At 54.3% G+C, this 47,983-nt stretch carries 45 protein-coding genes; 29 read left to right on the top strand and 16 right to left on the bottom strand.

Features of this window, described 5'->3' with window-relative positions; all coding sequences use genetic code 11:
• Window positions 1–111: 111 nt before the first annotated feature.
• Window positions 112–1,392, bottom strand: a complete 1,281-nt coding sequence (gene hemL / locus ACOT1A_RS22415) for a glutamate-1-semialdehyde 2,1-aminomutase (RefSeq protein ID WP_048965719.1) — start codon at window positions 1,390–1,392, stop codon at window positions 112–114.
• 177 nt (window positions 1,393–1,569) lie between these two features.
• On the opposite strand from hemL, the gene clcA reads away from it, so the two are divergent.
• Together clcA and erpA are read left to right on the top strand one after the other, a co-directional pair.
• A complete protein-coding gene (gene clcA, locus ACOT1A_RS22410; RefSeq protein WP_022647097.1) occupies window positions 1,570–2,970 on the top strand; it encodes a H(+)/Cl(-) exchange transporter ClcA in 1,401 nt (466 codons plus the stop codon).
• An 85-nt stretch (window positions 2,971–3,055) separates the two neighbouring features.
• Window positions 3,056–3,400, top strand: coding sequence for an iron-sulfur cluster insertion protein ErpA (gene erpA / locus ACOT1A_RS22405; protein WP_003856230.1), 345 nt, complete (start codon window positions 3,056–3,058; stop codon window positions 3,398–3,400).
• 57 nt (window positions 3,401–3,457) lie between these two features.
• Here the strand turns inward: erpA and ACOT1A_RS22400 are convergent, their stop codons facing one another.
• From ACOT1A_RS22400 to mtnN, 3 genes are read right to left on the bottom strand one after another with little or no spacing between them, the layout of a single operon-like run.
• The gene (locus ACOT1A_RS22400) at window positions 3,458–4,081 is read right to left on the bottom strand and encodes a TRIC cation channel family protein (RefSeq protein ID WP_003856227.1); all 624 of its coding nucleotides are present in this window, start codon (window positions 4,079–4,081) and stop codon (window positions 3,458–3,460) included.
• Window positions 4,082–4,104: 23 nt separating this feature from the next.
• The gene (gene btuF / locus ACOT1A_RS22395) at window positions 4,105–4,914 is read right to left on the bottom strand and encodes a vitamin B12 ABC transporter substrate-binding protein BtuF (RefSeq protein ID WP_023305464.1); all 810 of its coding nucleotides are present in this window, start codon (window positions 4,912–4,914) and stop codon (window positions 4,105–4,107) included.
• Window positions 4,907–5,605, bottom strand: a complete 699-nt coding sequence (gene mtnN, locus ACOT1A_RS22390; RefSeq protein ID WP_003856223.1) for a 5'-methylthioadenosine/S-adenosylhomocysteine nucleosidase — start codon at window positions 5,603–5,605, stop codon at window positions 4,907–4,909. The genes btuF and mtnN overlap by 8 nt, the downstream gene beginning before the upstream one ends.
• An 82-nt stretch (window positions 5,606–5,687) precedes the next feature.
• Here mtnN and dgt point away from each other — a divergent pair, with 82 nt between their 5' ends.
• The 3 genes from dgt (at window position 5,688) to ACOT1A_RS22375 (ending at window position 10,072) form a co-directional block, all read left to right on the top strand.
• Entirely contained in the window at window positions 5,688–7,202 is a 1,515-nt protein-coding gene (gene dgt, locus ACOT1A_RS22385; protein ID WP_023299363.1) for a dGTPase, read from the top strand.
• Between the two features lie 132 nt (window positions 7,203–7,334).
• The gene (gene degP, locus ACOT1A_RS22380; protein WP_022647101.1) at window positions 7,335–8,768 is read left to right on the top strand and encodes a serine endoprotease DegP; all 1,434 of its coding nucleotides are present in this window, start codon (window positions 7,335–7,337) and stop codon (window positions 8,766–8,768) included.
• Window positions 8,769–8,914: 146 nt separating this feature from the next.
• A complete protein-coding gene (locus ACOT1A_RS22375; RefSeq protein WP_003856217.1) occupies window positions 8,915–10,072 on the top strand; it encodes a CdaR family transcriptional regulator in 1,158 nt (385 codons plus the stop codon).
• Window positions 10,073–10,161: 89 nt separating this feature from the next.
• On the opposite strand, the gene ACOT1A_RS22370 is transcribed toward ACOT1A_RS22375, so the two are convergent.
• The 4 genes from ACOT1A_RS22370 to map form a co-directional block, all read right to left on the bottom strand.
• On the bottom strand, window positions 10,162–10,551 hold the full coding sequence (locus ACOT1A_RS22370) for a DUF3461 family protein (protein ID WP_022647102.1): 390 nt from the start codon (window positions 10,549–10,551) through the stop codon (window positions 10,162–10,164).
• 111 nt (window positions 10,552–10,662) lie between these two features.
• A complete protein-coding gene (gene dapD / locus ACOT1A_RS22365; protein WP_003856214.1) occupies window positions 10,663–11,487 on the bottom strand; it encodes a 2,3,4,5-tetrahydropyridine-2,6-dicarboxylate N-succinyltransferase in 825 nt (274 codons plus the stop codon).
• A gap of 32 nt (window positions 11,488–11,519) precedes the next feature.
• On the bottom strand, window positions 11,520–14,195 hold the full coding sequence (gene glnD, locus ACOT1A_RS22360; protein ID WP_032676702.1) for a bifunctional uridylyltransferase/uridylyl-removing protein GlnD: 2,676 nt from the start codon (window positions 14,193–14,195) through the stop codon (window positions 11,520–11,522).
• Between the two features lie 62 nt (window positions 14,196–14,257).
• Window positions 14,258–15,052: a type I methionyl aminopeptidase gene (gene map, locus ACOT1A_RS22355; protein WP_022647104.1), complete on the bottom strand. Its 795-nt coding sequence runs from the start codon at window positions 15,050–15,052 to the stop codon at window positions 14,258–14,260.
• A 321-nt stretch (window positions 15,053–15,373) separates the two neighbouring features.
• Here map and rpsB point away from each other — a divergent pair, with 321 nt between their 5' ends.
• From rpsB to tilS, 20 genes are all read left to right on the top strand, one after another.
• Window positions 15,374–16,099 carry a 30S ribosomal protein S2 gene (gene rpsB, locus ACOT1A_RS22350; RefSeq protein WP_022647105.1) on the top strand — a complete coding sequence of 242 codons (726 nt, stop codon included), beginning with the start codon at window positions 15,374–15,376 and terminating at the stop codon, window positions 16,097–16,099.
• A 117-nt stretch (window positions 16,100–16,216) separates the two neighbouring features.
• Window positions 16,217–17,068, top strand: coding sequence for a translation elongation factor Ts (gene tsf, locus ACOT1A_RS22345; RefSeq protein WP_015572722.1), 852 nt, complete (start codon window positions 16,217–16,219; stop codon window positions 17,066–17,068).
• A 149-nt stretch (window positions 17,069–17,217) separates the two neighbouring features.
• On the top strand, window positions 17,218–17,943 hold the full coding sequence (pyrH, locus tag ACOT1A_RS22340) for a UMP kinase (RefSeq protein ID WP_008501910.1): 726 nt from the start codon (window positions 17,218–17,220) through the stop codon (window positions 17,941–17,943).
• Between the two features lie 167 nt (window positions 17,944–18,110).
• Window positions 18,111–18,668 (top strand): ribosome recycling factor, encoded by a 558-nt coding sequence (frr, locus tag ACOT1A_RS22335; RefSeq protein ID WP_003856180.1) that lies wholly within the window; start codon window positions 18,111–18,113, stop codon window positions 18,666–18,668.
• A 92-nt stretch (window positions 18,669–18,760) separates the two neighbouring features.
• A complete protein-coding gene (gene ispC, locus ACOT1A_RS22330) occupies window positions 18,761–19,960 on the top strand; it encodes a 1-deoxy-D-xylulose-5-phosphate reductoisomerase (RefSeq protein WP_276170386.1) in 1,200 nt (399 codons plus the stop codon).
• A gap of 185 nt (window positions 19,961–20,145) precedes the next feature.
• A complete protein-coding gene (ispU, locus tag ACOT1A_RS22325) occupies window positions 20,146–20,904 on the top strand; it encodes a (2E,6E)-farnesyl-diphosphate-specific ditrans,polycis-undecaprenyl-diphosphate synthase (protein WP_003856176.1) in 759 nt (252 codons plus the stop codon).
• 12 nt (window positions 20,905–20,916) lie between these two features.
• Complete coding sequence (cdsA, locus tag ACOT1A_RS22320; protein WP_105323025.1) at window positions 20,917–21,774, top strand: phosphatidate cytidylyltransferase; 858 nt, start codon at window positions 20,917–20,919, stop codon at window positions 21,772–21,774.
• 11 nt (window positions 21,775–21,785) lie between these two features.
• Window positions 21,786–23,138, top strand: a complete 1,353-nt coding sequence (rseP, locus tag ACOT1A_RS22315) for a sigma E protease regulator RseP (RefSeq protein ID WP_022647108.1) — start codon at window positions 21,786–21,788, stop codon at window positions 23,136–23,138.
• A gap of 31 nt (window positions 23,139–23,169) precedes the next feature.
• A complete protein-coding gene (gene bamA, locus ACOT1A_RS22310) occupies window positions 23,170–25,587 on the top strand; it encodes an outer membrane protein assembly factor BamA (protein WP_022647109.1) in 2,418 nt (805 codons plus the stop codon).
• Between the two features lie 123 nt (window positions 25,588–25,710).
• Window positions 25,711–26,205 carry a molecular chaperone Skp gene (skp, locus tag ACOT1A_RS22305; RefSeq protein WP_006810039.1) on the top strand — a complete coding sequence of 165 codons (495 nt, stop codon included), beginning with the start codon at window positions 25,711–25,713 and terminating at the stop codon, window positions 26,203–26,205.
• A 3-nt stretch (window positions 26,206–26,208) separates the two neighbouring features.
• Window positions 26,209–27,234 (top strand): UDP-3-O-(3-hydroxymyristoyl)glucosamine N-acyltransferase, encoded by a 1,026-nt coding sequence (gene lpxD, locus ACOT1A_RS22300; RefSeq protein WP_022647110.1) that lies wholly within the window; start codon window positions 26,209–26,211, stop codon window positions 27,232–27,234.
• Window positions 27,235–27,338: 104 nt separating this feature from the next.
• Window positions 27,339–27,794 carry a 3-hydroxyacyl-ACP dehydratase FabZ gene (fabZ, locus tag ACOT1A_RS22295; protein WP_003856165.1) on the top strand — a complete coding sequence of 152 codons (456 nt, stop codon included), beginning with the start codon at window positions 27,339–27,341 and terminating at the stop codon, window positions 27,792–27,794.
• 3 nt (window positions 27,795–27,797) lie between these two features.
• A complete protein-coding gene (lpxA, locus tag ACOT1A_RS22290) occupies window positions 27,798–28,586 on the top strand; it encodes an acyl-ACP--UDP-N-acetylglucosamine O-acyltransferase (RefSeq protein ID WP_003856164.1) in 789 nt (262 codons plus the stop codon).
• Complete coding sequence (lpxB, locus tag ACOT1A_RS22285) at window positions 28,586–29,734, top strand: lipid-A-disaccharide synthase (RefSeq protein WP_023305467.1); 1,149 nt, start codon at window positions 28,586–28,588, stop codon at window positions 29,732–29,734. The genes lpxA and lpxB overlap by 1 nt, the downstream gene beginning before the upstream one ends.
• Complete coding sequence (rnhB, locus tag ACOT1A_RS22280) at window positions 29,731–30,327, top strand: ribonuclease HII (RefSeq protein WP_023305468.1); 597 nt, start codon at window positions 29,731–29,733, stop codon at window positions 30,325–30,327. The genes lpxB and rnhB overlap by 4 nt, the downstream gene beginning before the upstream one ends.
• Window positions 30,328–30,365: 38 nt before the next feature.
• Complete coding sequence (gene dnaE, locus ACOT1A_RS22275) at window positions 30,366–33,848, top strand: DNA polymerase III subunit alpha (protein ID WP_017694479.1); 3,483 nt, start codon at window positions 30,366–30,368, stop codon at window positions 33,846–33,848.
• A 12-nt stretch (window positions 33,849–33,860) separates the two neighbouring features.
• Window positions 33,861–34,820: an acetyl-CoA carboxylase carboxyl transferase subunit alpha gene (gene accA, locus ACOT1A_RS22270; protein WP_003856154.1), complete on the top strand. Its 960-nt coding sequence runs from the start codon at window positions 33,861–33,863 to the stop codon at window positions 34,818–34,820.
• Between the two features lie 100 nt (window positions 34,821–34,920).
• Window positions 34,921–37,053, top strand: a complete 2,133-nt coding sequence (locus tag ACOT1A_RS22265) for a lysine decarboxylase LdcC (protein WP_276170385.1) — start codon at window positions 34,921–34,923, stop codon at window positions 37,051–37,053.
• 66 nt (window positions 37,054–37,119) lie between these two features.
• A complete protein-coding gene (locus ACOT1A_RS22260) occupies window positions 37,120–37,509 on the top strand; it encodes a VOC family protein (RefSeq protein WP_045308085.1) in 390 nt (129 codons plus the stop codon).
• A 58-nt stretch (window positions 37,510–37,567) separates the two neighbouring features.
• Complete coding sequence (tilS, locus tag ACOT1A_RS22255; protein WP_105323027.1) at window positions 37,568–38,854, top strand: tRNA lysidine(34) synthetase TilS; 1,287 nt, start codon at window positions 37,568–37,570, stop codon at window positions 38,852–38,854.
• Between the two features lie 26 nt (window positions 38,855–38,880).
• On the opposite strand, the gene rof is transcribed toward tilS, so the two are convergent.
• Together rof and ACOT1A_RS22245 are read right to left on the bottom strand one after the other, a co-directional pair.
• Window positions 38,881–39,141, bottom strand: coding sequence for a Rho-binding antiterminator (gene rof / locus ACOT1A_RS22250; RefSeq protein ID WP_003856148.1), 261 nt, complete (start codon window positions 39,139–39,141; stop codon window positions 38,881–38,883).
• Window positions 39,128–39,328, bottom strand: a complete 201-nt coding sequence (locus ACOT1A_RS22245) for a YaeP family protein (RefSeq protein ID WP_003856146.1) — start codon at window positions 39,326–39,328, stop codon at window positions 39,128–39,130. The genes rof and ACOT1A_RS22245 overlap by 14 nt, the downstream gene beginning before the upstream one ends.
• Window positions 39,329–39,523: 195 nt before the next feature.
• Here ACOT1A_RS22245 and ACOT1A_RS22240 point away from each other — a divergent pair, with 195 nt between their 5' ends.
• From ACOT1A_RS22240 to nlpE, 3 genes are read left to right on the top strand one after another with little or no spacing between them, the layout of a single operon-like run.
• A complete protein-coding gene (locus ACOT1A_RS22240) occupies window positions 39,524–40,069 on the top strand; it encodes a YaeQ family protein (protein ID WP_022647118.1) in 546 nt (181 codons plus the stop codon).
• Complete coding sequence (gene arfB, locus ACOT1A_RS22235) at window positions 40,066–40,482, top strand: alternative ribosome rescue aminoacyl-tRNA hydrolase ArfB (RefSeq protein ID WP_022647119.1); 417 nt, start codon at window positions 40,066–40,068, stop codon at window positions 40,480–40,482. The genes ACOT1A_RS22240 and arfB overlap by 4 nt, the downstream gene beginning before the upstream one ends.
• A 39-nt stretch (window positions 40,483–40,521) precedes the next feature.
• Window positions 40,522–41,220 (top strand): envelope stress response activation lipoprotein NlpE, encoded by a 699-nt coding sequence (gene nlpE, locus ACOT1A_RS22230; protein ID WP_006810026.1) that lies wholly within the window; start codon window positions 40,522–40,524, stop codon window positions 41,218–41,220.
• A 46-nt stretch (window positions 41,221–41,266) separates the two neighbouring features.
• On the opposite strand, the gene proS is transcribed toward nlpE, so the two are convergent.
• The 6 genes from proS to metN form a co-directional block, all read right to left on the bottom strand.
• Window positions 41,267–42,985 carry a proline--tRNA ligase gene (proS, locus tag ACOT1A_RS22225; protein ID WP_063926286.1) on the bottom strand — a complete coding sequence of 573 codons (1,719 nt, stop codon included), beginning with the start codon at window positions 42,983–42,985 and terminating at the stop codon, window positions 41,267–41,269.
• Between the two features lie 113 nt (window positions 42,986–43,098).
• Entirely contained in the window at window positions 43,099–43,806 is a 708-nt protein-coding gene (gene tsaA, locus ACOT1A_RS22220; RefSeq protein WP_023299375.1) for a tRNA (N6-threonylcarbamoyladenosine(37)-N6)-methyltransferase TrmO, read from the bottom strand.
• A complete protein-coding gene (rcsF, locus tag ACOT1A_RS22215; RefSeq protein ID WP_003856133.1) occupies window positions 43,803–44,207 on the bottom strand; it encodes an Rcs stress response system protein RcsF in 405 nt (134 codons plus the stop codon). The genes tsaA and rcsF overlap by 4 nt, the downstream gene beginning before the upstream one ends.
• Before the next feature lie 106 nt (window positions 44,208–44,313).
• Window positions 44,314–45,129: a methionine ABC transporter substrate-binding lipoprotein MetQ gene (gene metQ / locus ACOT1A_RS22210; RefSeq protein ID WP_006810023.1), complete on the bottom strand. Its 816-nt coding sequence runs from the start codon at window positions 45,127–45,129 to the stop codon at window positions 44,314–44,316.
• 40 nt (window positions 45,130–45,169) lie between these two features.
• Entirely contained in the window at window positions 45,170–45,823 is a 654-nt protein-coding gene (locus ACOT1A_RS22205; RefSeq protein ID WP_003856130.1) for a methionine ABC transporter permease MetI, read from the bottom strand.
• Window positions 45,816–46,847: a methionine ABC transporter ATP-binding protein MetN gene (gene metN, locus ACOT1A_RS22200; RefSeq protein ID WP_023299376.1), complete on the bottom strand. Its 1,032-nt coding sequence runs from the start codon at window positions 46,845–46,847 to the stop codon at window positions 45,816–45,818. The genes ACOT1A_RS22205 and metN overlap by 8 nt, the downstream gene beginning before the upstream one ends.
• Before the next feature lie 188 nt (window positions 46,848–47,035).
• On the opposite strand from metN, the gene gmhB reads away from it, so the two are divergent.
• The gene (gene gmhB, locus ACOT1A_RS22195) at window positions 47,036–47,602 is read left to right on the top strand and encodes a D-glycero-beta-D-manno-heptose 1,7-bisphosphate 7-phosphatase (RefSeq protein ID WP_022647122.1); all 567 of its coding nucleotides are present in this window, start codon (window positions 47,036–47,038) and stop codon (window positions 47,600–47,602) included.
• Window positions 47,603–47,983: the final 381 nt, after the last annotated feature.

The following is a 47,983-nucleotide window of genomic DNA, read 5'->3' as shown; positions in this document are numbered from 1 at the left end:
CCTAACCCTCTCCCCGGAGGGGCGAGGGGATTGCTCAGTGCTCGCATTAATTTGTGGGGAACCCTCAGCCCTGTGGGAGAGGGTTGGGGTGAGGGCATCAAGCCGCACATTTTACAGCTTCGCAAATACCTTACGCGCTGCGTCGATGGTGTTATTGATATCTTCTTCGCTGTGCGCCACGGACATAAAGCCCGCTTCAAACGCTGACGGGGCAAGATACACGCCTTCTTCCAGCATCAGGTGGAAGAAGCGTTTGAAGCGTTCCACGTCGCATTTCACCACGTCCTGATAGCAGGTCACGGTTTTCGCATCGGTGAAGAAAATCCCGAACATCCCGCCCACGTGGTTCACCACCAGTGGAATACCCGCATCTTCTGCGGCTTCCAGCAAACCGTTTGCCAGTTGCGTCGTCCGGTCCGTCAAGGTTTCGTGGATACCCGGCTGCGCCACTTCGGTCAGACAGGCAAAGCCCGCCGCCATCGCAATCGGGTTACCGGAGAGCGTACCCGCCTGGTAAACCGGACCGGTTGGCGCCAGCACGTCCATGACGTCCTTACGTCCACCGAACGCGCCGACAGGCATGCCGCCGCCAATGATTTTGCCGAGGCAGGTCAGATCCGGCTCCACGCCATAATAAGACTGGGCACCCGCCAGCGCCACGCGGAAGCCGGTCATCACTTCGTCGATGATCAGCAGCGCGCCGAACTCATCGCACAGGGCGCGCAGGCCCGGCAGGAAGTCAGGCTGCGGTGGGATACAGTTCATGTTGCCCGCAACTGGCTCAACGATGATGCAGGCGATCTCCTGCGGATACTGCTCGAACGCGGCGCGAACGGTGTTCAGATCGTTATAGGTGCAGGTCAACGTGTGTTTCGCGAAATCAGCCGGCACCCCCGGGGAGTTCGGCTGGCCGAGGGTCAGCGCGCCGGAACCGGCTTTCACCAGCAGACAGTCGGCATGGCCGTGATAACAACCTTCGAACTTGATGATCTTGTCACGGCCGGTAAAACCGCGCGCCAGACGGATAGCGCTCATGGTCGCTTCGGTACCGGAGTTCACCATACGCACCATGTCCATCGTTGGCACCAGTTCGGTGACCAGCTCCGCCATTTTGACTTCCATCTCGGTTGGCGCGCCGAAGCTCAGGCCGCGCTGAGCGGCTTCAATCACCGCATTGCGGATCGCCGGGTGGTTGTGGCCCAGTACCATCGGGCCCCAGGAGCCGACGTAATCGACATAGGCTTTACCATCCACATCATACAGATATGCGCCATCCGCACGTTCGATAAACAGCGGGGTGCCACCCACGCCGGTAAAGGCGCGCACGGGTGAGTTCACGCCGCCTGGGATTAGCTCGCGGGCTGCGCTGTAGAGGTTTTCAGACTTGCTCATGGCGTCGTTCCTGGTTCGTAGAAATGAGTTAAGGCAACTATTCTAAGTGATTCGGAAGAGGTTATAAAATTTTTGCCCCATAGAAGGCTTAACAATTGTTAAGTATTTTTCAGGGGACGAGGGGATTGTCTCTGGTAGAATCCCTGCGGCCTTTTGTATGACGAAACAGAACAGGTAATGAACGAGAACACGCCTTCTTTTGAACAACAACAGTTTACGCGCGCGAAGCACCGGGTCAGTATCCGGCGGCTGCTCAACCGTGACAAAACCCCGTTAGCCATTCTGGTGGCAGCCGCCGTTGTGGGCACGCTGGCCGGGCTGGTAGGCGTCGCGTTTGAGAAAGCCGTCAATGCGGTGCTCAACTGGCGCATAGGCACCGTCGCCAGCTTCGCGGATCGTGAATGGCTGGTCTGGGTGTGGGCCTTTGGCCTTTCGGCCCTGTTTGCCATGGTGGGCTATTTTCTGGTGCGTAAATTCGCACCTGAAGCAGGTGGCTCGGGGATCCCTGAAATTGAGGGGGCGCTGGAAGAGCTACGCCCGGTTCGCTGGTGGCGCGTGCTTCCTGTGAAATTTATCGGCGGGATGGGAACGCTCGGAGCGGGCATGGTGCTCGGTCGGGAAGGACCAACGGTACAGCTGGGCGGTAACGTCGGGCGCATGGTCGGCGATCTGTTCCGTATGCGCAGCGCCGAAGCGCGCCATACGCTGCTGGCAACGGGGGCGGCGGCCGGGCTGTCTGCCGCGTTTAACGCGCCGCTGGCGGGTATCCTGTTTATCATTGAAGAGATGCGCGCCCAGTTCCGCTACAACCTGATCTCCATTAAAGCGGTGTTTACCGGCGTGATTATGTCGAGCATTGTCTTTCGCGTCTTTAACGGCGAAGGGGCGGTGATTGAAGTTGGCAAGCTAACCAATGCGCCGGTCAATACTTTGTGGCTGTATCTGATTCTTGGGATGATTTTTGGCGTCGTTGGCCCGCTTTTTAACACCCTGATTTTACGGGCGCAGGATATGTTTCAGCGCATCCATGGCGGAAATACCACGAAATGGGTGCTGGTGGGGGGCCTGCTTGGTGGCGTGTGCGGGATCCTCGGTTTTATCGAACCGAATGCGGCGGGCGGCGGTTTCGGTCTGATTCCCATTGCCGCGGCGGGGAATTTCAGCGTAGGCCTGCTGCTGTTTATGTTTATTTCACGCGTCATCACCACGGTATTGTGCTTCTCCTCTGGTGCCCCGGGCGGCATTTTCGCCCCGATGCTGGCGCTGGGGACGCTGCTGGGTACGGCGTTCGGGATGGCGGCGGCGGCAGGCTTCCCGGCCTACCATCTGGATGCGGGAACGTTTGCGGTTGCGGGAATGGGGGCGCTGCTGGCGGCCTCCCTGCGTGCGCCGCTGACCGGGATCGTGCTGGTGCTGGAAATGACCGACAATTACCAGCTCATTTTGCCAATGATCATTACCTGCCTCGGCGCGACACTATTAGCCCAATTCCTGGGTGGAAAACCGCTATACTCCACCATTCTTGCCCGTACCCTGGCGAAACAGGAAGCTGAACAGGCCCTGAAGCAGAATACTTGAATGAATTACCAGGGTATTAGATAATGACAAAAAGAATTGGGTGATTTTTACCCAATAGCAGTCGCAGTATTCATGGGAGCATAAGATGAGTGATGACGTAGCGTTGCCGCTGGAATTTACCGAAGCAGCAGCGAAAAAAGTGAAAACCCTGATTGCCGACGAGGACAATCCGGATCTGAAACTGCGTGTTTATATTACCGGCGGCGGCTGTAGTGGCTTCCAGTATGGTTTTACCTTTGACGACCAGGTTAACGATGGTGATATGACTATCGAGAAACAGGGCGTCGCGCTGGTGGTTGATCCGATGAGCCTGCAATATCTGGTGGGCGGTTCAGTGGACTACACTGAAGGTCTGGAAGGTTCGCGCTTTGTGGTGACTAACCCGAATGCGACCAGCACCTGCGGGTGTGGTTCTTCATTCAGTATTTAACCTGAATGCAAATTGTAGGCCCGGTAAGCGAAGCGCCACCGGGCTTATAAACGACACCTATCTTGAATTTTCATCCAGTGCAAACGTCGGCAGCTTCAGGTGCCAGCGTATCGCCGCTAAACGGATCACCAGCGTTACCACCATCCCCAGCATCGCCGCGTTTTCCAGCGGGACAGCAAAGGTGTAATACGCCGTGGCGTGAACAATCCCCCCGATGATACAGGCCGTCGCGTAGATTTCCGTTCGCAGGATCATCGGGACTTCTCGCGCCAGAATGTCGCGAATAATCCCTCCGCCCACGCCGGTCAACACGCCCATACAGATCGCCACCAGCGGGCCAGTCCCGGCAATAAAGGCTTTATTCACGCCTATTCCCACAAAGACCGCCAGACCGACGGCATCCAGCACCGGCAATATCCATTTTGGTAGTCTGCGAGGCTGACGAACCAGCACGATGGTTAACAGGCAGGTGACCATCGCCACCACCAGATCCGTTGGATCTTTTACCCAGAATACCGGGCCGTTTGCCAGCGCCATATCGCGAATCGTTCCGCCGCCTACCGCCGTAACGACGCCGAGCACCAGTACGCCAAAAGGATCCATGCGTAGTTTTCCGGCAAGCAAAACGCCGGAGATAGCAAAAACGGCTGTGCCAAGAATATCCAGCCAATACACGAGCATCGTTAAATCCTCGAATAGGGTATTTATCTGTTTGAGTGACTCTCTGCCAGTTCGGCGCAGAGTTGTTTTGCGGCGAGGATAATACGCGGGCTGGCGCGTTCAAACCAGTCGCTGTTGAGTGCGATGACCGGAATTTTAAGCTGCCGATGCCAGAATTGTTCTATTTTAGGAATCTCGCTCGCATTTCCGACCACCACAATGGCCTGCGGTTGTCGCGCCAGAACCTGCTCACGACTGACCTGCGGCCAGGGGACCCGGCTTTCAGCAAAGATATTTTCACCTCCACAGATCTCAAGCACCTGGTTCTGGATCGAGCCTTTCCCGGTAGTGAACAGCGGCTGGCTGCCAAATTGCAGAAAAACGCGTTGTTTCGGTTGCGTGCCGTATCGGGTTTTTAGCGCAGCATAGTCGTTGAGCATCTGCTGTGCAGCGTGCTCGGCGCGTTGGGGGGTAGGGCTGAAGGGCGCGAGGTCACGGAGGGTTTGCGCCACCTGTTCGATGCTCACCGCATCTACCCATTTTACCGTTATTCCCAGCGAAGAGAGCTGGTCCACCTGTCGTTCGGCATTACCGCCGCGCCAGGCAAGAACCAGATCGGGCTTCAGCGCCACGATGCGTTCCAGGTTCATTCCCTGCCAGGTGGCAACCTGTTCGAGATGGGCGGCCTGCGGTGGATAATCGGAAAAGCTGCTCACCGCAACGGGCGTAATCCCGGCGGCAAACGCCAGTTCCGTATTGGCAGGGGAGAGTGTGATCACCCGCGGCGCGGCGATGAGCCAGGCCGGGGCGAGCAGAAGCAGGGCGACCAGCGCCCTGAATGACACCTTACCCACGCGCCAGTTTCTGCACCAGGGTTTCCACCATCACGGTGGACTGTTTGGCCGCAACGGCCAGGAACTCGTCGAAGCTGATGTGGGACTGCTGGTCCGCCACGTCAGAGATCGCGCGAACGACCACGAACGGCACGCTGAAGTTATGGCACACGTGCGCAATGGCCGTGGCTTCCATCTCAACGGCCACAGCCTGCGGGAAGTTATGACGGATTTTCGCCAGACCAACAGAGCCGTTGATAAAGGCATCGCCGCTGACGATCAGGCCACGCACCGCATTGAGATTCAGCTCGTTAATGCAGCTTTCAGCGGCGGCAATCAGCTTATCATCCGCTTTAAACCCGGCCGGGCAGCCCGGAAGCTGACCATATTCGTAGCCGAATGCGGTGACATCTGCATCGTGGTAACGCGCTTCGTCGGAAACCACGATATCGCCCACTTTCAGCGTCGGCGCCAGACCGCCCGCCGAACCTGTATTAATGATAACGTCAGGCTTGCAGCGCTCAAGCAGCAGGGTCGCGCCCAGTGCCGCTGCAACTTTACCGATGCCTGATTTCAGCAGAGCCACGTCAACGCCGTTCAGCTGGCCGGTGTAGATCTCACAGCCACCAAGGGAGAGGGTCTGACGGTTCTCAATTTTGTCACGCAGCAGCGTAACTTCTTCTTCCATTGCACCAATAATGCCGATTTTCATAGATTTACTCGCGATGTGCCTTGTTAAGATGCATAGTCTATCATGCGGTTAAGGGGAAACGCATTCTCACGCGGGGGAGCACATGGCACCAATCGATTTTCGCACCAAAATTAACTGGCACCGACGTTTCCGTTCGCCACAGGGCGATAAGAGCGAACATGAGATCCTGCGCATTTTTGAAAGCGATCGCGGACGCATCATCAATTCGCCCGCCATCCGCCGGTTACAGCAAAAAACCCAGGTGTTCCCGCTGGAGCGTAACGCCGCGGTGCGTACGCGGTTAACGCACTCCATGGAAGTGCAGCAGGTGGGGCGCTACATTGCAAAAGAGATCCTCAGCCGTCTTAAAGAGCAACGTCTGCTGGAAACCTACGGGCTGGATGAACTGACCGGGCCGTTCGAAAGCATCGTTGAGATGGCCTGCCTGATGCACGATATCGGCAATCCTCCCTTTGGTCATTTCGGCGAGGCCGCCATCAATGACTGGTTTAAACAGCGGCTTTTTCCCTCTGACGCCATAAGCCAGCCGCTCAGCGATGACCGCTGTGTGGTACGCGATTTACGCCTGCGTGAGGGCGAAGATAGCCTGAACGATCTGCGCCGCAAGGTGCGTCAGGATCTGTGTCATTTCGAAGGTAACGCGCAGGGGATCCGTCTGGTGCACTCCCTGATGCGCATGAATCTGACCTGGGCGCAGGTGGGCTGTATTCTTAAATACACGCGTCCCGCGTGGTGGATGGGGGAAACGCCTGCCACCCATAGCTACCTGATGAAAAAACCGGGCTATTACCTGTCGGAAGAAGCGTACATTGAACGGTTGCGTAAAGAACTTTCGCTAACGCCGAATGGCCGTTTTCCATTGACGTGGATTATGGAAGCGGCTGATGACATTTCTTATTGCGTGGCCGATCTGGAAGACGCAGTGGAAAAAAGAATATTCAGCGTCGAGGAGCTGTATCAGCATCTTCACGATGCCTGGGGAGAGCATGAAAAAGGTTCCCTGTTTGCACAGGTCGTCGAGAATGCCTGGGATAAATCGCGTTCAAATTCGCTGAGCCGCAGTACCGAAGATCAGTTCTTTATGTATTTGCGGGTCAATACGCTGAATAAACTGGTGCCGTATGCGGCCGCCCGTTTCATTGATAATTTGCCGATGATATTTAGCGGGGAATTTAATCACGCCCTGCTGGAAGATGAGAGCAGTTTTAGTCAGCTGCTTGAATTATATAAAAACGTGGCTGTTCGCCATGTTTTCAGCCACCCGGATGTCGAACAGCTGGAGCTGCAAGGATACCGGGTTATCAGCGGGTTGCTGGAAATTTATGGCCCGCTGCTCCAGCTGACGGTCGATGAGTTTTGCGAGCTGGTCGAAAATGAACGTGTTCGCCGCCTGCCGATTGAATCTCGTCTCTATCAGAAGCTTTCAACCCGTCACCGGCTGGCATACATTGAGGCCGTCAGTAAAATAGATCGTCATTCTTCCCAATGGCCAGTCATGGAATATTATTATCGCTGTCGTCTTATCCAGGACTATATCAGCGGGATGACAGATTTGTATGCCTGGGATGAATACCGCAAGCTTATGGCCGTTGAATAAGCCATGAGTTTTGTAAAGACGACCAATAAATTTTTACTTTTTCCATAAACTTAATCCCGGAACTAAGCGGTATAAAACGAATCTGAGTTACACAGCAATTTTGCGTTATCTGGTAAATCGAGATTGAGAAACATGAAAAAAACCACATTAGCAATGAGTGCACTGGCTCTGAGTTTAGGTTTAGCGTTGTCCCCTCTGGCGACGGCGGCCGAGACAGCTTCCTCGGCAGCGACTGCACAGCAGATGCCAAGCCTGGCCCCGATGCTCGAAAAAGTGATGCCATCGGTGGTGAGTATTAACGTTGAGGGCAGCACAACCGTCAATACGCCGCGTATGCCGCGTAATTTCCAGCAGTTCTTCGGCGACAATTCGCCATTCTGCCAGGACGGTTCGCCATTCCAGAGCTCCCCGTTCTGTCAGGGCGGCGGCGCAGGGGATGACGGTCAGGGCGGCGGCCAGCAGCAGAAATTCATGGCACTCGGCTCGGGCGTTATTATTGATGCAGCGAAAGGCTACGTGGTGACCAATAACCACGTGGTAGATAATGCTAACACCATTAAGGTTCAGATGAGCGATGGCCGTAAATTCGATGCCAAAGTGGTCGGTAAAGACCCGCGCTCCGATATCGCACTGATTCAAATTCAGGATCCGAAGAACCTGACGGCGATTAAGCTTGCCGACTCTGACGCGCTGCGCGTGGGTGACTACACTGTCGCCATCGGTAACCCGTTTGGTCTGGGCGAAACCGTGACCTCGGGTATCGTCTCCGCGCTGGGACGTAGCGGCCTGAATGCGGAAAACTATGAAAACTTCATCCAGACGGATGCGGCCATTAACCGCGGTAACTCCGGCGGTGCGCTGGTTAACCTGAACGGTGAACTGATCGGTATCAACACCGCTATCCTGGCACCGGACGGTGGCAACATCGGTATCGGCTTTGCTATCCCGAGCAACATGGTGAAAAACCTGACTGCGCAGATGGTGCAATATGGACAGGTGAAACGCGGTGAGCTGGGTATCATGGGGACCGAGCTGAACTCCGAGCTGGCGAAAGCGATGAAAGTGGACGCTCAGCGCGGCGCATTCGTGAGCCAGGTCATGCCGAACTCTTCAGCGGCGAAAGCCGGCATTAAAGCGGGTGACGTGATCACCTCTCTGAACGGTAAACCGATCAGCAGCTTTGCCGCCCTGCGTGCGGAAGTGGGTTCTATGCCAATCGGCAGTAAAGTGACCCTCGGCCTGCTGCGTGAAGGTAAGCCAGTTAACGTGAGCCTGGAACTGCAACAGAGCAGTCAGAATCAGGTGGATTCCAGCACCATCTTCAGCGGTATTGAAGGTGCTGAGATGAGCAACAAAGGGGCAGATAAAGGCGTGGTGGTGAACAACGTGAAAGCGAACTCACCTGCTGCCCGTATCGGCCTGAAAAAAGGTGATGTGATCATGGGCGCTAACCAGCAGCCGGTGAAAAACATCGCTGAACTGCGCAAAATTCTCGACAGCAAGCCGTCCGTGCTGGCACTGAATATTCAGCGTGGTGATACCTCTATTTATCTCCTGATGCAGTAATCTTCTTAAGCCCCTGTTCGCAGGGGCTTTCTCTTTTCTGTGACCTTTCCCACAACTCCATACATCTCTCTCTGCCTTTGGGCATCTGCACAATGCAGCCTTAGCTGAACTTCCCTATGCTTGAGCTCTGCTCACGGGAGGGTTATATGGCTGGCTGGCATCTTGATACCAAAATGGCGCAGGATATCGTGGCGCGCACCATGCGAATCATCGATACCAATATCAACGTAATGGACGCCCGAGGGCGCATTATCGGCAGCGGCGATCGTGAGCGTATTGGTGAATTGCACGAAGGGGCGTTGCTGGTGCTCTCTCAGGGGCGCGTGGTCGACATTGATGACGCCGTGGCGAAACATCTGCACGGGGTCCGTCAGGGGATCAACCTGCCGCTGCGTCTGGAAGGAGAGATTGTTGGCGTTATCGGTCTGACCGGCGATCCTGAATCGCTGCGTAAATACGGCGAGCTGGTCTGTATGACGGCGGAGATGATGCTGGAGCAGTCGCGTCTGATGCACCTGCTCGCCCAGGACAGCCGCCTGCGTGAAGAGCTGGTGATGAATTTGATCCAGGCGGAGGAGCACACGCCTGCCCTGAGCGAGTGGGCGCAGCGTCTGGGTATCGACCTGAATCAGCCGCGCGTGGTCGCCGTTATTGAGGTGGATAGCGGCCAGCTTGGCGTGGACAGCGCCATGGTGGAGCTACAGCAGCTGCAAAATATGCTGGCGACGCCGGAGCGTAACAACCTGGTGGCAATCGTCTCTTTGACGGAAATGGTGGTGCTCAAGCCTGCGCTTAATCAGTTTGGCCGCTGGGACGCGGAAGATCATCGTCGCCGCGTTGAGCTGCTCATCGAGCGCATGAAGGAGAACGGACAGCTCCGTTTTCGCGTCGCGCTGGGAAATTACTTTACCGGGCCGGGAAGTATCGCCCGTTCATGGCGAACGGCGCGCACCACCATGATGGTGGGTAAACAGCGCATGCCGGAGAGCCGCAGTTATTTCTATCAGGATCTGATGCTGCCGGTCCTGCTCGACAGTTTGCGCGGTGGCTGGCAGGCCAACGAGCTGGCGCGCCCGCTTGTGCGTCTGAAAGCGATGGACAACAACGGGCTGCTGCGCCGCACGTTGCAGGCGTGGTTCCGGCATAACGTGCAGCCGCTGGCAACGTCAAAAGCGCTGTTTATTCACCGTAATACGCTGGAGTATAGGTTAAACCGGATCTCGGAACTGACGGGGCTGGATTTAGGGAATTTTGACGACCGGCTACTGCTGTATGTGGCGTTGCAGCTGGATGAACAAAGATGATGCTGTTTGCCGGGTGGCGGCTTCGCCTTACCCGGCCTACATGCGTTCGTAGGCCCGGTAAGCGAAGCGCCACCGGGCAATAAAACGGCTCATTTGTTACGCGTCAATTTCTCAAGATCAGCTTCAATTTCGCTGATCTTATGGGTAACAACACTTTCCAGGTGACGCAGGTCGTCAAGGATCTTACGTTTCAGATCGACTTCGCTGCGATCGCGCTGGCAGATTTGATCGAGTTCGTCGATAACGTAGCGCAGGTTAGGGCTGATTTCCTGTACTTCTTTATATCCCTGACCGATACCGTCAGCGACAACGGTCTTACGCTGGCGTGGGTATTTAAATTTCACGCTTTTGGCGAAGAACTCTCCTTTGTCCTTGTGAAAATAGATTTTCAAAATATCGTTATTGGCTTCCTGGCGGAGACTATAACGATCAATTTCATCAGGATTGGTAATGCCCAGACTTTTCAGATTATCGTACATAGCGGTACCCTTGATCTCAACATAACCTATGAATAATTAACGAAAAAATCTATTTTCGCCACCTTCGGATATAAAAAAAGCGGGGTTGCCCCCGCTTTTTGTTATACCCGATTAATCGATGGTGCGCAGCAGTTCATTGATGCCCACTTTACCGCGCGTTTTCGCATCCACTTTTTTCACGATGACCGCGCAGTACAGGCTGTATTTGCCATCTTTAGACGGCAGGTTGCCGGAAACCACAACGGAACCGGCTGGAACGCGGCCGTAGTGAATTTCACCGGTTTCGCGATCGTAAATACGGGTGCTCTGGCCAATGTACACGCCCATGGAGATCACAGAACCTTCTTCGACGATCACGCCTTCAACCACTTCGGAACGTGCGCCGATGAAGCAGTTGTCTTCGATGATGGTTGGGTTAGCCTGAAGTGGCTCCAGAACGCCACCAATGCCGACGCCGCCGGACAGGTGAACATTTTTACCGATCTGCGCGCAGGAGCCGACGGTAGCCCAGGTGTCCACCATGGTGCCTTCGTCAACGTAGGCGCCGATGTTCACGTAGGATGGCATCAGCACGGTGTTGCGTGCGATGAATGCCCCCTGACGAACGGCTGCCGGTGGTACTACGCGGAAGCCCTCTTTCTGGAAGCGCGCTTCGTCGTAATCCGCAAATTTCATTGGCACTTTATCGAAGTAGCGGCTTTCTGCTCCGTCGATAACCTGGTTATCGTTGATACGGAAAGAGAGCAGCACAGCTTTCTTCAGCCATTGATGAGTAACCCACTGACCGTCGATTTTTTCTGCCACGCGCAGCGCGCCGGAATCCAGCAGGGAAATAACCTGGTTTACCGCTTCACGGGTCACGGTATCCACATTTGCCGGAGTGATGTCGGCGCGACGCTCAAAAGCGGACTCAATAACGTTCTGTAACTGCTGCATTGTTTACTCTTTCCATTTCACTAAAAAACACGTCACCCTTTATCGTTTGGATTGAGGGCTGCTGTCAACCGTTGTTGCACTTCAAGTTGCAGGTCATTATTAAGGGCACGCCGGTCGGCCGTCGCGATTATAAATAAATCTTCTACTCGTTCGCCAATGGTTGTAATTCGGGCGCCGTGAAGCGAAATTCCCAGATCGGCAAAAACCTGGCCGACGCGGGCGAGCAGCCCTGGCTGGTCGAGCGCAATCAGCTCAAGGAACGATTTACGGTCGGTATGGGTCGGCAGGAAATTGACCTCGGTATCGACGGTAAAGTGGCGCAGTTTTGCTGGCTGACGTCGCGGCTGCGGAGGTTGCCAGCTGCGCTGCGTAATCGCCTGCTCGAGGCCAAAGCGTATCCCCTCATGCCTGTCCGACGACAGCGGGCTGCCATCCGGCTCCAGTACAATAAAGGTGTCCATCGCCATGCCGTCGCGGGTGGTAAAAATCTGCGCGTCGTGAACGCTCAGGTTACGCCTGTCCAGTTCGGCGCAGACCGCCGCAAACAAATAAGGCCGGTCCGGGCTCCAGATAAAGATCTCCGTTCCGCCACGCGTGGCCTGCGGGCTGAGCAGAATCATTGGTTTCGTCAGGTCGTGCTTCAGCAGATGCCGGGCGTGCCAGGCAAGCTGGTTTGGGCTGTGGCGCACAAAGTAGTTGGCGCGACAGCGCGCCCAAATCTGATGTAGTGCCTCTTCGTTAATGTTATCCATGCGCAACAGGGCAAGCGCCTGCAACTGGTGGTGGCGCACGCGCTCGCGCATATCCGGGGTGTTCTGCATCCCGCGACGCAGCTGTTTTTCGGTGGCGAAGTACAGTTCGCGCAGCAGGCTCTGCTTCCAGCTGTTCCACAGGGTTTCGTTGGTAGCGCAGATATCGGCTACCGTCAGGCAGACCAGGTAGCGCAGGCGGTTCTCCGTTTGCACTTCCTCGGCGAACTGCTTGATCACTTCCGGATCCTGAATATCACGACGCTGAGCGGTAACCGACATCAGCAGATGATGGCGAACCAGCCAGGCAATAAGCTGCGTCTCACGTGAGTTCAGGCCGTGCAGCTCGGCAAATTTCAGCACGTCCTGGGCACCGAGTACGGAGTGGTCGCCGCCGCGACCTTTGGCGATATCATGGAACAGGGCGGCGATCAGGATCAGTTCGGGGTGAGAGAGGCGCGGCCACAAATCAACGCACAGCGGATGGCGGGATCGCGTCTCTTCTCTGGCAAAACTTTCCAGCTTCAGCATGACGCGGATCGTGTGCTCATCCACCGTATAGGCGTGAAACAGGTCGAACTGCATCTGCCCGACAATATGCGACCACTGTGGCATATAGGCCCACAATACACTGTGTCGGTGCATCGGCAGCAGACCGCGGCTGACGGCGCCCGGATGACGAAGCATGCTCAGGAATAGCGAGCGCGCCTCCGGGATGTAACACAGCGGCTGCTTCAGATGACGCCGCGCGTGGCGTAAATGGCGAAGGGTGGTGGAGTAGATCCCGGTGATCGTGCTGTTGCGCACCATGGTATAGAACATTCGCAGGATCGCTTCCGGTTCGCGGATGAACAGCGTTTCGTCGCGAAGATCGATCAGCGTGCCGCGCAGCTGAAATTCGTCATCAATCGGACGCGGTTTTTCGTCTGCCGTCAGCGCGAGGATCGCCTCATCGAACAGCTGTAAAAGCATCTGGTTCAGCTCAGAGACGCGGCGAGTGACGCGGAAGAAATCCTTCATCATTTGCTCGACCGGCTCGTTGCCCTCGCCCTGGTAATTCAGGCGCTGCGCCACGCTAAGCTGCCGGTCAAACAGCAGGCGGTTATCGTAGCGGGTGACCTCCAGGTGCAGCGCAAAACGGATGCGCCAGAGCAGATGCAGGCACTCGTTGAGTTCGTTACGTTCGGCTTCGGTCAGAAAACCAAAACCGACCATTTCGTCCAGCGAGGTGGCCCCAAAATGGCGACGGGCGACCCATTGCAGCGTGTGGATATCGCGCAGGCCACCGGGGCTGCTTTTAATATCCGGTTCGAGATTATAGCTGGTGCCGTGATAGCGCTGGTGGCGCTGGTTTTGTTCTTCGACTTTCGCGGCGAAGAATTTTTCTGAAGGCCAGAAGCCGTCGCTAAAGATGTGCTTTTGCAGTTCGAGGAACAGCGCCACGTCGCCAATCAGCAGGCGGGTTTCAATTAAATTGGTGGCGACGGTCAGGTCAGATAACCCTTCCAGCAGACACTCTTCCAGCGTGCGCACGCTGTGACCCACTTCCAGCTTCACGTCCCAGAGCAGGGTCAACAGCTCACCGATTTTCTGCGCCCGATCGTCCGGCAGTTTTTTACGGCTTAAGATTAGCAGGTCGATATCAGAGAGCGGATGCAGTTCACCCCGGCCATATCCGCCGACAGCAACCAGCGCGACGTCGCTCACCTGCCCGAAACCGTAGTCGATCCACAGACGTTGCAGGAGTTGGTCGATAAATTCGGTGCGCGCTTCAATGAGCTGTTCGGCTGAGACGCCTGCATCAAATGCGCTACCCAGCCAGCGATGGAAAACCGCCATATGGGATTTGATATGTGCGCAGGTCAGCTCATGCGGTGGCCAGACGCCCGGGTTATCAGGCTGGTCGGGGAGGGTGGGAAGTGCTGTGTTAGCATACTGTTCGGGTAAGAGATTACTCATCGTGCGCCACCCATAAGAAAAAGCTATCGCCATTAAAAAAGCCGGCATTCGCCGGCTTCTTATCACTCAATGTTCGTCAGTATCGCCGGGATGGTGTCATCCTTGCGCAACGTCATAATTTCGCAGCCGTTGTCTGTAACCACAATAGTATGCTCGTACTGGGCAGACAAGCTTCTGTCTTTGGTTTTTACCGTCCAGCCATCTTTCATGGTACGGATGCGGTAATCGCCCGCGTTGACCATTGGCTCAATAGTGAAGGTCATGCCCTTTTGCAGCACTACGCCACCGTCGTCTGCATCATAGTGCAGAACTTGCGGTTCTTCATGGAACACACGACCAATACCGTGACCGCAATATTCACGCACCACGGAGAAACCTTCCGCTTCCACAAACTTCTGGATTGCGGCGCCGATGGTGCGCAGGCGGATGCCTGGCTTCACCATTTTCAGCGCCAGGTAGAGGCTGTCCTGGGTGACTTTACACAGGCGCTCGCCCAGAATCGTTGGCTTGCCAACGATGAACATCTTAGAGGTGTCACCGTGGTAGTCATCTTTAATGACGGTCACGTCGATGTTGACGATATCGCCATCTTTCAGCAGCTTCTCGTCATCCGGAATGCCGTGGCAAACCACTTCATTAATAGAGATGCAGACGGATTTTGGAAAACCGTGATAGCCAAGGCAGGCGGAGACCGCGTGCTGCTCGTTGACGATATAGTCGTTACAGATGCGATCCAGTTCGCCGGTGCTGACGCCCGGTTTCACAAACGGTTCGATCATTTCCAGCACGTCAGCGGCCAGACGACCGGCGACGCGCATCTTTTCAATTTCTTCAGGTGTCTTAATAGAGATAGCCATGTAATCTGTCCATCGGTGTCGATTTTTTCGACAATACTAGTGTAAGTGTTGTCAATGGTATCAGTCAGGCGCACCCCGTGCCAAATTGAGAATCATTAACAGCACACTCCGCCAACAATTATTGGTTTCTGGCCGTGTTTTGTGATATAAAGCGCGCCGGACTTCCGATCCATCTCAGATACACAGGCTGGACGGGAGCGACAAATCTCACTTTGTGTAACAACACACACGTATCGGCACATATTCCGGGGTGCCCTTCGGGGTCGGTAATATGGGATACGTGGAGGCATAACCCCAACTTTCAATATAGAGGTTTTAAACATGGCAACTGTTTCCATGCGCGACATGCTCAAGGCTGGTGTTCACTTCGGTCACCAGACCCGTTACTGGAACCCGAAAATGAAGCCTTTCATCTTCGGCGCACGTAACAAAGTTCACATCATCAACCTTGAGAAGACTGTACCAATGTTCAACGAAGCCCTGGCTGAGCTGAGCAAGATCTCTTCCCGTAAAGGTAAGATTCTGTTCGTTGGTACTAAGCGCGCTGCAAGCGAAGCTGTGAAAGATGCTGCTAACAGCTGCGACCAGTTCTTCGTGAACCATCGCTGGTTGGGCGGCATGCTGACCAACTGGAAAACTGTTCGTCAGTCCATCAAGCGCCTGAAAGATCTGGAAACCCAGTCTCAGGACGGTACTTTCGATAAGCTGACTAAGAAAGAAGCGCTGATGCGCACTCGTGAACTGGACAAGCTGGAAAACAGCCTGGGCGGTATCAAAGATATGGGCGGCCTGCCAGACGCGCTGTTCGTAATCGATGCAGACCACGAGCACATCGCAATCAAAGAAGCTAACAACCTGGGTATCCCGGTATTCGCTATCGTTGATACCAACTCCGATCCGGACGGTGTTGACTTCGTTATCCCGGGTAACGACGACGCAATCCGTGCTGTTAGCCTGTACCTGAGCGCTGTAGCTGCTACCGTTCGTGAAGGCCGTTCCCAGGATCTGGCTTCTCAGGCGGAAGAAAGCTTCGTAGAAGCTGAATAATAAGGTTTTACCCCTTATTAGTACCGTGTATGAATAGGGGCCCATTATCGGCCCCTTTTTTCAATTTATACTGTTTGGCTCCCGGCCGGGCAGTTCACATCTCCCGAGGATTTAAGAATGGCTGAAATTACCGCATCCCTGGTAAAAGAGCTGCGTGAGCGTACTGGCGCAGGCATGATGGATTGCAAGAAAGCGCTGACCGAAGCGAACGGCGACATCGAGCTGGCAATCGAAAACATGCGTAAATCCGGTGCGATCAAAGCAGCTAAGAAAGCAGGCAACGTTGCTGCTGACGGCGTGATCATCACCAAAATCGACGGCAACTACGGCATCATTCTGGAAGTTAACTGCCAGACTGACTTCGTTGCTAAAGATGCTGGTTTCCAGGCATTTGCTAACAAAGTTCTGGACGCAGCGGTTGCAGGCAAAATCACTGACGTTGAAGTGCTGAAAGCACAGTTCGAAGAAGAGCGTGTTGCGCTGGTTGCTAAAATCGGTGAGAACATCAACATCCGTCGCGTTTCTTCCCTGGAAGGCGATGTTCTGGGCTCTTACCAGCACGGCGCGCGTATCGGTGTTCTGGTTGCGGCTAAAGGCGCTGACGAAGAGCTGGTTAAACAGCTGGCAATGCACATCGCTGCAAGCAAACCAGAATTCGTTAAGCCAGAAGACGTGTCTGCTGAAGTGGTAGAGAAAGAGTACCAGGTTCAGCTGGACATCGCGATGCAGTCTGGTAAGCCAAAAGAAATCGCAGAGAAAATGGTTGAAGGCCGCATGAAGAAATTCACCGGCGAAGTTTCTCTGACTGGCCAGCCTTTCGTAATGGATCCAAGCAAGTCTGTTGCTCAGCTGCTGAAAGAGCACAACGCTGACGTGACTGGCTTCATCCGCTTCGAAGTGGGCGAAGGCATCGAGAAAGTTGAGACTGACTTCGCAGCAGAAGTTGCTGCCATGTCCAAGCAGTCTTAATGATTGAAAAGGAGCCGCCTGAGGGCGGCTTCTTTTTGTCACCCGTCTCACGAAATCAGACAGGCTCCAGTATCGCTGTGCTGATTTGCGACATATCATGTCGCCAGAATTAACCCCATCTTAATCGTTGACAGTCTCAGGAAAGAAACATGGCTACCAATGCAAAACCCGTGTACAAACGCATTCTGCTTAAGCTGAGTGGCGAAGCGCTGCAAGGATCGGAAGGCTTCGGTATTGACGCAAGCATCCTTGATCGCATGGCACAGGAAATCAAAGAACTGGTCGAACTGGGTATTCAGGTTGGCGTGGTCATTGGCGGTGGCAACCTTTTCCGTGGTGCTGGTCTGGCGAAAGCGGGGATGAACCGCGTAGTGGGCGACCACATGGGGATGCTGGCAACCGTGATGAATGGCCTGGCGATGCGTGATGCGCTTCATCGCGCCTATGTGAACGCTCGCCTGATGTCCGCTATTCCTTTGAATGGCGTATGCGATAACTACAGCTGGGCAGAGGCTATCAGCCTGCTGCGCAACAACCGCGTGGTGATCCTCTCCGCCGGTACGGGTAACCCGTTCTTTACCACCGATTCCGCAGCCTGCCTGCGCGGTATCGAAATCGAAGCCGATGTGGTGCTGAAAGCGACCAAAGTAGATGGCGTGTTTACTGCCGACCCGGCAAAAGATCCTTCAGCGACCATGTACGATCAGCTGAGCTACAGCGAAGTGCTGGATAAAGAGCTGAAAGTGATGGATCTTGCCGCCTTCACGCTTGCTCGCGACCATAAACTGCCGATCCGTGTTTTCAACATGAACAAGCCTGGCGCGCTGCGTCGCGTCGTGATGGGCGAAAAAGAAGGCACTTTGATCACGGAATAATTTCCGTCGGCGATAAATACAGGTAAGATTCCGCTTTACTTTGTAGTGGTATCTTACCTGGACGCGCCTTTGGCGCTGTCATGAATTAAACGCGACTATACTTAGCACACCTGTAGCGCTGTGCTGGCGGATAGTCTGCCTGAGACAAGTTTTCAAGGATTCGTATCGTGATTAACGACATCAGAAAAGATGCTGAAGTACGCATGGACAAATGCGTAGAAGCGTTCAAAAACCAAATCAGCAAAATCCGTACTGGCCGTGCTTCCCCAAGCCTGCTGGATGGCATCATCGTAGAATACTACGGTACGCCTACGCCACTGCGTCAGCTGGCGAGCGTGACGGTAGAAGATACCCGTACCCTGAAAATCAACGTGTTCGATCGCTCAATGAGCCCGGCCGTTGAAAAAGCGATCATGGCATCTGACCTGGGCCTGAACCCAAGCTCAGCGGGCGCGGATATTCGTGTTCCACTGCCTCCGCTGACGGAAGAGCGTCGTAAAGATTTGATCAAAGTCGTTCGCGGTGAAGCAGAGCAGGGTCGCGTTTCCGTGCGTAACGTGCGTCGCGATGCGAACGATAAAGTGAAAGCCCTGCTGAAAGAAAAAGAGATCAGCGAAGACGACGATCGTCGCTCTCAGGACGACATTCAGAAAATGACCGACGCGGCGATCAAGAAAATTGATGCGGCGCTGGCAGAAAAAGAAGCGGAACTGATGCAGTTCTGATTTTCGCTATACACTGATAAACGCCGTTCAGAAGGACATTGAGTCTTGCTGGCGGCGTTTTGCTTTTATCTGGTCTAACTTTTGGGCATCTCATGAAGCATCTCACTCTCCTCGGCTCGACCGGCTCTATCGGTTGCAGCACTCTCGACGTCGTACGTCATAATCCCGACAGCTACACCGTGGCCGCACTTGTGGCCGGAAAAAACGTGCAGCGAATGGTCGAACAGTGCATGGAGTTTACCCCTCGTTTTGCGGTGATGGATGATGAAGAGAGCGCCCGCCAGGTGAAAGCGCTGTTGCAGGAGAAGGGCTGTCGTACCGAAGTGCTCAGCGGGCAACAGGCGGCTTGCGATATGGCCTCGCTTGATGAAGTTAATCAGGTAATGGCGGCAATCGTCGGGGCGGCGGGTCTTCTGCCGACGCTTGCCGCTATTGATGCGGGAAAAGATGTTCTGCTTGCAAATAAAGAGTCGCTGGTCACCTGCGGACGCCTTTTTATGGAGGCGGTAAAACAGCGTGGGGCGCGTCTTTTGCCGGTCGATAGTGAGCACAACGCGATTTTTCAGAGTTTACCCCAACCTTTTCAACAAAACCTGGGGTACGCTGACCTGGAGCAGAATGGCGTTGTGTCGATTCTGCTTACCGGGTCTGGTGGCCCGTTCCGTGAAACGCCACTGTCTGAATTGAGCGCAATGACGCCGGATCAGGCGTGTCGTCATCCGAATTGGTCAATGGGGCGTAAGATCTCCGTCGATTCGGCCACCATGATGAATAAAGGTCTGGAATACATTGAAGCTCGCTGGCTGTTCAATGCGTCGGCGAAACAGATGGAAGTGCTGATCCACCCGCAGTCGGTGATTCACTCGATGGTGCGCTATCAGGACGGCAGCGTGCTGGCCCAGTTGGGCGAGCCGGATATGCGTACGCCTATTGCTCATACGATGGCGTGGCCAAACCGCGTAAAATCGGGCGTTAAGCCTCTCGATTTTTGCAAGCTGAGTTCACTGACGTTTAGCGAGCCTGATTACGACCGTTATCCCTGCCTGAAACTGGCGATGACGGCCTTCGATCAGGGGCAGGCGGCGACAACGGCGCTTAATGCCGCCAATGAAGTGACCGTTGAAGCATTCCTGAATCAGCAGATCCGCTTTACTGATATCGCCGCGTTGAATTTATCCGTGCTGGAGATGATGGATTTGCGTGAGCCGCAGAGTGTGGAAGAGGTGCTGGCCGTGGATGAACAGGCACGTATTGTTGCGCGTAAACAGGTGACACGTCTCGCAAGCTGGTGATAAAGCAAGCACTAGTCGTCGTGCTATTTGTTAGCGTTGGGCTTCAGTGATATAGTCTGCGCCACCTGATCGCAGGTATTTGGCTTTAAGTGGTCAGGTAAGCCGTGGTATGACACGGCTTTTTTATGTATAGGCTTCAGTATTCCTGTGTACCGTTAAATCCTTTCAGGGACTAAAAACGCGTTATGTTGTCTGCGAATCAACCAATAAGCGAAAACTTGCCAGCACATGGCTGTCGCCATGTTGCAATCATCATGGATGGCAATGGCCGCTGGGCGAAAAGACAAGGGAAGATACGAGCCTTTGGGCATAAAGCCGGGGCGAAATCTGTTCGCCGCGCCGTTTCTTTTGCCGCCAATAACGGCATTGATGCGTTAACGCTCTATGCTTTTAGCAGTGAAAACTGGAATCGACCTGCGCAAGAAGTGACTGCGTTGATGGAACTGTTCGTGTGGGCGCTCGATAGTGAAGTAAAAAGCCTGCACCGCCACAACGTCCGCTTGCGTATTATTGGCGAAACCAGTCGTTTTAACTCACGTTTGCAGGAACGGATTCGCAAAGCTGAAGCGCTGACGGAAAATAATACCGGCCTGACGCTCAATATCGCGGCGAATTACGGTGGACGCTGGGATATTATCCAGGGGGTTCGGCATTTGGCTGAGCAGGTTCAGGAAGGGCTGTTAAGACCCGACCAGATAGATGAAGAGGCGCTGAGTCAGCAAATCTGCATGAATGAACTGGCTCCCGTGGATTTGGTTATAAGGACAGGGGGGGAGCATCGCATAAGTAACTTTTTGCTGTGGCAAATTGCCTACGCTGAACTTTACTTTACGGATGTTCTTTGGCCAGATTTTGATGAACAAGACTTTGAAGGTGCGCTGCATGCCTTTGCCAATCGAGAGCGTCGTTTCGGCGGCACCGAGCCTGGTGGCGATAACGCCTGATGGGGGTAGCTTTTGCTGAAGTATCGCCTGATTTCCGCTTTTGTATTAATACCCGTCGTTATCGCAGCGCTGTTTTTACTGCCTCCGGTGGGATTCGCTATTGTTACGCTGGTGGTGTGTATGCTCGCCGCGTGGGAATGGGGGCAGCTTAGCGGCTTTACCTCGCGCACTCAGCGGGTATGGCTGGCGGTACTCTGTGGTTTTTTACTGGCCCTGATGCTGTATACCTTGCCTGAATATCATCACGATGTTCACCAGCCGCTGGTTGCCGGATCCTTATGGATATCGCTGGCCTGGTGGATTGCTGCGCTTGTTTTAGTGCTTTTCTACCCGGGCTCTGCGGCGATCTGGCGTAACTCTAAAGTGTTGCGCCTTATTTTTGGTCTGCTCACGATTGTTCCGTTCTTCTGGGGTATGGTTGCGCTGCGCGCCTGGCACTATGACGAAAACCACTACAGCGGCGCAATATGGCTGCTTTATGTGATGATTCTCGTCTGGGGGGCTGACTCCGGAGCCTATATGTTTGGTAAACTGTTTGGCAAACATAAACTGGCGCCAAAGGTTTCTCCGGGCAAAACCTGGCAAGGTTTCATCGGCGGCCTGTTTACGGCAGCGATTATCTCCTGGAGCTATGGCGTCTGGGCGAATCTTGAGGTTGCCCCCTCCACGCTGCTGGTATGTTCGATTTTCGCGGCGCTGGCATCGGTACTGGGTGATTTAACCGAGAGCATGTTTAAGCGTGAAGCAGGGATTAAGGACAGTGGTCACCTGATTCCAGGACATGGCGGAATACTGGATCGCATTGACAGCCTTACCGCGGCTGTTCCCGTATTTGCTTGCCTGCTTTTACTGGTGTTTGGGACGATATAACGGAAGGTTTTATGCTGAGCATTCTCTGGAATCTGGCGGCGTTCATTGTTGCATTGGGTGTACTGATTACCGTGCATGAATTTGGCCATTTCTGGGTTGCCCGGCGCTGTGGTGTGCGGGTAGAGCGATTCTCGATTGGCTTTGGCAAATCGCTCTGGAAGCGCACCGATAAGCATGGCACCGAGTTTGTCATTGCTCTGATCCCCCTGGGCGGCTATGTCAAAATGCTCGACGAACGCGTTGAGCCTGTCGCCCCGGAACTTCGACATAGCGCGTTCAACAATAAAACTGTTGGCCAACGTGCTGCCATCATCGCTGCCGGACCGGTAGCCAATTTCATCTTCGCTATCTTCGCCTACTGGCTGGTGTTTATTATCGGCGTGCCTGGCGTACGCCCGGTTGTGGGTGAAATCACCACGGGTTCCATTGCGGCAACGGCGCAAATTACACCGGGAATGGAACTTAAAGCGATTGATGGTATCGAAACCCCTGATTGGGATGCCGTGAGGTTACAACTGGTTGCGAAAATCGGTGATGAGCAGACAACCGTCAGCGTATCGCCTTTTGGTTCCGACCAGCGGCAGGAAAAAGTGCTGGATTTACGCCACTGGCGCTTTGAGCCAGACAAAGAGGATCCAGTCGCTACACTGGGGATTCGCCCGCGCAGCGCGCAGATCGAGCCGGTGTTAGCCGAAGTACAGTCTAATTCGGCAGCGAGTAAAGCAGGTTTACAAGCGGGTGACAGGATCGTTAAAGTCGATGGTCAGCCATTAACACAATGGATGACCTTTGTTACTCTGGTGCGCGATAATCCAGGCAAGCCGCTCGCGCTGGAAGTGGAAAGGCAGGGGAGTTCGCTCTCACTGACCCTCACCCCGGATACCAAATCGGGCGGCGGTAAGGCGGAAGGGTTTGCCGGCGTTGTGCCGAAAGTGATCCCACTGCCAGATGAGTACAAGACAATACGCCAGTATGGGCCGTTTAGCGCCATCGTTGAGGCCACGGATAAAACATGGCAGCTGATGAAGCTTACGGTCAACATGTTGGGGAAATTGATAACCGGTGATGTGAAACTGAACAACCTCAGTGGGCCAATTTCGATTGCTCAGGGGGCTGGGATGTCAGCGGAGTTCGGGGTGATTTACTATCTCATGTTCCTTGCGCTGATTAGCGTGAACCTGGGGATAATCAACCTGTTCCCGCTTCCCGTATTAGATGGGGGCCATCTGCTGTTTTTAGCGATTGAAAAGCTAAAAGGCGGACCGGTATCCGAGCGAGTTCAAGACTTTAGTTATCGCATTGGCTCGATTTTGCTGGTGCTGTTAATGGGGCTTGCACTTTTCAATGATTTCTCTCGGTTGTAAGAGAGTTAGTTAGGAAGAACGCATAATAACGATGGCGATGAAAAAGTTGCTCATAGCGTCGCTGCTGTTTAGCAGCGCGACCGTATACGGTGCTGACGGGTTCGTAGTGAAAGATATTCATTTCGAAGGCCTTCAGCGTGTCGCCGTTGGTGCGGCCCTCCTCAGTATGCCTGTGCGCCCCGGCGATACGGTTAATGATGAAGATATCAGTAACACCATCCGTGCTCTGTTTGCCACTGGCAACTTTGAGGACGTCCGCGTCCTGCGCGATGGTGATACGCTGGTGGTTCAGGTAAAAGAACGTCCAACGATTGCCAGCATCACTTTCTCCGGCAACAAGTCGGTGAAAGATGACATGCTCAAGCAGAACCTTGAGGCATCGGGTGTTCGTGTGGGGGAATCTCTGGACCGCACAACCCTTGCAGACATTGAAAAAGGTCTGGAAGATTTCTATTACAGCGTCGGTAAATACAGCGCGAGCGTTAAAGCGGTTGTTACACCGCTGCCACGTAACCGTGTTGACCTGAAACTGGTCTTCCAGGAAGGTGTTTCTGCGAAGATCCAGCAGATCAACATCGTGGGTAACCACGCGTTCAGCACCGACGAATTGATCTCCAACTTCCAGCTGCGTGACGAAGTGCCGTGGTGGAACGTGGTAGGCGATCGTAAATACCAGAAACAGAAACTGGCGGGTGACCTTGAAACCCTGCGCAGCTACTATCTGGATCGCGGTTACGCCCGTTTCAACATCGATTCAACTCAGGTGAGTCTGACTCCGGACAAGAAAGGTATCTACATTACCGTTAACATCACAGAAGGCGATAAATACACGCTTTCAGGTGTTGAAGTCAGCGGCAACCTGGCAGGACATTCTGCTGAAATTGAATCTCTGACCAAAATCCAGCCGGGCGATCTGTATAGCGGATCTAAAGTCACCAAAATGGAAGACAGCATTAAGAAGCTGCTCGGCCGCTATGGTTATGCGTATCCGCGTGTGCAAACGCAGCCGGAAATTAACGACGCGGATAAGACTGTTAAGCTTCACGTTAACGTTGATGCGGGCAACCGTTTCTACGTGCGTAAAATCCGCTTCGAAGGTAACGATACCTCTAAAGACTCCGTTCTGCGCCGTGAAATGCGCCAGATGGAAGGGGCATGGCTGGGAAGCGATCTGGTCGACCAGGGTAAAGAGCGTCTGAACCGTCTGGGCTACTTCGAAACGGTCGATACCGATACTCAGCGTGTACCAGGTCGTCCGGATCAGGTGGATGTTGTTTATAAAGTTAAAGAACGTAATACCGGTAGTTTCAACTTCGGTATTGGTTACGGTACTGAAAGTGGCGTGAGCTTCCAGGTCGGCGTTCAGCAGGATAACTGGCTGGGTACGGGTTACTCTGTCGGTATCAACGGGACGAAAAACGACTACCAGACCTACTCTGAGTTCTCCGTTACCAACCCATACTTCACCGTGGACGGTGTAAGCCTGGGTGGTCGTATCTTCTATAACGACTTTAAAGCAGACGACGCGGACCTCTCCTCGTATACCAACAAGAGTTACGGTCTGGATGGTACGCTCGGCTTCCCGGTTAACGAATACAACACCCTGCGTGCAGGTTTAGGGTACGTGCATAACGACCTGTCTAACATGCAACCGCAGGTGGCGATGTGGCGTTACCTGGACTCCATCGGTCAGTCTGCAAGTACGTCCAGCGATGACAACGGTTTCGCCGCGGATGACTTCACCTTCAACTACGGTTGGACCTACAACCGTCTTGACCGTGGCTACTTCCCGACGGAAGGTTCACGCGTTAACCTGAACGGTAAGGTGACGATCCCGGGCTCGGATAACGAGTTCTACAAGGTCACGCTGGATACGGCGTCCTACTTCCCAATTGATGACGACCACAAGTGGGTCGTACTGGGTCGTACCCGCTGGGGCTATGGTGACGGTATCGGAAGCAAAGAGCTGCCGTTCTATGAGAACTTCTACGCCGGTGGTTCAAGCACCGTTCGTGGCTTCCAGTCCAATAACATTGGTCCGAAAGCGGTTTACTACGGCGGTAATGACGAAGATAACTGCGCAAGCCGCGATTCAAAACAAGTCTGTAGCTCTGATGATGCGGTAGGCGGTAACGCCATGGCCGTGGCGAGCCTCGAGTTCATCACGCCGACGCCGTTTATCAGTGATAAGTACGCGAACTCTGTCCGTACCTCCTTCTTTATGGATGCAGGTACGGTGTGGGATACCAACTGGGAGAATACCGCCCAGATGCGTGCAGCGGGCGTTCCGGACTACAGCGATCCGGGCAACATTCGCATGTCCGCAGGTATCGCATTACAATGGATGTCACCGCTGGGGCCGTTGGTCTTCTCCTACGCCCAGCCGTTCAAGAAATACGATGGAGACAAAGCGGAGCAGTTCCAGTTTAACATTGGTAAAACCTGGTAATAATCCGCTGCAATGGAATGCGTTGGCAGTGTAGCGCTGACAACCGGCGATCGGTAAAACGGTCGCCTTGCCACGCAAAGAACGGCACCCCTCGGGTGCCAATGGGATGGTAAGGAGTTAATTGTGAAAAAGTGGTTATTAGCTGCAGGTCTCGGTTTAGCGATGGCAACTTCTGCTCAGGCAGCGGACAAAATTGCAATCGTCAACATGGGTAATTTGTTCCAGCAGGTTGCACAGAAAACGGGCGTTTCTGCAACGCTGGAAAACGAATTCAAAGGCCGTGCGAGCGAACTGCAACGTATGGAAGGTGATCTTCAGTCCAAGATGCAGCGTTTACAGCGTGATGGTTCTACCATGAAAGCGAGCGAGCGCAGCAAACTGGAAAAAGACGTCATGTCTCAGCGCCAGACCTTCTCTCAGAAAGCGCAGGCTTTCGAGCAGGATCGTCAGCGTCGTTCTAACGAAGAGCGTGGCAAGCTGGTGACGCGTATTCAGTCTGCCGTTAAAGCAGTAGCAGCCGATCAGAGCATCGATCTGGTTGTTGATGCGAACGCCGTTGCATTCAACAGCAGCGATGTTAAAGACATCACCGCTGATGTTCTGAAACAGGTTAAATAAGTAATGCCTTCAATTCGACTGGCTGATTTAGCTCAGCAGTTGGATGCAGAATTACACGGTGATGGCGATATCGTCATCACCGCTGTTGCGTCCATGCAATCTGCTAAAGCAGGCACTATTACCTTCATGGTAAGCCCTAAGTACCGTGAACACCTGGCTCAGTGCCAGGCGTCTGCCGTTGTTCTGACGCAGGACGATCTTCCGTTTGCCACTAACGCTGCACTGGTAGTGAAAAATCCCTACCTGACCTATGCACGCATGGCCCAAATTCTTGATACCACGCCGCAGCCGGCGCAGAACATTGCAGCCAGCGCTGCGATTGATCCAACGGCTCAGCTGGGTAACAACGTGGCAGTCGGCGCAAACGCCGTTATCGAATCCGGCGTTGTGCTGGGTGATAACGTGGTGATTGGGCCAGGCTGCTTTGTTGGAAAAAATACGAAAATTGGCGCAGGGACTCGTCTGTGGGCCAATGTTTCTGTCTACCATGAGGTTGAGATTGGCGAGAATTGCCTCGTACAGTCCAGCACGGTGATTGGTTCTGACGGATTCGGTTACGCCAACGATCGGGGTAACTGGGTTAAGATCCCGCAGCTGGGTCGCGTGATTATCGGCGATCGCGTTGAGATCGGCGCTTGCACAACCATTGACCGTGGTGCACTTGACGACACCATTATTGGTAACGGTGTTATCATAGACAACCAGTGCCAGATTGCACATAACGTTGTGATTGGCGACAATACCGCAGTTGCGGGTGGTGTTATCATGGCAGGCAGCCTGAAAATAGGCCGTTACTGCATGATAGGCGGTGCCAGCGTGATCAATGGCCATATGGAAATATGCGACAAAGTCACGGTGACGGGGATGGGTATGGTGATGCGTCCCATCACTGAGCCCGGCGTTTATTCCTCCGGTATCCCGCTGCAACCGAACAAGGTATGGCGTAAAACAGCTGCACTGGTGATGAATATTGATGATATGAGCAAGCGACTCAAAGCGATTGAGCGCAAAATCGATCAACAAGACTAAGCGTTCATCCGTTTAACGCTAAATTTCCCGGCCTGTCGGCTTTGTTTATAAACCGGCAGGCCGTGTTATTATTGCTACTTAGTACATTTGACAGGAAGAGTATTTTGACTACTGACACTCATACTCTGCATATTGAAGAGATTTTAGAACTTCTGCCGCACCGCTACCCGTTTTTACTGGTAGACCGTGTGCTGGATTTTGAAGAAGGTCGTTTTCTGCGCGCAGTGAAAAATGTCTCCGTTAACGAGCCATTCTTCCAGGGGCACTTCCCTGGTAAACCTATCTTCCCGGGTGTGTTGATCCTGGAAGCGATGGCACAGGCTACCGGTATTCTGGCGTTTAAAAGCGTAGGTAAACTGGAGCCGGGTGAACTCTATTACTTCGCGGGTATCGATGAAGCGCGCTTCAAGCGTCCGGTCGTGCCTGGTGATCAAATGATCATGGAAGTCACTTTTGAAAAAACGCGTCGCGGCCTGACTCGCTTCAAAGGCGTAGCTATGGTTGACGGCAAAGTTGTTTGCGAAGCGACAATGATGTGTGCGCGTAGCCGGGAGGCCTGATACGTGATTGATAAATCCGCCTTTATTCATCCTACCGCCATTGTGGAAACGGGTGCCATCATTGGCGCAAACGTCCACATTGGCCCGTTTTGTATTGTTGGACCCCATGTCGAAATTGGTGAGGGTACAGTACTGAAATCTCACGTTGTCGTGAATGGTCATACCACCATTGGCTGCAACAATGAGATCTATCAGTTCGCCTCCATCGGCGAAGTTAACCAGGATCTTAAGTATGCTGGCGAACCGACCCGCGTGGAAATCGGCGATCGTAACCGCATTCGCGAAAGCGTCACCATTCATCGTGGTACAACGCAAGGCGGTGGATTGACGAAGGTGGGCAGCGACAACCTGTTTATGGTTAATGCGCATATTGCGCACGACTGTACCGTGGGTAGCCGCTGTATTCTCGCCAACAACGCAACGCTGGCGGGGCACGTATCGGTCGATGATTTCGCAATTATTGGCGGCATGACCGCAGTCCATCAGTTCTGCATCATCGGTGCACACGTGATGGTCGGCGGGTGCTCCGGTGTGGCGCAGGACGTCCCACCGTTTGTGATTGCGCAGGGCAACCATGCCACGCCGTTTGGCGTGAACATTGAAGGCCTTAAGCGTCGTGGCTTTAGCCGCGAAGCGATTACCGCGATCCGCAACGCGTACAAATTGCTGTACCGTAGCGGTAAAACGCTGGAAGAGGCGAAGCCGGAAATTGCCGAGCTGGCGAATAAGCACCCTGAAGTGAAAACGTTCATGGAATTCTTTGAACGTTCAACCCGTGGTCTGATTCGTTAATGGTCGACAGTCGTCCGCTTACTATCGCCCTGGTCGCCGGAGAAACCTCCGGCGATATTCTTGGTGCAGGTCTTATCCGCGCGCTTAAAGCCCGTGTACCCAATGCCCGCTTTGTGGGCGTGGCTGGGCCGCTGATGCAGGCCGAAGGCTGTGAAGCCTGGTATGAAATGGAAGAGCTGGCTGTGATGGGCATCGTCGAGGTGCTGGGCCGCCTGCGTCGCCTGCTGCATATTCGCGCCGATCTTACCCGCCGCTTTACCGACCTCAAGCCCGATGTCTTTGTCGGCATTGATGCACCTGATTTCAATATTACCCTTGAAGGGAACCTGAAAAAGCAGGGGATCAAAACTATCCATTACGTCAGCCCGTCCGTGTGGGCGTGGCGACAGAAACGCGTTTTCAAAATCGGACGGTCCACCAATCTGGTGCTGGCTTTTCTGCCTTTCGAAAAAGCGTTTTACGACAGGTTTAATGTCCCGTGCCGTTTTATCGGTCATACCATGGCGGATGCCATGCCGCTGGACCCTGATAAAAATGCGGCGCGTGACGAACTGGGCATCCCGCATGATGTGCACTGTCTGGCGCTGCTGCCAGGGAGCCGGGGTGCGGAAGTTGAAATGCTCAGTGCCGATTTCCTGAAAACGGCGCAAATTCTCCGCAAGACGTACCCAGACCTTGAAGTGGTCGTGCCGCTGGTGAATGCCAAACGCCGCGAGCAGTTTGAGCGTATCAAAGCCGAGGTTGCCCCGGATCTTCACGTCCGCCTGCTGGACGGGAAAGGGCGGCAAGCCATGTTTGCGAGCGATGCCGCACTGCTGGCTTCCGGCACGGCTGCGCTGGAGTGTATGCTGGCAAAATGCCCAATGGTGGTCGGTTATCGCATGAAACCGTTTACCTTCTGGCTGGCAAAACGTCTGGTAAAAACAGACTACGTATCCCTGCCAAACCTGCTTGCAGGTCGCGAGCTGGTGAAAGAACTCTTGCAGGATGAATGCCAGCCGCAGGCACTGGCTGATGCATTACTGCCGCTGCTGGCCAACGGTAAAACCAGCCACCAGATGCATGATACTTTCCGTGAACTGCATCAACTGATCCGCTGTAATGCTGATGAGCAGGCGGCCGATGCGGTGCTGGAGTTAGCACAATGATGGAATTTATTTATCCCCATACCCACCTCGTTGCCGGTGTGGATGAAGTCGGTCGTGGTCCGTTAGTGGGTGCCGTTGTGACCGCGGCGGTGATCCTCGATCCAGCCCGCCCGATCCCTGGCCTGAACGACTCGAAAAAACTGAGCGAAAAGCGCCGCCTGGCGCTGTTCGATGAAATTAAAGAGAAGGCGCTGGCCTGGAGTCTCGGGCGCGCAGAGCCGGATGAGATCGACGATCTGAACATTCTGCACGCCACCATGCTGGCGATGCAGCGTGCCGTTGCGGGCCTGAAGATTGTGCCTGAGTATGTGCTGATCGACGGTAACCGTTGCCCGACGCTGCCGATGCCTTCAATGGCTGTTGTTAAAGGCGATAGCCGCGTCGCAGAAATCAGTGCGGCGTCAATCATTGCCAAAGTGACGCGCGATGCCGAAATGGCCGCGCTGGACCTCACTTATCCCGCGTATGGTTTCGCCCAGCACAAGGGATATCCAACGGCTTTCCATCTGGAAAAGCTGGCTGAACATGGCGCAACTGAACATCATCGGCGCAGCTTTGGCCCGGTGAAACGCGCGCTGGGACTGGTGTCCTGAATCAAGACGCAAGCAATTAAGTAACGCGGGATCTGAAGATGGCTGAACCACGTTTCGTACACCTGCGGGTGCATAGCGACTACTCCATGATCGATGGGCTGGCAAAGACCGGGCCGCTGGTAAAGAAGGCGGCCTCGCTTGGCATGCCTGCGCTGGCGATCACCGATTTTACCAACCTGTGTGGCCTGGTGAAGTTCTACGGAACGGCGCATGGCGCAGGATTAAAGCCCATCGTCGGCGCGGATTTCCACGTGCAGAGCGACCTGCTCGGCGATGAGATGACGCAAATTTCCGTGTTAGCCATGAATAACACGGGCTATCAGAACCTCACTCTGCTGATCTCAAAAGCCTACCAGCGCGGCTACGGCGCGCTGGGTCCATGGATTGACCGCGACTGGCTGGCGGAGCTGAACGAAGGTCTGCTGCTGATCTCCGGTGGCCGTATGGGGGATGTTGGCAAATGTCTGCTGCGCGGTAACAACGCGCTGGTGGATCAGTGCGTCTCGTTCTACGAAGAGTATTTCCCGGATCGCTATTACCTGGAGCTGATCCGTACCGGGCGTGCGGATGAAGAGAGCTACCTGCATGCGGCCGTCGCACTGGCGGAAGCGCGTGGCCTGCCTGTGGTGGCCACCAACGATGTGCGCTTCCTTGAGGCGGGCGATTTTGACGCGCATGAAATTCGCGTCGCTATCCACGACGGCTTCACCCTCGACGATCCGAAACGTCCTCGCAACTACTCATCGCAGCAGTACATGCGCAGCGAAGAGGAAATGTGTGAGCTCTTCTCCGACATCCCGGAAGCGCTGGAAAATAGCGTAGAGATTGCCAAGCGCTGCAACGTCACCGTGCGTCTCGGCGAATATTTCCTGCCGCAGTTCCCGACGGGCGACATGACCACGGAAGATTTCCTGGTCATGAAATCGAAAGAGGGCCTTGAAGAGCGTCTGGAATTCCTCTTCCCGGATGAAGCGGTCCGTAAAGAGAAGCGTCCTGAATATGACGAGCGTCTGGATATTGAACTCCAGGTGATCAACCAGATGGGGTTCCCTGGCTACTTCCTGATCGTAATGGAGTTCATCCAGTGGTCGAAGGATAACGGCGTACCGGTTGGCCCGGGCCGTGGTTCAGGTGCCGGCTCGCTGGTGGCGTATGCGCTGAAAATCACCGACCTCGATCCGCTGGAATTCGACCTGCTGTTCGAACGTTTCCTCAACCCGGAACGTGTCTCCATGCCCGACTTTGACGTCGACTTCTGCATGGAAAAACGCGACCAGGTGATTGAGCACGTGGCCGATATGTACGGTCGTGATGCGGTTTCACAGATCATTACCTTCGGTACGATGGCGGCGAAAGCGGTTATCCGCGACGTGGGCCGCGTTCTGGGCCACCCCTACGGTTTTGTCGATCGAATCTCTAAGCTGGTGCCGCCCGATCCGGGCATGACCCTGGCGAAAGCCTTTGAAGCTGAACCTCAGCTGCCGGAAATCTACGAAGCCGACGAAGAGGTGAAAGCGCTGATCGACATGGCGCGCAAGCTGGAGGGCGTCACGCGTAACGCCGGTAAGCATGCGGGGGGCGTGGTTATTGCCCCGACCAAAATCACCGACTTCGCGCCGCTGTACTGCGATGAAGCGGGCCAGCATCCGGTCACCCAGTTCGACAAGAACGACGTTGAATACGCCGGGCTTGTGAAGTTCGACTTCCTTGGTTTGCGTACGCTGACCATCATCAACTGGGCGCTGGAGATGATCAACGCCCGCCGTGAGAAGAACGGCGAGCCGCCGCTGGATATCGCGGCTATCCCGCTTGATGACAAGAAAAGTTTCGACATGCTGCAACGCTCCGAGACGACAGCCGTCTTCCAGCTTGAATCCCGCGGCATGAAAGATTTGATTAAGCGTCTGCAACCAGACTGCTTCGAAGATATGATCGCGCTGGTGGCTCTGTTCCGTCCGGGCCCGTTGCAGTCGGGGATGGTAGATAACTTTATCGACCGTAAGCACGGGCGCGAAGAGATTTCTTATCCGGATGTGCAGTGGCAGCATGAAAGCCTGAAACCGGTACTGGAGCCAACCTACGGCATCATCCTGTATCAGGAACAGGTCATGCAGATCGCCCAGGTGCTTTCTGGTTACACCCTTGGCGGCGCAGATATGTTGCGTCGTGCGATGGGTAAGAAAAAGCCGGAAGAGATGGCCAAGCAGCGTTCTATCTTTGAAGATGGGGCGAAGAAAAACGGCGTCGATGGCGAACTGGCGATGAAAATCTTCGACCTGGTGGAGAAATTCGCCGGGTACGGATTTAACAAATCCCACTCCGCCGCTTATGCTTTGGTGTCGTATCAAACGCTGTGGCTGAAGGCTCACTATCCCGCTGAGTTTATGGCGGCGGTAATGACCGCCGATATGGACAACACCGAGAAGGTGGTTGGCCTGGTGGATGAGTGCTGGCGCATGGGGCTGAAGATCCTGCCGCCGGATATTAACTCGGGCCTGTACCATTTCCACGTCAACGATGACGGGGAAATCGTCTATGGGATCGGCGCGATCAAGGGCGTGGGTGAGGGGCCGATCGAGGCGATCATCGAAGCGCGTAACAACGGCGGCTATTTCCGTGAGCTGTTCGACCTGTGCGCCCGCACCGATACCAAAAAACTGAACCGCCGCGTGCTGGAAAAACTGATCATGTCCGGTGCGTTTGACCGGCTGGGGCCACACCGCGCCGCGCTGATGAACTCGCTCGGCGATGCGCTGAAAGCGGCCGATCAGCATGCTAAAGCGGAAGCCATTGGTCAGGCGGATATGTTCGGTGTGCTGGCGGAAGAGCCAGAGCAGATCGAGCAGTCCTATTCCAACTGCCAGCCGTGGCCAGAACAGGTGGTGCTGGATGGGGAGCGTGAGACGTTAGGCCTGTACCTGACGGGACACCCGATCAACCAATATCTGAAAGAAATTGAGCGCTATGTCGGCGGCCACAGGCTTAAAGACATGCATCCGACAGAACGTGGTAAAATCACCACGGCTGCGGGGCTCGTGATTGCTGCAAGGGTAATGGTCACCAAGCGCGGCAATCGTATCGGCATCTGTACCCTGGATGACCGTTCCGGGCGTCTGGAGGTGATGTTGTTCACCGACGCGCTGGATAAATACCAGCAATTGCTGGAAAAAGACCGCATACTTATCGTCAGCGGACAGGTCAGCTTTGATGACTTCAGCGGGGGGCTTAAAATGACCGCCCGCGAAGTGATGGACATTGACGAAGCCCGTGAAAAATATGCTCGCGGGCTTGCTATCTCGCTGACGGACAGGCAAATTGATGACCAGCTTTTAAACCGACTCCGTCAGTCTCTGGAACCCCACCGCTCGGGGACCATTCCAGTACATCTCTACTATCAGAGGGCGGATGCACGTGCGCGGTTGCGCTTTGGTGCAACGTGGCGTGTCTCTCCGAGCGATCGTTTACTGAACGATCTCCGTGGCCTCATTGGTTCGGAGCAGGTGGAACTGGAGTTTGACTAATACAGGAATACTATGAGTCTGAATTTCCTTGATTTCGAACAGCCGATTGCAGAGCTGGAAGCGAAAATCGATTCTCTGACAGCCGTAAGCCGTCAGGATGAAAAACTGGATATTAACATCGACGAAGAAGTGCATCGTCTGCGTGAAAAAAGCGTAGAACTGACGCGCAAAATCTTTGCCGATCTCGGCGCATGGCAGATCGCCCAGCTGGCGCGTCATCCACAGCGTCCGTACACCCTGGATTATGTCCGCCTGGCGTTTGACGAATTTGACGAACTGGCAGGCGACCGCGCATACGCTGACGATAAAGCTATCGTCGGCGGTATCGCGCGTCTTGATGGACGTCCGGTGATGATCATTGGTCACCAGAAAGGCCGTGAAACCAAAGAGAAGATCCGTCGTAACTTCGGTATGCCAGCACCAGAAGGCTACCGTAAGGCCCTGCGTCTGATGGAGATGGCTGAGCGTTTCAATATGCCAATCATCACCTTCATCGACACACCGGGTGCTTACCCGGGTGTTGGCGCAGAAGAGCGCGGTCAGTCTGAAGCCATCGCACGCAACCTGCGTGAGATGTCTCGCCTGAAAGTGCCGGTCATCTGTACCGTTATCGGTGAAGGTGGTTCCGGCGGTGCGCTGGCAATTGGCGTGGGCGATAAAGTGAATATGCTGCAGTACAGCACTTATTCCGTTATCTCTCCGGAAGGCTGTGCCTCCATTCTGTGGAAAAGTGCCGATAAAGCGCCGCTGGCTGCGGAAGCGATGGGCATCATTGCCCCACGTCTGAAAGAGCTGAAGCTGATCGACACCGTTATCCCTGAACCGCTGGGTGGTGCGCACCGTAAGCCGGAAGTGATGGCTGCTTCCCTGAAAGCGCAGCTGCTGGCAGATCTGGCGGATCTGGACGTGCTGAGCACAGAAGATCTGCTCAACCGTCGTTATCAGCGTCTGATGACCTACGGTTACGCGTAAGCCTCACAATTATCCTAAAAGCCGCACATTGTTGCGGCTTTTTTTATACCTGCCGTTTACCTTAACTATGCTTATCTGATGTTTTTCAAGGAGGTAATCCATGAACATCATTGCCATCATGGGGCCACACGGCGTCTTTTATAAAGACGAACCCATCAAGGAGCTGGAGCAAGCCCTTAAAGCACGCGGATATCAGCTAATCTGGCCGCAAAACAGCGCCGACCTGCTGAAATTCATCGAACACAATCCGCGCATCTGTGGCGTGATATTCGACTGGGACGAATACGACATGGAGTTGTGCAGCGAGATCAATAAGCTCAACGAATATCTTCCGCTGTACGCCTTTATCAACACTCACTCGACCATGGACGTCAGCGCCCACGATATGCGTATGGCGCTGTGGTTCTTCGAATACTCACTCGGCGTTGCCGAGGACATTGCGACCCGCATTCAGCAGTACACCGGCGAATACCTTGATAACATCACCCCGCCGTTTACGCGTGCGCTGTTCACCTATGTGAATGAAGGGAAGTACACCTTCTGTACGCCAGGCCACATGGCGGGAACGGCCTATCAAAAAAGCCCGGTAGGGTGCCTGTTCTACGATTTCTTTGGCGGCAATACGCTGAAGGCGGACGTGTCGATTTCAGTGACCGAGCTGGGCTCGCTGCTGGATCATACCGGCCCGCATCTGGAAGCCGAAGAGTACATCGCCCGGACCTTTGGTGCCGAGCAGAGCTACATGGTGACCAACGGAACCTCGACATCGAACAAGATCGTCGGCATGTATGCCGCGCCTGCCGGTAGCACCCTGCTGATTGACCGGAACTGCCATAAATCACTGGCGCATTTGCTGATGATGAGTGACGTCGTGCCGCTCTGGCTGTCTCCCACGCGTAATGCGCTGGGGATCCTCGGCGGCATTCCTCGCCGTGAGTTCGCGCATGAAGCCATTGAAAATAAGATCGCGGAGATCCCCGAGGCAAGCTGGCCTGTGCATGCGGTGATCACCAACTCCACCTATGACGGGCTGCTTTACAACACGAACTGGATCAAGCAGACGCTGGACGTGCCGTCGATTCACTTTGACTCCGCGTGGGTGCCTTACACCAATTTCCACCCGATTTACTCGGGTAAAAGTGGGATGAGCGGCGAGCGGGTGCCGGGCAAGGTGTTCTTCGAGACGCAGTCGACGCACAAAATGCTGGCCGCGTTTTCCCAGGCGTCTCTCATTCACATCAAGGGTGAGTACGACGAGGACACCTTCAACGAAGCCTTCATGATGCACACGACCACGTCGCCCAGCTACCCGCTTGTGGCGTCCATCGAAACGGCGGCGGCGATGCTGCGCGGTAATCCGGGTAAACGCCTGATCAACCGATCGGTGGAGCGGGCGCTGCATTTCCGCAAAGAAGTTCAGCGTCTTAAAGATGAAGCGGACGGCTGGTTCTTTGATATCTGGCAGCCGGAAGAGATTGATGAAGCAGAATGCTGGCCCGTCGCGCCGGGGGAGAACTGGCACGGTTTTCGGGATGCTGATGCAGACCACATGTTCCTTGATCCGGTTAAGGTGACGATCCAGACGCCGGGCATGGATGAGCAGGGTGTGATGGGTGAGGAAGGGATCCCGGCTGCGCTGGTGGCGAAGTTCCTTGATGAGCGCGGCGTGGTGGTGGAGAAAACCGGCCCCTATAATTTGCTGTTCCTGTTCAGTATCGGGATCGATAAAACCCGCGCGATGGGGCTGCTGCGCGGACTGATGGAGTTTAAGCGCGCATACGATCTTAACCTGCGGGTGAAGAATATGCTGCCGGATCTCTACGCGGAAGATCCTGACTTCTACCGCAATATGCGTATTCAGGATCTGGCCCAGGGGATCCACAGGCTGATCCGCCAGCACGATCTGCCGCGCCTGATGCTGCAGGCATTTGATGTTCTGCCTGAAATGAAGCTGACGCCGCACAGGGCGTGGCAGCGCCAGGTGAAAGGGGAGGTTGAAACCATTGAGCTGGAGAACCTGGTCGGGCGGGTATCAGCCAACATGATCCTGCCTTATCCGCCGGGCGTACCGCTGCTGATGCCGGGCGAGATGATCACCGAGGAGAGCCGGGCGGTGCTCGATTTCCTGCTGATGCTCTGTTCGATAGGGCGCCACTATCCGGGCTTTGAGACGGATATTCACGGTGCGAAACGCGATGATAACGGCGTGTACTGGGTGAGAGTCCTAAAATAAAAGGGGCCGCTTGCCAGGGGCGGGTTGTCGGTTGTAACGTTCAGGGCACCATAAAAAGGAGAAACTATGCTGGGTTTAAAAGCTGTTCATCATATTGCGATCATTGCCACCGATTACGCGAAAAGTAAGGCCTTTTACTGCGACATTCTCGGCTTTACGCTGTTGAGCGAGGCCTACCGCGAGGAGCGCGATTCCTGGAAAGGCGATCTGGCGTTAAACGGACAATATGTGATTGAACTGTTCTCTTTTCCTTTCCCGCCAGCGCGTCCTTCGCGCCCGGAAGCCTGCGGCCTGCGCCACCTGGCCTTCAGCGTCGATAACCTGGACAGCGCGGTAAAGCATCTGGAAGCCCACGGCGTGGCCTGTGAAGCGATTCGTGTCGATCCCTTTACCGATAAACGTTTCACTTTTTTCAACGATCCGGACGGGCTGCCGCTGGAGCTTTATCAGCAGTAATCGCCGTCATGTGTGATAATGCCCGTTCAGTTCGGGCATTTTTTATGTGTAATTTCCTATGACCTTACCCGCTATCGCGCACGCCGTTTCACCCTACCGCCAGCTGCTGGTGGGGTTCAGCGGTGGCCTGGATTCCACCGTTTTGCTGCACCGTCTTAAGCTCTGGCGCGACCGTGAGCCTGACGTCCAGCTGCGGGCGATGCATATCCATCACGGCTTAAGCCCCCATGCCGACGACTGGGTGGCGCACTGCGAAGCGGTGTGCTCAGGGTGGGCGATCCCGCTAATCGTTGAACGCGTCACGCTTGAGGATGAAGGGCTGGGTATTGAGGCGCAGGCGCGCAAAGCCCGCTACGCCGCGTTTTCCGGCGCGTTACAGCCTGGAGAAGCGTTGGTCACCGCGCAGCATCTGGACGACCAGTGCGAGACGTTTTTACTGGCGCTCAAGCGGGGCAGCGGGCCTGCGGGTTTATCCGCCATGCCTGAGCGTGCTGGTTTTGCTGAAACAGAGCTCATCCGCCCGCTACTGGGTGAGACGCGCGCATCACTGGAAGCCTGGGCGCAGCAACATCATCTGCGCTGGATTGAAGACGAAAGCAATCAGGACGACAGTTACGACCGTAACTTCCTGCGCCTGCGCGTCTTACCGCTGCTGAGTGAGCGCTGGGCCCATTTTTCCGAAGCGGTGGCCAGAAGTGCCATGCTTTGTGCTGAACAGGAAAGCTTGCTGGATGAGTTGCTGAGCGGGGAGCTGAATACGCTGACTACCGCTGACGGTGCCCTTAACATTGCGCCGTTGAAAGTGATGAGCCCCGTGCGTCGGGCTGCTCTGATTCGTCGCTGGCTGGCTTCCCACCGTGCGGTTATGCCGTCCCGGGCGATGCTCAACCGTATCTGGGAAGAAGTTGCACAGGCGCGGGAAGATGCCGCACCGTGTATACGCCTGAATGGTTATGACGTCAGGCGCTATAAAGAGCAACTCTGGTGGGTGAAATCTGTGCCGTCGCTGGCTGACGTTGTGCTTGACTGGCCGTCGCCGGAAAAAGCATTAACGCTACCGTTGAATGCCGGTGTCGTTGCGTTAAGCCATTCGGGCAATGTGCGTCTACCTGAGCCGGACGAGAACGTCACCATACGCTTCAGGGCCAGCGGCATGCTGCATATCGTTGGGCGTAACGGCGGGCGTAAACTGAAGAAAATCTGGCAGGAACAGAACGTTCCGCCCTGGCGACGTGATACCACGCCGCTTCTGTTTTACGGCGACACGCTCATCGCGGCGGCAGGTGTGTTTATTACCCAGGAAGGGTGGGCTGAAGCGGGTGTCAATTTTGAATGGAAAGCGTAACGGGCAGCCTGGCTGCCCGTTGGTTATCAGGATTCGCTTACCACGACGGTGCCGATTTCCGGATGGCTGAAACTGGCAATTTTGTCGAGGCGTAGCTCACGCGTTGCACCTGCATCTTCCACAACCAGGTATTCCACATTTTTACGGGAAACCAGATCGCTGGCCTTTGCCTTTAGCACTTCGCCATCTTTTAGCTCCAGCGTCAGTATTAAATGATGCTGGCAGGCGAGTTCGAGGTTGTCATAGTCATCACAATTGATGGGTTGATAGGTATCATTCATCGACATAATCGCTCACCAGTAAATTCGCCGCAGCATACGCTGCTTTTTCCCTGACCGATTCAGAAAGGCTCTCATCAGAGGCCACTTCATTCAGCACGTTCAATACACAGCCCAACGCATCCGGGATGTACCCCAGATCTCCGCTGGCAATTTCCGCATACCGTCTGCGAATCAACTCACAATAATTATTCACATCACCTCCTGCCAGCGTACTGACTTACTGTGAGATATCATTAAGCCTACGAAGTTAAACTCGGTTTAGCAAGGTGACTATACCATACTCATTTTAGCAATATCAGCGCCTTGATAACGGGGTACCACCACCTCGTAACAGCCTTTTGCTGCGGTTTTCGCTACAATGTACGCCTGATTCGAAAGGAGTTCTCTCATGGCGCTGAAAGCGACAATTTATAAAGCTGTGGTCAATGTGGCGGATCTTGACCGTAACCAGTTTCTGGATGCGTCATTGACGCTGGCGCGTCACCCTTCTGAAACCCAGGAGCGCATGATGCTGCGCCTGCTGGCGTGGATTAAGTATGCCGACGAGCGTCTGCAATTTACCCGTGGTTTAAGCGCGGAAGATGAACCGGAAGCCTGGCTGCGCAACGATCATCTGGGTATCGATTTATGGATTGAGCTTGGCCTGCCGGATGAACGCCGGATCAAAAAGGCGTGCACCCAGTCAGCTGAAGTGGCGTTGTTTGCCTATAACCAGCGCGCGGCGGAGATCTGGTGGCAGCAAAACAAAAATAAATGTGCGCAGTTCAAAAATCTTACCGTCTGGTATCTGGATGATGAACAACTGGCACAGCTGAGCGCATTCGCCAGCCGGACAATGGCGCTTCAGGCAACGATTCAGGACGGCGCCATCTGGCTTTCCGATTCTCAGAATAATCTGGAAATTCATCTCACGGCCTGGCAGCCCGTATCATGATTGAGTTGTCCCGAAACGTCAGCATCCCTGATCACGAGCTGGAGATCACCGCCATCCGTGCTCAGGGCGCAGGGGGGCAGCACGTTAACAAGGCCTCAACGGCTATCCATTTGCGCTTTGACATCCGGGCCTCCAGCCTGCCAGAGTATTATAAAGAAAGCCTGCTCGCCGCCAGCCATCATCTGATCACCAGTGAAGGTGTGATTGTGATTAAAGCGCAGGAATATCGCAGCCAGGAAATGAACCGGGAAGCGGCACTTTCCAGACTGGCGGCGGTCATAAAAGAGCTGACGGCTGTACAAAAAAGTCGCCGGGCAACACGTCCAACGCGGGCATCGAAAGAACGTCGGTTGTCATCGAAGGCGCAGAAATCCACCGTAAAGTCACTGCGTGGCAAAGTCCGTCACCCGTAATGTGACGAAAGGGACACACTTTTTCATAAGGAATGTATTGTGAAAAAAGCATTATTATCAGCGCTGGCCGTGACAAGCCTGTTCGCGCTTTTTGGCTGTAACAACCGTTCAGAAACACAGGTACTACAGCCAACGCAAAACGAAGAATTGAAGCCGATGCAGCAGAGCTGGCGCGGCGTATTGCCATGTGCAGATTGTGAAGGCATCGAAACCTCTCTGTTCCTGCAAAAAGATGGCACCTGGGTGATGAACCAGCGCTATCAGGGGGCGAAAGAGCCGTCTTCTTTTGCAACATACGGAACATGGGCGCGTACGGCTGAAAAGCTGGTATTGACTGATACCACGGGCGATAAAACGTATTTCCGCGCCAAAGGCGAGGGGATGGAGATGCTCGATCGCGAAGGCAATCCGATTGAATCCCAGTTCAACTACACGCTGGCCCCGGTAAAAGCGACCCTGCCTGCAACCCCAATGGCGATGCGAGGGATGTATTTCTACATGGCGGATGCGGCAATCTTCACTGACTGTGCAACCGGGAAGAAAGTCAGCGTGGCGAACAATGCCCAGCTGGAGCGTGACTATGCCGTCGCGCGCGGTAACGACAGCAAACCAGTGTTGCTGACGGTTGAAGGGCATTTTACGCTGGAGCCAAACCCCGATAGCGGTGAGCTGGTGAAAACGCTGGTGGCAGATAAAGACGCGAAGTTTGCTGCGGGTAAAGACTGCGAAAGCAAATAAGTTATAGCCATTAAAAAACCCCGCACTGGCGGGGTTTTTTTGTTTCTTAGCCTTTGATGGCTTTCACCAGGTAATCAAGAATGTCGCCCGTCTTGATCATCTGTTTTTCGCCGTTGCGACGGTACTTGTATTCAATCTCATCGCTGTCGAGGTTACGGTCGCCGATGACGATGGTGTGTGGAATACCGATCAGTTCCATATCAGCAAACATCACGCCAGGACGCTCTTTACGGTCATCCATCAGCACGTCGATACCTTTCGCGCTCAGCTCAGCGTAGAGTTTCTCTGCCAGCTCCTGCACGCGGTAAGACTTGTGCATGTTCATTGGCAGGATCGCCACCTGGAACGGCGCGATGTTATCCGGCCAGACGATTCCGCGTTCGTCATAGTTCTGCTCGATAGCGGCCGCAACAACGCGCGTTACCCCAATGCCGTAGCAGCCCATGGTCAGAACCTGGTTACGACCATCTTCGCCCTGAACGGCAGCGTTCATTGCGCGCGAGTACTTATCGCCCAGCTGGAAGATGTGGCCTACTTCGATACCGCGTTTGATCATCAGGGTACCCTTGCCGTCCGGGCTTGGATCGCCTGCGACCACGTTACGGATGTCAGCCACTTCCGGCGTCGCCACGTCACGATCCCAGTTGATGCCGAAGTAGTGTTTACCGTCGATGTTTGCGCCCGCAGCGAAGTCGCTCATCGCCGCAACGGTGCGGTCAATCACTACAGGAACAGGCATATTCACCGGACCCAGAGAACCTGGGCCTGCGTTCACCACGGCGCGGATTTCGGCTTCCGTCGCGAAGGTCAGCGGGCTGGCAACCTGCGGCAGCTTCTCGGCTTTCACTTCGTTCAGCTCGTGATCGCCACGGACCAGCAGGGCTACCAGCGGGTAAGCGCTGCCTTCAGCCGATTTCACCAGCAGGGTTTTGACCGTTTTTTCGATCGGCAGATTAAACTGTTCAACCAGCTCGGCGATGGTTTTCGCGTTTGGCGTATCAACCAGCGTCATCTCTTGCGTTGCCGCGCCGCGTGGTTCTTTTGGTGCCAGCGCTTCTGCGAACTCAATGTTGGCGGCGTAATCAGAGGAGTCAGAGAAAATTACATCGTCTTCGCCGCTCTGCGCCAGAACCTGGAATTCATGAGAGGCGCTGCCGCCGATTGAACCGGTATCAGCCTGTACAGCACGGAAATCCAGCCCCATGCGGGAGAAGATTTTGCTGTAGGCCGCGTACATTTTGTCGTAGGTCTCTTGCAGTGATTCCTGAGAAGTATGGAAAGAGTAGGCATCTTTCATCAGGAATTCGCGAGAGCGCATCACGCCAAAGCGTGGGCGCACTTCGTCACGGAACTTGGTTTGGATCTGGAAGAAGTTCAGCGGCAGCTGTTTGTAAGAGCTCAGCTCGTTACGGATCAGATCGGTGATCACTTCTTCATGCGTTGGGCCGAGGACGAATGGACGATCGCCACGATCGGCAATACGCAGCAGTTCAGGACCGTACTGCTCCCAGCGACCGCTCTCCTGCCACAGTTCTGAGGGCTGAACGACCGGCATTAACACCTCGATAGCACCGGCGTTGTTCATCTCTTCACGCACGATGTTTTCGACTTTTTTCAGGACGCGCACGCCGGTCGGCAGCCAGGTGTATAACCCGGAGGCCAGCTTGCGGATCATCCCGGCGCGCAGCATCAGCTGGTGGCTGATCACCTCGGCGTCGGCAGGTGTCTCCTTCAGAGTGGAGAGCAGATATTGGCTAGTACGCATGTTGTTACGGTTCCATTTCGACGATTGGAACAGGCTGAAACACCAGCCTGACACAAAAAAAAGTGGTTTAGTTTACCAGTGTGGCAAAGATGCCAAAAGAGAGGAGAACAAAATTACCTGGGTTCCAGGGCAAACACTTCAAAACCTGCATCAGTTACGCGCCAGCGCACGTTAAAGTCCAGCAGCCAGACGGCGTACGTTTTTCCTGCGTCTTCCTCTTTGCGGTAGGCGGGACGAGGGTCCTGCGCCAGGACTTCGACGATAAAGTCACGCAGACGAGGATAGCGCTTTTCCAGCTGGCTGATTTGCGTCGTTATTTCAGATGTGAAGTAAACCGGCATCTCTGCCTGTGGGGCGTCCTGAGCATAGCTTGCACGGGCATCCGGCAGCGCTTCGGCGAAGGGCAGGTAAGGTTTAATATCGATGACCGGCGTGCCATCAACCAGGTCAAGGCTACCTAACTCCAGGATCACCCGATCTTTCTGACAGCGTATCCCTTTCAGTTCGACCAGCGACATCCCGACTGGATTCGGTCGGAACGTTGAGCGGGTGGCAAAAACTCCCATTCTGGCATTTCCGCCCAGACGAGGAGGACGCACGGTAGGACGCCAGCCGCCTTCCATGGTCTGGTGAAACACAAACACCACCCATAAATGGCTGAATGCCTCAAGCCCGCGCACTGCATCGGCCTGATTATACGGCGCGACAAGATGCAGCTCGCCGCCGCCGTTAAGGACCAGTCCCGGCTGACGCGGCACGGCGAACTTTTCTTTATAAGGGGAGCGGATAACGCCTATCGGCTCGAACTGAAATGAACTCATTTCGCCGTGATGTTAAGCGCAGAACCGATACATACCGCCTGACGGTAGCAGCCCGGCGTACCACTGGTGACCTCGCAACTGTGCAGCAGCACCGCGTTGGCTTTCATTTTCGACGCGTTGATTTGCATACGCTTGCGGGCTGTTGGGATATTTGGAGGGGAGTCCTGATTCGTTGCCTGGCAGGATTCGCCGCTCACTTCGCCCAGTTCACGGAATGGCTTACCGACCAGCTCGTCGGCTTTAGTAATAATACGTACCGGCGCAGCGCGAGGCGCTTTCGGTTTTGCTGGCTCCGCTTTTGGCGGGGTTGCAGTGCTTTGAACGGGTTCAACAGGAGATCTGCTTAGCATAGAACAGCCGCTCAGCATCAGTGCTAAAAGACAGATCGGTAAAGCACGCATAATAGTTCCTCAGTGGATAATCAAAACGTCAGATATTGAAGCAGTTGACCGCACAAATGACAAGACGGGCAAATGCCCGTCTTGATGATATTACACTGAGGTGAGATTACCAGCCTTTAACCGCGCCGCCGTTAAACACCTTATTGGCTTCCTGGTAAACTTCTTCAGACTGATATGCCTGCAGGAATTTCTTCACGTTTTCCGCGTCCTTGTTGTCTTCGCGAGTCACGATCAGGTTGACGTACGGGGAATCTTTGTCTTCAACAAAGATGCCATCTTTCGCAGGGGTCAAACCGATCTGGCTGGCGTAAGTGGTGTTGATAACGGCCAGCGCGATCTGTGCATCGTCCAGAGAACGTGGCAGCTGAGGGGCTTCCAGCTCAACAATTTTCAGATTTTTCGGGTTTTCGGTCACGTCCAGAACGGTCGGCAACAGGCCAACACCTTCTTTCAGTTTAATCAGGCCCACTTTCTGGAGCAGAAGCAGCGAACGGCCAAGGTTGGTTGGGTCGTTAGGGACGGCAACCTGTGAACCCGGCTGGAGTTCATCCAGAGATTTAATTTTCTTGGAATAACCGGCAATCGGGTAAACGAAGGTGTTACCGACAGCAACCAGCTTGTAGCCGCGATCTTTGATCTGTTGATCCAGGTACGGTTTATGCTGGAAGGCGTTAGCGTCAATGTCGCCTTTGCTCAGCGCTTCGTTCGGCAGAACGTAATCGTTGAAGGTCACCAGCTCAACGTCCAGGCCATATTTTTCTTTCGCGATTTTCTGCGCGGCCTCAGCAACCTGCTGCTCTGCACCGACGATAACGCCTACTTTGATGTGGTTCGGATCTTTTTCGTCCTGACCGCAACCCACCAGTGCCAGCGAACCAATCAGTGCGCCTACTGCTGCAAAGGTCTTAAATTTAAACGCCATGTTATATCCTTAACTCGTCGAGTTTGTGTTGTTTGTAACGTTATTTATGCGTAACAGCCCGGACGATACGATCGCCAGAGAATTGAATTAAGTAAACCAGCACAACCAGCAATACCAGAACGGTATTCATTACGGTAGCGTTATAGCCAATATAGCCGTACTGATATCCAATCTGGCCTAAACCGCCAGCACCTACGGCGCCGCCCATTGCGGAATAACCGACCAGGGTGATAAGCGTGATGGTTGCTGCGTTCACCAGCCCAGGCAGCGCCTCTGGCAGCAGAACTTTGCGAACGATCTGCATTGGCGTCGCACCCATAGCGCGGGAAGCTTCGATCAGGCCGGTTGGGATTTCCAGCAGGGCGTTTTCCACCATACGGGCGATAAACGGTGCCGCGCCTACGGTCAGCGGGACAATAGCTGCCTGCAAACCAATCGACGTCCCGACGATCACGCGCGTAAACGGAATCATCCACACCAGCAGAATAATGAACGGAATAGACCGGAAAATGTTCACCAGCGCAGAGAGCGTGCGATACAGCTTCGCGTTTTCAATAATTTGACCCGGGCGCGTAACGTACAGCAGCACGCCGACCGGCAGCCCAATCACAAAACCAAAGAAGCCCGATACGAAGGTCATTGCCAGCGTTTCCCAAACGCCGCGAACCAGTAGCCACATCATCGGCTCAGACATAACCCAGTACCTCTACTTTTACGTGATGTTCTTGCAGCCAGGCAATTGCCGCCTGGGTTTCTTCCTGTGTGCCGTGCATTTCCGTCAGCATAATGCCGAACTTCACGCCACCGGCGTAGTCCATCTGCGCGCTAATAATGTTGTTATTCACGTTAAAGCGACGCGCGGTTTCGGACAGCAGCGGTGCGTCAACGGACTGGCCCGTGAACTCCATGCGCAGCATCGGGACGCTGTCAGGCGTTGCGTCTGCTTTTAAACGTTCCAGATAATCTTCCGGAATATCCAGATGCAGTGTGGACTGAATGAACTGCTGAGCCAGAGGCGTTTTCGGGTGCGAGAAGACTTCGCTGACCGTGTCCTGCTCAATCAGCTCACCGTTGCTGATGACGGCGACGCAGTCACAGATACGCTTCACCACGTCCATTTCGTGCGTAATAAGGAGGATAGTCAGGCCCAGACGACGGTTAATGTCTTTCAGCAGTTCCAGGATAGAACGCGTGGTGGCCGGATCTAACGCGCTGGTGGCTTCATCACACAGCAGCACTTTTGGGTTGCTTGCCAGCGCGCGAGCGATTGCTACACGCTGCTTTTGCCCGCCTGAGAGGTTGGCCGGGTAGCTGTCATGCTTATCACCCAGCCCAACCAGATCCAGCAGTTCGGTGACGCGTCGGGTAACCTCTTCTTTTGGTGTGTTATCCAGCTCCAGCGGCAACGCCACGTTTCCAAAAACCGTGCGTGAGGCCAGCAGGTTAAAGTGCTGGAAAATCATGCCAATCTGGCGACGCGCTTTGGTGAGTTCTTTTTCTGAGAGAGCGGTAAGCTCCTGGCCGCCAACTTCTACGCTGCCCTGGGTCGGGCGCTCAAGCAGGTTAACACACCGGATCAGCGTACTTTTACCCGCACCCGATGCGCCAATGACGCCATAAATCTGACCAGCAGGCACATGCAGGCTGACGTTGTTCAGCGCCTGAATGGTTCGGTTCCCCTGCTGGAACACTTTGGTGATATTGGAAAGTTTAATCATTAGATTATTTTTATCGTATGTAAGTTAGCCGTGGCATTTTCTTCTGCCAGATACGGGGAATGACCGTAAACAAAATGGATGTTAAGGCATCCAGACGTCTAAATCAATCCACCTCTGTGCGATGAGCACTTTATTGCGCTGCGATTCATGAGATACTAGCTGAACAAGCCTTTTTCAGGAGCAAACCGGTGGCAAAATCTGTACCCGCAATTTTTCTCGATCGTGACGGCACAATTAATGTGGATCACGGTTACGTCCATGAGATTGATGAGTTCGAATTTATTGAGGGCGTAATAGATGCCATGCGCCAGCTGAAAGAGATGGGCTATGCGCTGGTGGTGGTAACTAATCAGTCCGGTATCGCCCGGGGTAAATTCACCGAAGCGCAGTTCGAGACGCTGACGGAATGGATGGACTGGTCTCTGGCCGATCGTGGCGTCGATCTTGATGGCATCTATTATTGTCCGCATCATCCACAGGGAACAGTAGAAGCGTATCGTCAGACATGTGATTGCCGTAAGCCACACCCGGGCATGTTTATCTCTGCACAGGAATTCCTGCACATTGATATGGCCGCGTCTTTTATGGTGGGCGATAAACTGGAAGATATGCAGGCAGCGGCGGCGGCAGGTGTGGGAACCAAAGTATTAGTGCGGACCGGTAAACCAGTCACCCCAGAAGCAGAAAATGCAGCTGACTGGGTGATAACTAGTCTGGCAGATCTGCCAAAAGAGATTAAAAAGCACCAAAAATAGACGTTTTGGTGAAAAGGTGAGCGGTTGAAATAAAAATGCATTTTTCCGCTTGTCATTCCTCGGCGGCTCCCTATAATGCGCCTCCATCGACACGGCGGATGTGAATCACTTCACAGACTACCCGGTCGGTTGAAGAGAAAAAATCCTGAAATAACGGGTTGACTCTGAAAGAGGAAAGCGTAATATACGCCACCTCGCGACAGAGCGCTGAAGCGCGTCGCAACTGCTCTTTAACAATTTATCAGACAATCTGTGTGGGCACTCAAAGTGACATGGATTCTTAATGTCTCCGGACACTAAATGAATACCAAGTCTCTGAGTGAACACGTAATTCATTACGAAGTTTAATTCACGAGCATCAAACTTAAATTGAAGAGTTTG

It is taken from the genome of Enterobacter cloacae complex sp. SYL003 (assembly GCF_049236925.1).
GTDB lineage: Bacteria > Pseudomonadota > Gammaproteobacteria > Enterobacterales > Enterobacteriaceae > Enterobacter > Enterobacter intestinihominis.
Note: the sequence above shows the minus strand (reverse complement) of the source record. Positions and strands in the feature narration are given on the sequence as shown.

Bases quoted from the DNA above. Each gene is read 5' to 3' on its own strand.
- degP (WP_022647101.1), top strand. From the start codon at position 7,335: ATGAAAAAAACCACATTAGCAATGAGTGCACTGGCTCTGAGTTTAGGT.
- rpsB (WP_022647105.1), top strand. From the start codon at position 15,374: ATGGCAACTGTTTCCATGCGCGACATGCTCAAGGCTGGTGTTCACTTC.
- ACOT1A_RS22375 (WP_003856217.1), top strand. From the start codon at position 8,915: ATGGCTGGCTGGCATCTTGATACCAAAATGGCGCAGGATATCGTGGCG.
- accA (WP_003856154.1), top strand. From the start codon at position 33,861: ATGAGTCTGAATTTCCTTGATTTCGAACAGCCGATTGCAGAGCTGGAA.
- metQ (WP_006810023.1), bottom strand. From the start codon at position 45,129: ATGGCGTTTAAATTTAAGACCTTTGCAGCAGTAGGCGCACTGATTGGT.
- ACOT1A_RS22205 (WP_003856130.1), bottom strand. From the start codon at position 45,823: ATGTCTGAGCCGATGATGTGGCTACTGGTTCGCGGCGTTTGGGAAACG.
- tsf (WP_015572722.1), top strand. From the start codon at position 16,217: ATGGCTGAAATTACCGCATCCCTGGTAAAAGAGCTGCGTGAGCGTACT.
- ACOT1A_RS22370 (WP_022647102.1), bottom strand. From the start codon at position 10,551: ATGTACGATAATCTGAAAAGTCTGGGCATTACCAATCCTGATGAAATT.
- ACOT1A_RS22260 (WP_045308085.1), top strand. From the start codon at position 37,120: ATGCTGGGTTTAAAAGCTGTTCATCATATTGCGATCATTGCCACCGAT.
- mtnN (WP_003856223.1), bottom strand. From the start codon at position 5,605: ATGAAAATCGGCATTATTGGTGCAATGGAAGAAGAAGTTACGCTGCTG.
- dnaE (WP_017694479.1), top strand. From the start codon at position 30,366: ATGGCTGAACCACGTTTCGTACACCTGCGGGTGCATAGCGACTACTCC.
- lpxB (WP_023305467.1), top strand. From the start codon at position 28,586: ATGGTCGACAGTCGTCCGCTTACTATCGCCCTGGTCGCCGGAGAAACC.
- lpxD (WP_022647110.1), top strand. From the start codon at position 26,209: ATGCCTTCAATTCGACTGGCTGATTTAGCTCAGCAGTTGGATGCAGAA.
- dgt (WP_023299363.1), top strand. From the start codon at position 5,688: ATGGCACCAATCGATTTTCGCACCAAAATTAACTGGCACCGACGTTTC.
- hemL (WP_048965719.1), bottom strand. From the start codon at position 1,392: ATGAGCAAGTCTGAAAACCTCTACAGCGCAGCCCGCGAGCTAATCCCA.
- tilS (WP_105323027.1), top strand. From the start codon at position 37,568: ATGACCTTACCCGCTATCGCGCACGCCGTTTCACCCTACCGCCAGCTG.
- rcsF (WP_003856133.1), bottom strand. From the start codon at position 44,207: ATGCGTGCTTTACCGATCTGTCTTTTAGCACTGATGCTGAGCGGCTGT.
- metN (WP_023299376.1), bottom strand. From the start codon at position 46,847: ATGATTAAACTTTCCAATATCACCAAAGTGTTCCAGCAGGGGAACCGA.
- ispU (WP_003856176.1), top strand. From the start codon at position 20,146: ATGTTGTCTGCGAATCAACCAATAAGCGAAAACTTGCCAGCACATGGC.
- rof (WP_003856148.1), bottom strand. From the start codon at position 39,141: ATGTCGATGAATGATACCTATCAACCCATCAATTGTGATGACTATGAC.
- tsaA (WP_023299375.1), bottom strand. From the start codon at position 43,806: ATGAGTTCATTTCAGTTCGAGCCGATAGGCGTTATCCGCTCCCCTTAT.
- rseP (WP_022647108.1), top strand. From the start codon at position 21,786: ATGCTGAGCATTCTCTGGAATCTGGCGGCGTTCATTGTTGCATTGGGT.
- proS (WP_063926286.1), bottom strand. From the start codon at position 42,985: ATGCGTACTAGCCAATATCTGCTCTCCACTCTGAAGGAGACACCTGCC.
- map (WP_022647104.1), bottom strand. From the start codon at position 15,052: ATGGCTATCTCTATTAAGACACCTGAAGAAATTGAAAAGATGCGCGTC.
- rnhB (WP_023305468.1), top strand. From the start codon at position 29,731: ATGATGGAATTTATTTATCCCCATACCCACCTCGTTGCCGGTGTGGAT.
- clcA (WP_022647097.1), top strand. From the start codon at position 1,570: ATGAACGAGAACACGCCTTCTTTTGAACAACAACAGTTTACGCGCGCG.
- pyrH (WP_008501910.1), top strand. From the start codon at position 17,218: ATGGCTACCAATGCAAAACCCGTGTACAAACGCATTCTGCTTAAGCTG.
- ispC (WP_276170386.1), top strand. From the start codon at position 18,761: ATGAAGCATCTCACTCTCCTCGGCTCGACCGGCTCTATCGGTTGCAGC.
- dapD (WP_003856214.1), bottom strand. From the start codon at position 11,487: ATGCAGCAGTTACAGAACGTTATTGAGTCCGCTTTTGAGCGTCGCGCC.
- glnD (WP_032676702.1), bottom strand. From the start codon at position 14,195: ATGAGTAATCTCTTACCCGAACAGTATGCTAACACAGCACTTCCCACC.
- erpA (WP_003856230.1), top strand. From the start codon at position 3,056: ATGAGTGATGACGTAGCGTTGCCGCTGGAATTTACCGAAGCAGCAGCG.
- arfB (WP_022647119.1), top strand. From the start codon at position 40,066: ATGATTGAGTTGTCCCGAAACGTCAGCATCCCTGATCACGAGCTGGAG.
- ACOT1A_RS22265 (WP_276170385.1), top strand. From the start codon at position 34,921: ATGAACATCATTGCCATCATGGGGCCACACGGCGTCTTTTATAAAGAC.
- ACOT1A_RS22400 (WP_003856227.1), bottom strand. From the start codon at position 4,081: ATGCTCGTGTATTGGCTGGATATTCTTGGCACAGCCGTTTTTGCTATC.
- ACOT1A_RS22240 (WP_022647118.1), top strand. From the start codon at position 39,524: ATGGCGCTGAAAGCGACAATTTATAAAGCTGTGGTCAATGTGGCGGAT.
- bamA (WP_022647109.1), top strand. From the start codon at position 23,170: ATGGCGATGAAAAAGTTGCTCATAGCGTCGCTGCTGTTTAGCAGCGCG.